Source organism: Paracoccus versutus (assembly GCF_000763885.1).
Taxonomy (GTDB): Bacteria; Pseudomonadota; Alphaproteobacteria; order Rhodobacterales; family Rhodobacteraceae; genus Paracoccus; species Paracoccus versutus.
Genome location: NZ_JRKO01000002.1, coordinates 1 through 53,991, shown reverse-complemented (window position 1 = coordinate 53,991; position 53,991 = coordinate 1). Strand labels below are relative to the sequence as shown.

Genomic DNA, 53,991 nt, shown 5'->3' with positions numbered 1-53,991 from the left:
GGATGCAGATCCTTGACCAGGGACTTGTATTGCTTGCGGATCTCGGCGCGGGTCCAGGTCTCCTTGGCCTCGAGGATCTCCAGCGCCCGGCGCTCGGTCGGCGGGAGCTTCCGCGCGGTGCGGGTGCGCATCTCGGGGTTGGTGCCGTTCGCGCCCAGGATCTCCAGCGGGTCGTCGATGCCGTGGCGCGCCCATTTCTGTTCCTGCGCGGCGCGGCCGAAGGGCTTGGTCGGGCGCTCCCAGACCGTGGCATTGTCCAGGAACTCCTGGAACTCGGCCTCGGACTGGCCCTGGAAATAGTTCCAGTTCAGGTTGTATTCGCGCACATGTTCCTTGCAGAACCAATAGTATTCGTCCAGCGCGCGGGGCGATTTCGGCGCGCGGTACTGGCCAGGCTGGTCGCAGCCCTCCTTGTCGCATCGCCGCGTCGAGGTTTCGAAGGCGCCGGACATGCCGCGCCGGCCCTTGGCCCGGCGTTTCTTGTCCGAGGCCGCGGAAATGTCGAATCCGAACGGGTCGCTGTTGCTCATCTGCCTGCCTTGTCCTGAACGGGACAGGCAGTTTAGGCTATTTCGCGGGACATGAAAGGGGGCAAGCGCATGATTGCCGACGAGATGCGGAAAAGACTGGCCGAGCTTCAGCCGTCGCGGCTGGAAATCATCGACGAAAGCGAGAGCCATCGCGGCCATGGCGGCTGGCGCGAGGGCGGCGAGACGCATTTCCGCATCCGTATGGCCAGCGCCCGCTTTGCCGGGCTGGGCCATGTGGCGCGCCACCGGCTGGTGCATGCCAGCTTGGGCGACATCGTGCCGCGCATCCATGCGCTGGCGCTGGAACTGGCGGAAAACTGACCCGTTAGCGCGCGCAGGCTTGCCGGGCCGGGGCACCGGGCGTAGAAGCCCGGAAAGCCAGAAAGCACAAGGAATTTCCGCATGACCTCGCCCAAGGATTTCAACGATCGCATGTTGTCGCTCGGCCTTGCCCGCGTGAGCGAGGCGGCCGCCCATGCCTCGGCGCGGCTGATCGGCCGCGGCGACGAGAAGGCGGCCGACCAGGCCGCCGTCAACGCGATGCGCGACCAGCTGAACATGCTCGACATCAAGGGCGTCGTCGTCATCGGCGAGGGCGAGCGGGACGAGGCGCCGATGCTGTTCATCGGCGAGGAGGTCGGCACCGGCCAGGGCCCCGCGGTCGACATCGCGCTGGACCCGCTGGAGGGCACGACGCTGACCGCCAAGGACATGCCGAACGCGCTGACCGTGATCGCCATGGCGCCGCGCGGCACGCTGCTGCACGCGCCCGATGTCTACATGGAAAAGCTGGCCATCGGCCCCGGCTATCCCAAGGACGTGGTCAGCCTGGACATGACCCCGTCCGAGCGGGTGCGCGCCCTGGCCAAGGCCGGCGGCGTCAAGGACAGCGACATCACCGTCTGCATCCTGGAGCGGCCGCGGCACGAGGATCTGGTGGCCGAGGTCCGCTCGACCGGCGCGGCGATCCGGCTGATCACCGATGGCGACGTGGCCGGCGTCATCCATTGCGCCGAGGCCGAACTGACCGGCATCGACATGTACATGGGTTCGGGCGGCGCGCCCGAGGGGGTGCTGGCCGCCTCGGCGCTGAAATGCATGGGCGGGCAGATGTGGGGCAAGCTGCTGTTTCGCAACGACGACGAGCGCGGCCGCGCCGCCAAGGCCGGCATCACCGACCTGGACCGCATCTATTCGCGCGACGAGATGGTGACGGCGGACGTGATCTTTGCCGCGACCGGGGTGACGAACGGCTCGATCGTGGCCGGCGTCAAGCGCGAGCCGCATTACCTGCAGACCGAAACCATCCTGATGCGCTCCAAGACCGGCTCGGTCCGGCGCATGATCTATCGCAACCCGATCCGGTAAACGCTGCCGGACGGGCTTGAACAGCAGGCGGTCATGGGGGATGAAGCCCGCATGACCGCCTTTCTTTCCGTTACCTCCTCGCTGACCGGCCGCCTCTGGCGCGGTCCCGACGCCATGCTGGAACGCGCCGCCGAGGCGCTGGCCCAGGACAGCCGCCTGCCCCTGCCCGTCAGCCGGGTTCTGGCCGCGCGCGGCGTGCCCCCGCATGAGGCGCCGCTTTACCTCGATCCCAAGCTGCGCGACCTGCTGCCCGACCCCCTGAGCCTGCGCGACATGGACAAGGCCGCCGAGCGGCTGGTCGCCGCCCTTCTGGCCGGCCAGCGCATCGCCATCTTCGCCGATTACGACGTGGATGGCGGCGCCTCGGCGGCGCTGCTGCTGGACTGGCTGCGCCGGCAGGGGCGCGATGCCACGCTCTACATCCCCGACCGAATCGACGAGGGCTATGGGCCCAACGCCCCCGCCATCGCGGGGCTGTCGCAGGATCACGACCTGATCGTCTGCGTCGATTGCGGCACGCTCAGCCACGAGGCACTTGCGGCCTCGACCTGCGACGTGATCGTGCTGGACCACCACCAGGGCGGCGAGACCCTGCCGCAGGTCGCGGCCGTGGTGAACCCGAATCGCGCCGACGAGGATGGCAGCCTTGGCCATCTCTGCGCCGCCGGCGTGGTGTTCCTGACCCTGGTGCGCTGCAACAGCCTGCTGCGCCGGGGCGGTCATCCGCAGCCCGACCTGATCCCGCTGCTGGACCTGGTGGCGCTGGCGACGGTGGCCGACGTGGCGCCGCTGGTGGGGGTGAACCGCGCCTTCGTGCGGCAGGGGCTGCTGGTCATGGCCCGGCGCGAGCGTCCCGGCCTGGTGGCGCTGTCCGACGTGGCGCGGCTCGATTCGGCACCGAACGCCTTTCACCTGGGCTTCCTGCTGGGACCGCGGATCAATGCCGGCGGCCGCGTCGGCCGTGCCGACCTGGGGGCGCTGTGCCTGTCCTGCACCGACGGCCGCCAGGCCGAGCGGCTGGCGGCCGAGCTGGACGCGCTGAATCGCGACCGCCGCGCCATCGAGGCCGCCGTGCGCGACGAGGCCCTGGCCCAGGTCGAGGCGCGCGCCCGGGCCGGCGACAGCCTGGTCGCCTGGGCGGCGGGCGACGGTTGGCATCCCGGCGTCGTCGGCATCGTCGCCGCGCGGGTGAAAGAGGCGACCGGCCTGCCCGCGGTGGTGATCGGGGTCGAGCGCGGCATCGGCAAGGGCTCGGCCCGCTCGGTGCCCGGCGTGGACCTGGGCCGCGCCATCCAGCGCCTTTCGGCCGAGGGGCTGCTCTTGAAGGGCGGCGGGCATGCGATGGCGGCCGGCCTGACCATCGAGGAGGCCAGGATCCCCGCGGCCATGGAGCGCCTGTCGCAGCTGCTTTCGCGCGAGATGGCCGAGCGTCCCGGCGCGGGCGAGCTGCGCATCTCGGGGCTTCTGGACCCCTCGGGCGCCACGGTCGAGCTGATGCAGATGCTGGAGCGCGCCGGCCCCTTCGGCCAGGCCGCGCCGGCGCCGCGCTTCGCCTTTGCCGAGCAGCTGATCGACAGCGCCGGGGCGATGGGCGACAGCCACCTGCGCCTGCGCTTCCGCAGCCCCGGCAGCCAAGCCCTGGAGGCGGTGGCCTGGGGCGCGATGAACGGCCCGCTGGGCCCCGCGCTGCTGGGCGCAAGGGGTCGCCGCTTCCACCTGGCGGGCAAGCTGGAGCTCACGCAATGGGGCGGGCGCGAGCGGGTGCGGCTGCGCCTGGACGACGCCGCGCCGGTGGGTTGAGCCCCCGCCACCGGCCGGGAAAAAACTTTGGCGCAAGGTGATTTTTCCGCTTGCAGCCCCGCGGCAGAGAACCTAAATACCGCCCCACGCCGCAGGGCAAGACCCGGCGGATACGAAAAAGTGGCCCGTTCGTCTATCGGTTAGGACGTCAGGTTTTCAACCTGAAAAGAGGGGTTCGACTCCCCTACGGGCTGCCACTTCATCCCCTATTTTCGATGGCTTGAAAGCTGCGATTGCCCTGCAATTCGCGGACCATGAAGGCAACCGCTCATGCCGCCGTCTCGGGCGCCATCGGCCAGCCGCGCGCGCCCTGCCGCCTTGGGGCAGATGGCGTCTTTTGCGCGGGGAACGCGATGATTTCGTATTCCGTCGCCCCAGCATGGACCAAGCGGGTCGCCCGCCTTGCGCAAATCGTAAAGCCGTCGCCGGGTTTAATCATCCTGCCGGACGAATGTCGCCACCCCGACAGATGAAGCCGCGCCGGGAAGCGGCCAGGCGATCACCTGTCGCCACCGCATGATTGCAGGCGGGGCGCCTGACGAGTTTCAGCGGATCGCCCTCGGCGGCGCCGATGAAAGCGCCGGCCGGTTCGCCCTTGCGGATCGTGGCGTTGCGGAACCGGATCGGTCCCCCCGTTCAGCCGTCGCATTTTCCCGGCGGGTCGCCAGCCTTCCATGCCTTGCCGGCCGGGACCGGGGCGCGGAATCACCCCGACCTCCTCCAACCGGCCAGATCGGTCCTAGGCCTGAAGCGACCTCACCCCGACTTCACCTTCGCCGCGCGACTTGATCGCCGCGACGGCGGCGATGCTGCCGGCCGCGGTGGTGTAATAGGGGATCTTGTCGTTCAGCGCGACCGCACGGATCTCGCGCGAATCAGCGATGGCCTGGGCGCCCTCGGTGGTGTTCAGCACCATGGCGATCTCGCCGTTCTTCAGCCGGTCCACGATGTTCGGGCGGCCCTCGTAGACCTTGTTCACCAATTCGGTCTCGACCCCCGCGCCGCGGAGGAACTCGGCCGTGCCGCGGGTCGCGACCAGCTTGAAGCCCATGGCGGTCAGCTCGCGCGCAGCCTCGGCCAGATCGGCGGTCTTGTCGGCGTCGCGGACCGAGACGAAGACCAGCCCGCCTTCGGGCAGCTGCGTCCCCGCCCCCATCTGCGCCTTGAGGAAGGCGCGCGGGAAGCTGCGGTCCCAGCCCATGACCTCGCCGGTCGAGCGCATTTCCGGGCCAAGCAGCGTATCGACGCCGGGGAAGCGGGCGAAGGGCAGCACCGCCTCCTTGACCGAGAACCAGGGCGTGTTGGGATCGGCCAGCGTCAGCGGATCGGCAAAGGGCAGCGGATCGTCGGGGCCGACGCCCTCGGGATAGGCCGCGCGGGCGGGGAAGTTCGACATCGGCTCGCCCGCCATCAACCGCGCGGCGATGGACGCAATCGCGCTGTCGGTGGCCTTGGCGACGAAGGGCACGGTGCGTGAGGCGCGCGGGTTCACTTCCAGCACATAGATCGCGCCGTCCTTCAGCGCGAATTGCACGTTCATCAGCCCGACGACGTTCAGCGCGCGGGCCATCGCCTCGGTCTGGACCTTCAGCTCGGCGATGGTGGCGGCGTCCAGCGTATGCGGCGGCAGCGAGCAGGCCGAGTCGCCGGAATGGACGCCCGCTTCCTCGATATGCTCCATGATGCCGGCGACATGCACGGTCTTGCCGTCGGACAGCGCATCGACATCGACCTCGATGGCGCCCGAGAGATAGCTGTCCAGAAGCACCGGGCTGTCGCCGGAAACCTGCACCGCCTCGCGGATATAGCGGTTGAGCTGGTCCATGTCGCGCACGATCTCCATCGCGCGGCCGCCCAGCACATAGGACGGACGGATGACCAGCGGGAAGCCGATGCGCTGCGCGATCTCGATGGCCTCGGCGTCGGAATGGGCGATGCCGTTGATCGGCTGCTTCAGCCCCAGGTCGTTGAGCAGCTTCTGGAAGCGCTCGCGGTCCTCGGCCAGGTCGATGGCGTCGGGCGTGGTGCCGAGGATCGGGATGCCCTCCTCCTCCAGCGCATTGGCCAGCTTCAGCGGCGTCTGGCCGCCGAACTGGACGATGACGCCGTGCAGCGTGCCGTTCTCCTGCTCGACCGCCAGGATCTCCAGCACATGCTCCAGGGTCAGCGGCTCGAAATACAGCCGGTCCGAGGTATCGTAATCGGTCGAGACCGTCTCGGGGTTGCAGTTGACCATGATCGTCTCGTAGCCGGCCTTGGTCAGCGCGAAACAGGCATGGCAGCAGCAATAGTCGAACTCGATGCCCTGGCCGATGCGGTTCGGGCCGCCGCCCAGGATCACCACCTTCTTGCGGTCGCTGGGCCGGGCCTCGTTCTCGACATCGCCCATCGCCGGGGCCTCGTAGGTCGAATACATATAGGGGGTCTGGGCCTCGAACTCGGCCGCGCAGGTGTCGATGCGCTTGAAGACCGGGTGCAGGTCATGGGCGCGGCGGGCCTGGCGAACCTCGGCCTCGGCCTTGCCGGCAAGCTTCGCCAGCCGCGCATCGGTAAAGCCCATCATCTTCAGCCGCCGCAGGCCCTCGGCATCCTCGGGCAGGCCCTGGGCGCACAGCTCGGCCTCGGCATCGACGATCTCGCGCAGCCGGGCCAGGAACCAGGGGTCGAAGCTGGTCGCGTGCTGGATCTCGTCGTCGGAAAGCCCGTGGCGCATGGCCTGGGCGATCAGGCGCAGCCGGTCGGGGGTCTGCTGGCTGATCGCCTTGACGACGGCCGCCTTGTCGGGCGCGCCGGGGATATCGATGTCGTCAAGCCCGGTCAGCCCGTTCTCCATCGAGGTCAGCGCCTTTTGCAGCGATTCGTGGAAGGTGCGGCCGACGGCCATGACCTCGCCCACGGATTTCATCGCCGTGGTCAGCTCGGGCTTGGAACCGGGGAACTTCTCGAAGGCGAAGCGCGGGATCTTGGTCACGACATAGTCGATCGAGGGCTCGAAGCTGGCCGGGGTGACGCGGGTGATGTCGTTGTCCAGTTCGTCCAGCGTATAGCCGACGGCCAGCTTGGCGGCGATCTTGGCGATGGGGAAGCCCGTGGCCTTGGACGCCAGCGCCGAGGAGCGCGAGACCCGCGGGTTCATCTCGATCACCACCATGCGGCCGTCGCGCGGATTGATCGCCCATTGCACGTTCGAGCCGCCGGTCTCGACCCCGATCTCGCGCAGCACGGCGATCGAGCCGTTGCGCATGCGCTGGTATTCGCGGTCGGTCAGGGTCAGCGCCGGGGCGACGGTGATCGAATCGCCGGTATGCACGCCCATCGGATCGACGTTCTCGATGGAACAGACGATGATGGCATTGTCGGCGCGGTCGCGCACGACCTCCATCTCGTATTCCTTCCAGCCCAGCAGGCTCTCGTCCACCAGCACCTGCGCCACCGGAGAGGCTTCCAGCCCCGAGCGCACGATGCGCTCGTAATCGTCGCGGTTATAGGCGACGCCGCCGCCGGTGCCGCCCAGGGTGAAGGCGGGGCGGATGATGGCGGGCAGGCCGATCTCCTCCAGCGCCTCCATGGCCATCGAGACCCCGGCCGCGATGTCGTATTTGCCGTTCGGATGCTTGGGCGCGGCGACGATGGTGGCGCGCGGGTTCTCCAGCCCGATGCGGTCCATGGCCTCGCGGAACAGCTTGCGGTCCTCGGCCATCTCGATGGCGGCGCGCTGCGCGCCGATCAGCTCGACGCCGTAGCGGTTCAGCACGCCCATGTCGGCCAGCGCCAGGGCGGTGTTCAGCCCGGTCTGCCCGCCCATGGTCGGCAGCAGCGCGTCCGGCCGCTCCTTGGCGATGATCTTTTCCACCACCTCGGGGGTGATCGGCTCGATATAGGTCGCATCCGCCATCTCGGGATCGGTCATGATCGTGGCGGGGTTCGAGTTGACCAGGATGACCCGGTAGCCTTCCTCCCGCAGCGCCTTGCAGGCCTGGGCGCCGGAATAGTCGAATTCGCAGGCCTGGCCGATGACGATGGGACCGGCACCGATGATCAGGATGGATTTGATATCGGTTCTCTTCGGCATGACGGTCCCTCGGGCTGGCGGCTGATAAATCGTCCGGGGTTATAGCCATGGCGGGCAAAGTCGCAAGGGTCCGCGCCGCCCGCCCGGCCAAAAATCCGCCAAAGCGAAAAGGGGCGCCGCCGATCATGCGCCGCCCCTGCCCTTCTTCGTTCCCCAAATACTCATGCGACCGCGCAGCCGGCACAAGGGCTCAGGCCTGGGACGCCTTGGCCTTCTTCAGCGTCTTGCCGTGGCTCGCGATCCAGTCCATCGCCGCCAGCAGCACGCCCGAGATCACGAAGACCAGGTGGATCACCACCATCCAGCGGATCTGCTCGGGGGCGTATTTGCCGACATCCATGAACACCTTCAGCAGGTGGATGCCCGAGATCGCCACGATCGAGGCCACCAGCTTCAGCTTCAGCGCCGAGAAATCCACCTCGCCCTGCCACTCCGGCCGGTCCTCGTGTTCGCTCAGGTCCATGCGGCTGACGAAATTCTCGTAGCCCGAGAATATCACGATCAGCAGGAGGTTCGCCGCCAGGCTCAGGTCGATCAGCGCCAGCACCCCCAGCACCGCATCGTTGACCGTCATCACCGGCAGGATGCCGATCAGATGCCAAAGCTCCAGCGCAAAGACCCAAAGCAGGATGAGCAGAGACAGCGCCAGACCGACATAGATCGGCGCCATCATCCAGCGGCTGGCGAAAAGGCTGCGTTCGAGAAGGCGTTCCATGAATGCTCCTGAATGGATGGTCGGCCCGCGCTATACAGCCAGGACCGCACCGGCCAAAAGGGGGCACGGGCGCGCACCCCGCAGCCCGCCCCTTCACGGTTTTGCAAATACTCCGGGATCGGCGGCGCCGGCACTCAGTCCGCCAGCTGGTCCTCGGCCTTCTGCGCCAGGGCCTCGGCCCGCGCGGCCAGTTCCGCCATGGCCTCGCCCAGGCTCTCGGGCACCACCGGCACCTCGACGCGCTGCGGGTTGGCCTTCAGCCGCGCCAGCTCGCGCTCCAGCGAGGCCAGGCGATCCTCCAGCGCCGAGGTGCGGTCGGCCAGCATCAGCCCCGACAGCAGCAAAAGCCGCGGCTCGGGCATCCGGCCGGCCTGTTCCAGAATCACCCGCGCCTCGGCATCCAGCAGGCCGGCGGCGCGCTTGAGCAGCCGCTCCTCGCCCTCCTGGCAGGCCAGGGTATAGGACTTGTGCCCGATCGAGAAATCCACTTCCGCCATGGTTCAACCCCTTCCCTCGTCCAGCGCCGCATCGGCATGCTCGGCCGTGTCCGGCGCCGGCGCCGTCTCCGAAACGCCCGCCGCGGGGGCGGGGGCCTCGATCATGCGGTCCAGCGCATCGACGATCTCGCCCATCTGCGCGACCTCGGCCGCGCGGGCGGCGCGCAGCGATTCGACCTCGGCCTCCAGCGCGCGGCGGGCCTCGTCCTGCGCGCCGTCCCCCTGCTGCGCCGCGATCAGGGCGCGGTTGGCCTCGGCCAGCGCCTCGTTGGCGGCCGAAAGCCGCGCGGCCTCCTCCCCGGCCTCGACCAAGCGCCGATGCGCCTCGGCCAGCCTCTGCTCGCAGTCCGAAAGCGTGACGGACTGGTGCTCGTGCAGGGCGGCAAGCTCTTGCGAAAGGCGGCGGTTTTCGGCCTGAAGCTCGTGCAGCTGCGAGGCGGCCTCCGCATTCGCCGGGACGGGCTGCGGGGCATGCCGCGACGCGGCGGTACGGTCCAGGAACTGGTCGATGCGGTCCAGGGCCGCGATCAGCCGTTTTTCACTGACGTTCAGATCATCTCTCATCGGCCAGGATCCTTTCGGGTCGCTTGTCCTTCGGGGCTCGCCCACCACTTTTCGCATTGCACCGGCCATATGACAAGGACGGGCGGGACGCGGCGGGGTTTTCTCGCCGGGCCTGCGGCGCCGCATCGGCTTTTCAGCCGCCGGATCGGACCCTATAAGGCGGCAAGCCTGCATGATGGAGAGAGACGCGATGCGCCGCGCAAAGATCACCCGCGAGACGGCCGAGACGCAGATCGAGGTCGAACTGGACCTCGACGGCAGCGGCCGCTACGACAACCGGACCGGCGTCGGGTTCTTCGACCACATGCTGGACCAGCTGGCCCGGCATTCGCTGATCGACCTAACCGTGCGGGCCAGGGGAGACCTGCATATCGACGACCACCACACGGTCGAGGATACCGGCATCGCCATCGGCCAGGCGCTGACGCAGGCGCTAGGCGACAAGCGGGGCATCCGCCGCTATGGCGCCTTCCACCTGGCGATGGACGATGCGCTGGTGCGCGCGGCGCTGGATCTGTCGGCGCGGCCCTATCTGGTCTGGAACGTGGATTTCCCGGCGCAGAAGATCGGCAGCTTCGACACCGAGTTGGTGCGGGAATTCTTCCAGGCGCTTGCGACCCATGGCGGGATCACGCTGCATGTCGACCGGCTGCACGGGCTCAACGCCCATCACATCGCCGAGGCGGCCTTCAAGGCCGTCGCCCGCGCCCTGCGCGAGGCGGTCGAGCCCGACCCGCGCATGGCGGGCGTGCTGCCCTCGACCAAGGGCGCGCTGTGATGCGGGTGGCGCTGGTCGATTACGACAGCGGCAACCTGCATTCGGCCGAAAAGGCCTTTGCGCTGATGGGGCGCGAGGCGGGGGCCGAGGTGGTGGTGACATCCGACCCGGCCGAGGTCGCGCGCGCCGATCGCATCGTGCTGCCGGGCGACGGCGCCTTTCCGGCCTGCCGGGCGGCGCTCGACGCCGTGCCGGGCATGGTCGAGGCGCTGCACGAGGCGGTGATCGCCCGCGCCGTGCCCTTCATGGGCATCTGCGTCGGCATGCAGATGCTGGCCGAGATCGGGCACGAATATCGCGACACCGCGGGGCTGGGCTGGATCGGCGGCGAGATCGAGGCGATCCGGGCGCCCGGCCTGAAAGTGCCGCATATGGGCTGGAACGACCTCAGGGTGCTGCGCCCGCACCCGCTGCTCGACGGGATCGCGACGGGCGACCATGCCTATTTCGTGCATGGCTGGCAGTTCCGGGTCGCCGATCCCGCGCATCTGCTGGCGACCGCCGATTACGGCGGACCGGTGACGGCGGTGGTCGGGCGGGACAACATCGTCGGCACCCAGTTCCACCCCGAGAAGTCGCAGGCCGTGGGGCTGCGCATCATCGGCAACTTCCTGCGCTGGCGCCCGTGACGGGCGGGGGCGGGGGCTCTGCCCCCCGCCTTTCAGGCCCCTCGACGGGGCCTGAAAGGCGTCCCCCGGAGTATTTGGAAAACGGAGAAAGCCGCAGCGGAAGCCGGGCGGCTATTTGACCCGCACCCATTGCTGCGTCTTGCAGAAGACCGCGACGCAGCCCGAGACGTTCAGCGTCTTGCCGTCGAGCTGCATCTTCGACTTGTAGGTCTTGTCGGCGCCGGGATCCCAGATCGTGCCGCCCGAGAACTTGCCGCCGCCCTCATCGGCCATGCCGGCGACGATGTTCTTGCCGTCATGGGGCGACTTGATCTGCTTGCCCGCCTTGTCGAAGCTTCTGACCAGCCGGCCGCAATACTTGCCGCCGCAGTCGTAGAACTCGACCATGCCGACATTGCCGTCGTCATTGGCCTGGGTCTGGAAGATGCCGCCGATGCCCTGGGCCTGCGCGGTGGCGCCCGCAAGCGCGAGCAGCGTGGCAAGAGCCAATGTCCTCATGGTGATTCCCCCCTCCCCAGGGTTATGGTCCGGGGCGCAGGATGGGCGCGCCCCGGGCCGCCGATCAAGCCTGACGTGAGGTCGCGGCCGGCGGATCCGGGGCCTTTCGGTCCGCCGCCGGCTGTGGCAAAGGGGCGCCACGCTATCAGGAGAGATGCGATGATCCTTTATCCCGCGATCGACCTCAAGGACGGCAATTGCGTGCGCCTGCTGCGCGGCGACATGGAGGCGGCGACCGTCTTCGGCTCGGACCCCGCCGCGCAGGCCCGCGCCTTCCAGGATGCCGGGGCGGAATGGCTGCATCTGGTCGACCTGAACGGCGCCTTCGCCGGCAAGCCGGTCAATGGCGCCGCGGTCGAGGCGATCCTGGCCGCCATCGACGTGCCCGCCCAGCTGGGCGGCGGCATCCGCGACATGGCCACCATCGAGGCCTGGCTGGAGCGCGGCCTGGCGCGGGTGATCCTGGGCACGGTGGCGGTCGAGCAGCCCGACCTGGTGCGCGAGGCGGCGATGGCTTTCCCCGGCAAGATCGCCGTCGGCATCGACGCCCGCAACGGCCGGGTCGCGACCCGCGGCTGGGCCGAGGAGACCGACGTGATGGCCGTCGACCTGGCGCATCGCTTCCAGGACGCGGGCGTTGCCGCGATCATCTATACCGACATCGACCGCGACGGCGCCATGGCCGGCCCCAACATCGCCGCGACCGAGGCCCTGGCGCGGGCGGTCAACATTCCGGTCATCGCCTCGGGCGGGGTTTCCTCGATGCAGGATCTGCTGGCGCTGCGCGCGACCGGGGTCATCGCCGGGGCGATCTCGGGCCGGGCGCTCTACGACGGCGCCATCGACCTTCATGCGGCGCTGAAGGCGCTGGCCTGAGCGCGCGGGGCGAGGTAACAAGGCATCATGCTGAAGACCCGTGTGATCCCCTGCCTGGATGTCGCCGATGGCCGCGTGGTCAAGGGCGTGAACTTCGTCGATCTCGTCGATGCCGGCGACCCGGTCGAGGCGGCGCGCGCCTATGACGCCGCCGGCGCGGACGAGATCTGTTTTCTCGACATCCATGCCACGCATGAGAATCGCGGCACCATGTACGACCTGGTGACGCGCACCGCCGAGGCCTGCTTCGTGCCGCTGACCGTGGGCGGCGGCGTGCGCAGCCACAAGGACGTGCGCGACCTGCTGCTGGCGGGCGCGGACAAGGTCAGCTTCAACTCGGCCGCCGTCGCCGACCCGAACGTGATCGCCGAGGCCGCCGACCGCTTCGGCAGCCAGTGCATCGTCTGCGCCATCGACGCCAAGACCGTGGCGCCGGGCAAGTGGGAGATCTTCACCCATGGCGGCCGCAAGCCCACCGGCATCGACGCCGTGGAGTTCGCCCGCACCGTCGCCGCCAGGGGCGCGGGCGAGATCCTGCTGACCAGCATGGACCGCGACGGCACCAAGTCGGGCTTCAACATCCCGCTGACCCGCGCCGTGGCCGATGCGGTCGGCATCCCGGTGATCGCCTCGGGCGGGGTCGGCATGCTGGAGCATCTGGCCGAGGGCGTGCTGGAGGGCCATGCCTCGGCGGTCCTGGCCGCCTCGATCTTCCATTTCGGCACCTTCACCATCCGCGAGGCCAAGGAGCATCTGGCCGCCGCCGGCATCCCGGTGCGGCTGACATGAGCGATCCCCTGCCCACCGGCCTGCACCGCCTGGCCGGGACAATCGCCGCGCGCAAGGGCGCCGATCCCGAAAGCAGCTGGACCGCCAAGCTGCTGGCCAAGGGCCCCGAGAAATGCGCCGAGAAATTCGGCGAAGAGGCCGTCGAGGCGATCATCGAGGCGGTCAAGGGCGACCGCGAGCGGCTGATTTCCGAGGCGGCCGATACGCTTTACCACCTGCTGGTCATGCTGGCGGCGCGCGACGTGACGCTTTCCGACGTGGAAAATGAACTCGACCGCCGCGAGGGGCGTTCGGGGATCGAGGAAAAAGCGTCTCGAAAGTGACAATATGCTGGACATGCTGGCGGGCGAGTTCTCGCGCCCCATGAGCCTGCCCGCCGGCGTGGTCGCCTTGCGGCTGACCATGGCGGTTCTGCTGGGCGGGGTGATCGGCTGGGAGCGCGAGGTGAAATCCCGCGCCGCCGGGCTGCGCACCCATATGCTGATCGCGCTGGCCGCGGCCTGCTTTACGCTGGTGGCGATGGAACTGGTCGATTTCAGCCCGGTGAACGAGCAGCAGCAGCGCACCGACCCCTTGCGGCTGATCGAGGCGGTGACGGCGGGCGTGGCCTTCCTGGCCGCGGGGTCCATCGTCATCAACAAGGGCAATGTGCGCGGCATCACCACCGGCGCCTCGATGTGGCTTTGCGGCGCCATCGGCCTGTGCTGCGGCACCGGCGACCTGCGCCTGGCGCTGATGGCCACCGCCATGGCCATGGTGGTGCTGTATCTGATCCGCGTCCTGGTCAGCCCCGCCGCCCGCGACGTGGCGGAGGGGGAAGAGGACTAGGGCGCGACCGGCACAACCTTGACCGCGCCGCCCTGCGCCGAAAGCGCGATCTCGCCGGCCGCCAGCCGCAGCGCGTCGCGGCCGAAAACCTCGGCACGCCAGCCCGACAGCGCCGGTAGGTCGCGCATGCCCGAGGCGATGGCGTCCAGATCCGAGGCCGAGGCGATCAGCCGCGGCGCCACCCCGGCCGCATCGGCCTTGGCCTTCAGCAGCACCCGCAGCAGCTCCGCCAGCGCGGCATTGCCCGGCCGGCCCGGCTCGTCGGGGGCGGGCTTGGGCAGATCCTTGGCCTCGACCCCGGCCTTGACGGCCGAAAGGATGCCATTGGCGATCTCGCCGCGGCGTGCGTCGCGCAGAAGCAGCCGCGACTTGGCCAGGTCGGCCTCGGACAGCGGCTTGGTCGAGGCCAGCTCGATCAGCGCGTCGTCCTTGAACACGCGGGCGCGCGGAATGTCGCGTTCCTGCGCATAGGTCTCGCGGAAACGCGCCAACTCGCGCACCACGGCCAGGAAGCGGGGCGAGCCGGAGCGGGTGCGCACCCGCTCCCACGCCTCTTCCGGGCGGGTGATGTAGGTTTCGGGGTTCAGAAGCACCGCGACCTCTTCGGCCAGCCAGGGCGCGCGCCCGGTCTTGTCGAGCTGGGTCGAGAGGAACTCGTAGATCGCCCGCAGATGCGTCACGTCGGCCAGCGCATAGGCCGCCTGCGCATCCGACAGCGGCCGGTGCGACCAGTCGGTAAAGCGCGACGACTTGTCCAGCGGCTGGCGCGCGATCTTCTTGACCAGCGTTTCGTAGCCGACCTGCTCGCCAAAGCCGCAGACCATGGCGGCGATCTGGGTGTCGAACAGCGGATCGGGCATCACGCCCGCGTCGTGGAAGAAGATCTCCAGATCCTGCCGCGCGGCATGGAATACCTTGACCGTCGCCTTGTGGCGGAAAAGGTCGTAGAGCGGCTCGAGCGACAGCCCCTCGACCAGCGGGTCGATCAGCACCGCCGAGCCCCCCGCCGCCTTCGCGGCCGAGGCCGGGGGCAGCGCGGCCTGGATCAGGCAAAGCCGGGAATAATAGGTCCGCTCGCGCAGGAATTCGGTGTCGAGCGTGACATAGGGCTGGGTCTTGGCCAGGGCGCAGAACTCGGCCAGTTCGGCCGTGGTGGTCAGGGTGCGGATCTCGGGCTTTTGATCGTTCGTTGCTTTTGCGGGCATAGGGTTCCTTCAGGGGGCGGTCCTTCCGCCGGCGATTCCCTTCGGGATTATCGAAGGTTCGCCGAAATTCAAGGCACGACCCGGCGTTTCAACGCGGTTCGATGTCGCCCTGTGCCCGCATTGCCTCGAATCGGGCAACGAACTTGGCCAGGGTTCCGCCCGCGATGGCGTCGCGCAGCCCGGCCATCAGCTCCTGGAAGTAATGCAGGTTGTGCCAGGTCAGCAGCATCCCCGAGATCATCTCACCGGCGCGGAAGACGTGATGCAGATAGGCGCGGCTGTAGCCGGTGCAGGCCGGGCAGCTGCAATCGGCGTCCAGCGGGCGCGGGTCGTCGGCATGGCGGGCGTTCTTGATGTTGACCTGCCCGCGCCGGGTCCAGGCCTGCCCCGTGCGCCCCGAGCGCGAGGGCAGCACGCAATCCATCATGTCCACCCCGCGAACCACCGCGCCGACGATGTCGTCGGGCTTGCCCACGCCCATCAGGTAGCGCGGCTTGTCCTGCGGCAAGAAGCCCGGCGCATAGTCCAACACGCCGAACATCGCCTCCTGCCCCTCGCCCACGGCGAGACCGCCGATGGCATAGCCGTCGAAGCCGATCGCCTTCAGCGCCTCGGCCGATTCCTCGCGCAATTCGCGGGTGACGCCGCCCTGCATGATGCCGAACAGCGCATGTCCCGGCCGGTCGCCGAAGGCGTCGCGGCTACGCTCGGCCCAACGCATCGACATGCGCATGGATTTCGCCACCTCCTCCTCGGTCGCGGGCAGCGCCGGGCATTCGTCGAAGGCCATGACGATGTCCGAGCCCAGCAGGCGCTGGATCTCCATGCTGGTCTCGGGCGAAAGGTGGTGCTTGGAGCCGTCGACATGGCTGGAGAAGGTCACGCCCTCTTCCGTCAGCTTGCGCAGGCCCGCCAGCGACATGACCTGGAAGCCGCCCGAATCGGTCAGGATCGGGCGCGGCCAGTTCATGAACTTGTGCAGCCCGCCCAGCCGGGCGATGCGTTCGGCGCCGGGGCGCAGCATCAGGTGATAGGTGTTGCCCAGCAGGATGTCGGCGCCGGTGGCGCGGACCGATTCGGGCAGCATCGCCTTGACCGTGGCGGCGGTGCCCACGGGCATGAAGGCGGGGGTGCGGATCTCGCCCCGCGGGGTCTGGATCACGCCGCTGCGGGCGCGGCCGTCGGTGGCGTGGACGGTGAATTGGAATCTGTCGCTCATGCCTGCGCAGATAGGGGGTTTCGCCGGCGGATGCAAAGCCGCCCTTACGCCCCGGCCGCGCGCAACAGTTTCGCCCGTTCCGGGGGAATGGCCCGGATCTCCAGCCCGGTGAAGACATGCAGCGTATCCATCTGCCGATCCACCACCGCATGGTCGCTGACCCAGCCCCCCATGGCGAGGTATGAGCGCAGAAGCGGCGGCATCGCCGCCATCGCCCGGCGCGGGTCCGCCTTGCGCAGCCGCAACGCGCGGGCAAAGCGAAACACCTGCGGCGCCTTGACCCGCGGCAGCCAGCGCTTCGGCGCCAGATGCCGCTCGCGCAGCATGGCGAACACGTCCTCGTAGCCGTGGATGTCGGTGCCGGCAAAGCTGGAGCAGCCGAACAGCATCTCGATGCGCGCGTCGTCGACATGCCGCGCCAGCGCGCCCCAGGCCAGGCGCAGGATGTCCGGGTCGTGCCATTCCGGGTGGATGCAGAAGCGGCCGATCTCGACCATGGGGCCGCGGAAATCGCGCAGCCGCGACAGGTTGTAATGGCGCGCGGAATAGCTGTCGCCGATCTGGGCGCCGCAGGTCAGCGTCAGCATGCGAAAGCACGCGACCAGCCTGCCGCCGGCCTTGTCGCGAATCAGCACATGGCTGCATCGGTCGTCGTAATCGTCGGCATCCAGCGGCGGCTCGCCATCCCCCGCGCCCGCACCGCGCCGGCCCAGAAAGCAAAGCCAGCGCAGCCGCTGCGCCTCGCGGATCTCTGCGGGGCCTTCGGCAAAGCCGACCTGGTAACGGCCCTTGCTGAGTGAAATCATGGCGTTCCCGCCCGGCCCGTAAACCGGCCCGCTCCGACTTGTTAACATCCATACTGCGCCTATCTTGTAACAGCAGCATGGCAGGATTGAAGGGCCAAGATGTCGGAACGGATCATCAAGAGCGACGCGGAATGGCGGGCAGCGCTGGACGCCGAAACCTATCGCGTGACGCGGCAGGCGGGGACCGAGCGGCCGTTCTCGCATCCGGGCTTTCCCAAGGGGCCGGGGCATTACGAATGCGCCTGCTGCGGCGCCCGGCTGTTCGAGGGCGACGCCAAGTTCGAAAGCCATTGCGGCTGGCCCAGCTTTTCCCGCCCCAGCCCGGCGGGCGACATCGACGAGCATCGCGACACCAGCCACGGCATGATCCGCACCGAGGTGCGCTGCCACCGCTGCGACGCGCATCTGGGCCATGTCTTCCCCGACGGCCCGCCACCGACGGGCCTGCGCTATTGCATCAACGGCGTGGCGCTGCGCTTCGTGCCGGAGCCGGGCTGAAGGGCGCCAAGCCGCGAAAGGGGACGCCCGACAAGGCGCCCCGCCCCACCCCGATCAATCGCCCAGGAAATCCCCGGCCTGGACGCGGCCGACATTGCCCAGAAGCTGGCGGATCAGGCCAAGGCTGGTCACGCCGGTATCGGTGACGCGGCGCGACAGCACCACGACCTGCCCGCGCTCCAGCCCGAAGCGCTCGACATTGCTGACCACGCCGCTTTCGGCGAAGCTGATGGCAACCACCTGGCGGTCGATCTCGCGCGGTTCGCGCGGGCCGTAGAACTGCCAGCGCGAGCCCACGTAATACCAGGCCGAGCCGGTCAGCAGCCCCTGCGCCGAAGGCCGGCCGATCAGCCCTTCCAGCTCGGCCTGCGGGGTCTGGCCGACGACGACCTGGGCCAGCTGCTCCTCGGGCGGGATATAGCCGTGGTTGCGATAGGTGGCCTGGCAGGCGGAAAGGCCCAGAGGTGCGGCCAGTGCAAAAGCCATGAGCTGCCGCCGGGAAATCTTCATCTTTTCTCTGCCCTCTTACGCGCCTGTTGACGCCGCGCGACCGGCTTAGCAAACTCATGCCCCACGCTCAAGAATATCCAGACCAAGGGCGGTTTTGCCCGCGAAAGGCCACCGATGACCGATTCCAAAGCCCCGCAGACCCGGTTCCGGGTGGCCCATCTGAACCCGCGCCAGCCGACCGATTTCGCGCTGGCCCCCACAGCGGCCGCCCGCCGGGCGCTGGCGGCAGAGCTGGGGCTGATCGCCCTGCCCCGGCTGGATTTTTCCGGCCGCATCCGCGCCGTGGCCAGCGACGCCTGGGAGGTGACGGGGACGCTTTCGGCCCGCGTCGTGCAGCCCTGCGTGGTGACGCTGGCCCCGGTCGAGACCGAATTGCGCGAATCCCTGCACCGCGTCTTTTCGCCCCATGCCGGCACGCCCGAAGGCGACGAGGTCGAGATGCCGGACGAGGATCTGGAGCCCCTGGGCCAGTTCATCGACATCGAGGCGATCATGACCGAGGCGCTGGCGCTGGCGCTGCCGCTTTACCCGCGGGCCAAGGGCGCGGCGCTCGACGCCCCCGAACCCCCGCCCGAGGAAGAGGCGCGCAAGCCCTTCGCCGGGCTTGCCGACCTGCTGAAAAACCCCAAGGATTCCTGAACTAGGCGGAACGCTGGGCGATCTGCCAATCCGGCGCCATCTCCGGCCCCAGGTTCAGCGGCGCCAGCATCCCCGCGCCCAGGATGTGATCGGCGGCCTTCTCGCCGGTCATGATCGAGGGCGCATTCAGGTTGCCGTTGGTGATGCGCGGAAAGACCGAGCTGTCCGCGACGCGTAGCCCCTCGACCCCGATCACCCGCAGTTCCGGGTCGACCACCGCCAAGGGGTCGTCGGCCGCGCCCATCCGCGCCGTGCCGCAGGGGTGGAATGCCGACTCGGCATGGTCGCGGATGAAGGCGTCGATCTGGTCGTCGCTCACCACGCCCTCGCCGGGCTGGATCTCGTGGCCCTTGTAGGCGGCGAAGGCGGGCTGGGCAAAGATCTCGCGCGTCAGCCGCACGCAGGCGCGGAACTCGGCCCAGTCGTCGGGATGCGACATGTAGTTGAAGCGGATCTCGGGCGCCTGCTTGGGATCGGCGGATTTCAGCCGCACCGTGCCGCGCGACTTCGACCGCATCGGCCCGACATGGACCTGGAAGCCGTGCCCCTCGGCCGCCGCCCGGCCGTCGTAGCGCACGGCCAAGGGCAGGAAGTGATACTGGATATCCGGGTATTCCACCCCGGCGGCCGAACGGATGAAGCCGCAGCTCTCGAACTGGTTCGAGGCCCCGAGGCCCGTCCCCGTCGCCAGCCATTGCGCCCCGATCGAGCCCTTCCCCCACAGGTTCCAGTGCTTGTAGAGCGTGACCGGCTGGGTCGCGGTATATTGCATGTAGACCTCCAGGTGGTCCTGGAGATTCGCGCCCACGCCCGGCCGGTCCGCCAGGATCTCGATGCCATACGCGCGCAGATGCCCGGCCGGGCCGATGCCCGACAGCATCAGAAGCTTCGGCGTATTGATCGAGCTGGCCGAAAGAATCACCTCCTGCCGCGCGCGGAACACGGTGATGCCGCGGGTGTTGCCGACCTCGACGCCCACGGCGCGGCCGTCCTCGAAGACCACCCGCCGCGCCAGCCCGCGCCGCAGCCGCAGCAGCCCGGTCTCCTGCGCCGGGCGCAGATAGGCATTGGCGGCCGACCAGCGCCGCCCCTCCCAGATCGTCGCCTCCATGGCGCCGAAGCCTTCCTGGCGGGCGCCGTTGTAATCCTCGGTCGTCGGATAGCCGGCCTCGCGCCCGGCGCGGATGAAGGCGTCGAACAGCGGGTTCTTGCGCGAACCGCGCGTCACATGCAGCGGCCCCTCGCTGCCGCGATAGTCGCTGACCGCGCCATGCGAGGTCTCCATGCGCTTGAAATAGGGCAGCACGTCGGCATAGGCCCAGCCCGCCGCCCCGCTCTCGGCCCAGAAGTCGAAATCCCTGGCATGGCCGCGCACGAAGACCATGCCGTTGATCGAACTCGACCCCCCGACCACCTTGCCGCGCGGCGTGACCAGCCGCCGCCCGCCCAGATGCGGCTCGGGCTCGGACGAAAACCCCCAGTCATAGCGGCGCATGTTCATCGGATAAGACAGCGCCGCCGGCATCTGGATGAAGGGCCCGACATCGCTGCCGCCATATTCGACGATGTCCACGCGCTTGCCGGCCATCACCAGCCGGTAAGCCAGCGCGCAGCCGGCCGAGCCGGCGCCGACGATCACGTAATCCGGGATCACGCCTGCCTCCCCTGCATCGCCCTGGCGGGCTTCTTCGTTGTCCAAATACCCATGCCGACCGTGCTGCCGGCGCGGCGCCGATCAATAGGGCGCATCGACGCCTCCCATGCCGACATAGACCGATTTCAGCTGCGAATAATGCTCGATGGCCGCGGCCGAGTTCTCGCGCCCGATCCCCGACAGCTTGACGCCGCCAAAGGGCGCCTCGACCGGGGTCAGGTTATAGGCATTGATCCAGGTGGTCCCGGCCTGCAAGGCCGCCGCGACCCGGTGGCCACGCGCCAGGTCGCGGGTGAACACCCCGGCCGCCAGTCCATAGGGCGAGGCATTGGCACGGGCGACGGCCTCCTCCTCGGTCGCGAAACCCAGCACCGACATGACCGGGCCGAATATCTCCTCGCGCACGATCCACATGTCATCCAAAGCATCGGCAAAGACCGTGGGCGGCACGAAGGCGCCCTCGCCCGGCCCGCCGCAGACCAGCCGCGCGCCCTCGTCGCATCCGCGTTGGATGGCAGCGCGGATCTTCGCCGCCTGGCCTGGGCTGACGATGGGGCCGTGCTGGGTCGCCTCGTCCAGCGGATCGCCGATCCTGATCCTGGCCACCCGCTCGGCCAGCCGGTCCAGGAAGGCGGGCAGGATGCCCTGCTGCACGAAGACCCGCGTCCCGTTCGAGCAGATCTGGCCCGAGGAATAGAAATTCGCCAGCATCGCCGCGCCGACCGCATCCTCCAGCGAGGCGTCGTCGAAGACGACCAGCGGCGACTTGCCGCCCAGTTCCATCGTCACATGCCGCATGCCCTCGGCCACCGCGGCATAGACCCTTTGCCCGGTCGCGACCGAGCCGGTCAGCGACACCTTGGCCACGCGCGGATCCGTCACCAGCGCCGCACCGACCGCGCCGCTGCCCTGCACCACGTTGAAGATGCCGGCCGGCAACCCGGCCTCGGCCAGGATCTCGGCCAGCTTCAGGGCGCCCAGCGGGGTTTCCTCACTGGGCTTGAAGACCATGGCATTGCCCATGGCCAAGGCAGGCGCCGCCTTCCAGCAGGCGATCTGGCTGGGATAGTTCCAGGCGCCGATGCCGGCGCAGACCCCCAGCGGTTCGCGAATCGTATAGACGAAATCGCCGCCCAGCGGGATCATCTGCCCGGTGACGGTCGGCGCCAGCCCGCCGAAATATTCCAGCGCATCGGCGCCCGAGGGCCAGTCGGCCACCCGCGTCTCCTGGATCGGCTTGCCGGTGTCCAGCGTCTCCAGCCGCGCCAGTTCCTCGCCCCGTTCGCGGATGATCTGCGCCGCCCGGACCAGCACCCGGCCGCGCTCGACCGGGCGCAGCGCCGCCCAGGCCGGCTGCGCGGCGGCAGCGGCGGCGGTCGCCTGCGCCACCTGCGCCGGGGACGCCTCGCGCAGCCGCGCGATCACCGCGCCGTCATAGGGGTAATGCACCGGCAGCGCCGCGCCCTCGCCCTCGACATGGGCGCCGTCGATGTAAAGGCTTGCCGGCGGTTGCGCGTCATGGCTCATGGCAGCACCTTTTCCAGATAGTCCAGCGTGGTTCGTTCGGCGGCGGCGGCATCGGCCTCGTTGGACAGCGCCGCGCGCAGGTAAAGCCCGTCGATCAGCGCCCCCAGCGTGCGGGCGATGGGCTCGGCCCCCGCCCCGGCCAGCGGGCGCAAGGCCGTCAGCAGGTTCGAGGCGAGCCGGCGGTGATAGACCCGCAACAGCCGCGCCGCCTCGGGCTCGACCAGCGCCAGCGCATAGAAGTTCAGCCAGGCGGCGATGGTGTCGTGCTCGAAATTGGCGGCGTCGAAACTGGCGGCGATGATGGCGCGCAGCCGCTCCTGCGGCGTTTCGGCACCGCGCAGCGCAGCGCGGGTCGAGTCGCCGTATTGCGCCAGGATATGCCGCATCGCCGCCAGGAAGATCCGCTCCTTCGAGCCGAAATAGTGATGCGCGAGCGCCGAGGACATGCCCGCCGCGCGCGCGATCTGCGCCACGGTGACGTCCAGCGAGCCCGCCCGGCCCACCGTGGCAATCGCGGCGTTGATCAGCGCCGCTTTTCGGATAGGTTCAGCGCCAAGCTTGGGCATGACAGGACACCATGGTGCAATTCCGTTGGAAAATTCGTGCAAGAGACCCGTATCTGGCAGATCATTGATTGACTCGTCAATCAATGAAAGCCTTAATCACATCACCCGTCAACGAACCTAGGAGATAAAGATGACATTTCGCCGCACTTCCGCAGCTCTTGCCGCCGGGCTGGTCGCCTCGCTCGCCACGGCCGGCATCGCTGCGGCGCAAGAGCCGATGGAGTGCCGCAAGGTCGTCTTCTCGGACGTGGGCTGGTCCGACATCAGCGCCACCACCGCGCTGGCCTCGACCGTGCTGGGGGCGCTGGGGTATCAGACCGAAACCAAGATCCTGTCGGTGCCCGTGACCTATACGGCGCTGTCCACCGACGACGTGGACGTGTTCCTGGGCAACTGGATGCCGACGATGGAGGCCGACATCGCCCCCTATCGCGAGGCGGGCACCGTGGACATCCTGCGCACCAACCTGACCGGGGCGAAATACACGCTGGCGACGAACAAGGCCGGGGCCGAGCTGGGCATCGCCGATTTCGCCGGGATCGCCGCGCACAAGGACGCGCTGGAGGGCAAGATCTACGGCATCGAGCCGGGCAACGACGGCAACCGCCTGCTGCTGGAGATGGTGGCCGAGAACAAGTTCGACCTGGGCACCTTCGAGGTCGTCGAAAGCAGCGAACAGGGGATGCTGGCGCAGGTCGCGCGCGCCGAGGCCGCCGGCAAGCCGGTCGTCTTCCTGGGCTGGGAGCCGCATCCGATGAACAGCCAGTTCCAGATGACCTACCTGGCCGGCGGGGACGAGGTCTTCGGCCCCGATTTCGGCGGCGCGCGCGTCGATACCAATACCCGCGCCGGCTATGCCGAGACCTGCCCGAACGTCGGCAAGTTCCTGCAGAACCTGGAATTCACCCTGCCCATGGAGAACGAGGTCATGGGCCTGATCCTGAACGACGGTATGCAGCCGGCCGAGGCGGCGCTGAAATGGCTCCGCACCAACCCGGAAGCGGCGCAGCCCTGGATCGCGGGCGTCACCGCCGCCGATGGCAGCGATGCGCAGGCGGCGCTGGACAAGCTGCTTTCCGAATAAGGGCCGGGCAGGCGGGGGCGCCGCCGCCTGCTCCGCCTTGCTCATGGGACGGTTTTCTCTACCCTGGCCGGGATGGCGCGTCCGGGCCGTGCCGCCGCGACCCTGCGGCGCAACCCCCTGGAGCCCCGACGATCCCGCACGGCAGAAAGAAAGGGACGCATGGACCAACTGACCGCATTCCTGACCGAGACCAAGATCCCGGTGGGCCGGACCGCCAAGGCGATCTTCGACTGGCTCAACGCCCATGCCGCGGTCGTTTTCAACTTCATCTCGCGACTGATGGAGGGGCTGATCGGCGGCATCCTGAGGATGCTGGAATTCCCGCATCCGCTGGTCTTCACCCTGCTGGCCGTGGCCCTGACCTGGGCCTTGCAGCGCAGCTGGAAGACCTGCCTGCTGGTCGCCCTGGGCTTCCTGTTCATCCTCAACCAGGGCTATTGGAAAGAGACGATGCAGTCGCTCACCCTGGTGCTTGCCGCCTGCGTCGTCTGCATGGCGATCGGCGTGCCCATGGGCATCGCCGCCGCGCACCGGCCGCGGCTTTACGCCTGGATGCGGCCGGTGCTGGACCTGATGCAGACGCTGCCGACCTTCGTCTACCTGATCCCGGCCATCGTCTTCTTCGGCATCGGCATGGTGCCCGGCCTGATCGCCACGGTGATCTTCGTGCTGCCGGCGCCGATCCGGCTGACGCATCTGGGCATCTCCTCGACGCCCAGGGCGCTGGTCGAGGCCGCCACCGCCTTCGGCGCCACCCCGCGCCAGCTGCTATGGAAGGTCGAGCTGCCAAGCGCCACGCCGCAGATCATGGCGGGCCTGAACCAGACCATCATGCTGTCGCTGTCCATGGTCGTCATCGCGGCGCTGGTCGGCGCCTCGGGGCTGGGCGTGCCGGTGGTCCGGGCGCTGAACAGCGTGAACACGGCGCTGGGTTTCGAAAGCGGCTTCATCATCGTGGTGGTCGCGATCATGCTGGACCGGATGCTGCGGGTAAGGGGGCGCCATGACTGAGGCCAGGCAAGCCGCGCATAACGCGGTCGAGTTCGACAATGTGAACATCGTCTTCGGCGACGCGCCCCAGGCCGCGCTGCCGCTGATGGACCAGGGCCTGGACCGCGGCCCGATCAAGGCCGAGACCGGGCAGGTGCTGGGCGTCCACAACTGCTCGCTGACCGTGCGCGAGGGCGAGATCCTGGTGCTGATGGGCCTTTCCGGCTCGGGCAAGTCCACGCTCCTGCGGGCGGTGAACGGGCTCAACCCGGTCTGCCGCGGCGAGGTGCGGGTCTGGGACGGCGACCGCATGGCCTCGGTGACCAAGGCCTCGGGCGCCGAGCTGCGCCGGCTGCGCCGCGAATGCATCGCCATGGTCTTCCAGCAATTCGGCCTGCTGCCCTGGCGCTCGGTGCGCGAGAACGTCGGGCTGGGGCTGGAGCTGGCCGGCATCCCCGCCGCCGAACGCCGCCGCCGCGTCGATGCGCAGCTGGCCACCGTCGGCCTGGCCGACTGGGCCGAGCGCAAGGTGGGCGACCTGTCGGGCGGCATGCAGCAGCGCGTGGGCCTGGCGCGCGCCTTCGCCACCGAGGCGCCGATCCTGTTGATGGACGAGCCCTTCTCGGCGCTGGACCCGCTGATCCGCAACCGGCTGCAGGACGAATTGCTGGAATTGCAGAAGCGGTTCCGCCGCACCATCGTCTTCGTCAGCCACGACCTCGACGAGGCGTTCCGCATCGGCAACCGCATCGCGCTGATGGAGGGCGGCCGCATCGTCCAGGTCGGCACCGCGCGCGAGATCATCGCCCATCCGGCGAACGCCTATGTCGAGGATTTCGTCGCCCACATGAACCCCTTGGCGGTGCTGAGGGCCGAGGACATGGCCGAGCCGGGCGAGGCCACCGGCACCCCCATCGACCGCCAGACCCCGGTGCGCCAGGTCATCCAGGCCATGACCGAGACCGGCGCCGAGATGCTGCCCTTGCAGGGCGGCGGCCGGGTGACGCGGCAGGGCATCATGTCGCGCCTGGTGGTGCAGCGCGGCCAGGCCGGCGGCGCGCTGGAACACCCGGCCTAGCTTTCCCGCGTCGCCTCGGCCGGCGGGGTGATCGTGGGGCGCCGCAGCCGCGCCTCGCGCCAGGTGATATAGCTGATGGCGCCGATCATGATCGCGCCGCCGACCAGCACCCACAGGTCGACCGGCTCGGCAAAGGCCAGCGCGCCCAGAAGGCTGGCCCAGATCAGCTGCAGCAGGGTGACGGGCTGCGTCACCGTCAGGGGCGCGGCGGCAAAGGCCCGCGTCATCGCGTAATGCCCGGCGGTGGCGAAAAAGGCGGTGCAGGCCAGCACCGCGCATTGCGCCAGCGTCGGCGGCACCCAGACCAGCGCCGCGACCGGCGCCAGGCCGATGCAGACCGTCAGCGACATCATCGCCACCACGACCGAGGCCGGCACCAGTTCCGACAGCCGCTTGGCCACCAGGTAGGAGCCGCCAAAGATCACCGCGGCGCCCAGCTGCGCCAGGTGGCCAGGCTCCAGCGCGCGGATGCCGGGCCGCAGCACGATCATCGCCCCCGCCAGCGCCACGGCGATGGCCAGCCCGCGCCGCCACGAGATCCGCTCGCCCATCAGCAGCGCCGCGCCCAGCGTGACCACGACCGGGTTGAGAAAGCCGATGGCGGTGACCTCGGCCACGGTGATGCGGGCCATGGCATAGAACCACAGGATCACCGCCAGCACATGCAGCCCGCCGCGCAGCGCGAAAAGCGCCCAGATGCGCGGGGCAAAGCCCTGCCGCAGCGCCGGCGCCAGCGCCGGGACCAGGAACAGCAGCCCGAAGGCGAAGCGGATGAAGGCGCCCTCGGCCGCCGGCAGCGCCTGCCCCAGCCAGCGCACCGTGCCGTTGACCGCGACGAAGCACAGACCCGCCGCCAGCATCCACAGGATGCCCGGCAGGTCGTTGCGCGCAAGGGAATGGGTTGTCCTGCTCATCCCCACAGCCATGCCCTGCCGGCACGGCCGGCGCAAGGCTCAGCCGCCCAGCAGCAGGCCCAGGGCGATCGACCACATCACCAGCCCGACCAGCCCGTCCAGCACCCGCCAGGCCGCCGGCCGCGCGAACAGCGGCGACAGCCAGCGCGCGCCGTAACCCAGCGCAAAGAAGAACAGCACCGAGCCCGAGACCGCGCCGGCGACGAAGCCCGGCTTGTTCTCCCACCCCGCCGAGACCGAGCCGATCAGCACCACCGTATCCAGCCAGACATGCGGGTTGAGCCAGGTCAGCCCCGCCAGCACCAGAAGCGTGGCGCCCAGCCCCGCGGCAGGGCCCTGCCCGGCCCGCAGCGCCTCGCCGCCGCGCCAGGCGGCGCGAAAGGCGCGCGCGCCATAGGCCAGCAGGAAGGCCGCCCCGCCCCAGCGCATCGCCCCCAGGAACCAGGGCGCCTGCGCGGCGATGGCGCCTGCGCCCAGCACCCCCGCGGTGATCAGCACCGCATCCGAGACCGCGCAAAAGGCGCAGGTGGCCAGCACGTGCCGGCGCATCAGCCCCTGCTTCAGCACGAAGGCGTTCTGCGCCCCGATGGCGACGATCAGCGACAGGGCGGTGCCAAGACCGGCGAAATAGGCATGCATGCGGCTCTCCTTCGCCCGCCGTCTTGCCCTGGCCCGTCACTTCAGGCAAATTCAAAATCGTTACGCTGGTTAAGGTTGCCTTAATGCTCGACTATGCCGCCCTGGCCGTGCTGGCCGAGATCATCCGCCGCGGCAGCTTCGAGGCGGCGGCGGCAGCGCTCGGCGTCACCCCCTCGGCAGTGTCGCAGCGCATCAAGGGGCTGGAAGAGCGGGTGGGCCAGGTGCTGGTCCATCGCGGCCCGCCGGCCCGCGGCACCGAAACCGGGCTGCGGCTGATGCAGCATCTGGACCAGGTGCGGCTGCTGGAAACCACGCTCGCCGCCAGCCTGCGCCCGCCCGGACCGGCGGTGCTGCGGCTCGCGGTCAATGCCGACAGCCTGGCGACCTGGTTCCTGCCGGTGATGGCGGCACTGCCGGCGCTCTACGACCTGGTGCTGGACGACCAGGACCATGCCGGCGACTGGCTGCGCCAGGGCCAGGTCTCGGCGGCGATCAGCTCCGACCCCGACCCGGTGCCGGGCTGCGACGCGCTGCCCTTGGGCGCCATGCGCTACCTGGCGCTGGCCACCCCCGATTTCCGCGCCCGGCACTTCCCCGACGGCGTGACCGAGGCCACGCTGCGCGCCGCCCCCGCCGTCATCTTCAACGCCAAGGACGCGCTGCAATCACGCTGGGCGCACAGGGCCATAGGCGGGCCGCTGCACCTGGCGGGCCACCTGATCCCGGCCTCGGAACCCTTTGCCCGCGCCATCGAGCTCGGCCTCGGCTGGGGCATGGTCCCCGAGGCCATGGCCGCCCCGGCGCTGCGCGACGGCCGGCTGCAACCGCTGCTCCCCGACCTGGCCCTGGACGTGGCGCTCTACTGGCATGTGCAGCGCGCCATGGCGCCCGCCCTCGCCCCGCTGACCGCCGCCATAAGGAAAAGGGCCGCAGCAGAACTGCGACCCTGATTTCTCTGTTCCCCAAATACCCCCGCCGGAGGCGGAAATTCAAAGCTGCGCCGCCACATCCTCGGGAATGTCGAAATTCCCGGTGACGTTCTGCACGTCGTCGTCCTCTTCCAGCGCGTCGATCAGCTTCATCAGCTTCTGCGCGGTTTCCAGGTCGATCTCGGTCGGCGCCTGCGGCTTCCAGATCAGCTTGGCATGCTCGGATTCGCCCAGGGAAGCCTCCAGCGCATTCGAGACCTCGGCCAGGTCGGTGTCCGAGGTATAGATCCAGTGCCCGTCCTCGTCGCTTTCGACATCCTCGGCCCCGGCCTCGATCGCGGCCAGCATCACCGTGTCGGCATCGCCCGCGCCGGCCGGATACAGGATCTCGCCCTTGCGGTCGAACATGAAGCTGACCGAGCCGGTCTGGCCCAGGTCGCCGCCATATTTGGTGAAATAGCTGCGCACGTTCGACGCGGTGCGGTTGCGGTTGTCGGTCATCGCCTCGACGATGATGGCGATGCCGTTGGGGCCATAGCCCTCGTAGCGGATCTCGTCATAGCTCTCGGCATCGCCGCCCTGCGACTTCTTGATGGCGCGGTCGATCACGTCCTTCGGCATCGAGTTCGACTTGGCTTCCTTCACCGCAAGGCGCAGCCGCGGGTTCTTGTCGGGGTCAGGGTCGCCCATCTTGGCGGCGACGGTGATTTCTTTGGCCAGTTTCGAAAACAGCTTCGAGCGCAGCTTGTCCTGCTTGCCCTTGCGATGCTGGATATTGGCCCATTTGGAATGGCCTGCCATGGTATTTCCCGGAAATTTGGATATGTGCAGCGGCTTTTAGTCAGCCAAGGCGCAGGCCGCAAGCATTACGCCCGATTCTTGACGATCTCGGCCAGCACGTAAAGCCGCAGGGCGGTGGCCAGCCCCACCTCGGGCGGGCGGGCGGCGTCGATCTGGGCGATCAGCGCGGCGGTGGTGCGGCCGCCGGCGCGGGCCATGCCGCGCAGCTCGCGCCAGAAGGCATCCTCCAGGCTGACCGAGGTGCGATGCCCGCCGATGGTGATCGAGCGCTTCACCGGCGCGGACATCGGCGGCAGCGGCGGCAGGTCACTCATCGCCTTGCTCCGGCCCCTTGCGATGCTGGTCCAGGTGCCGGGCGGCGCGCGCGGCGGCGTCCTGCTCGGCCAGCTTCTGGACCTTGCTGCGGCCGAATTTCGCCGCATTCTCGTCGCCCTGCCTGCGGGCGGAATCGCGGGCGGCGGATTTGCGCGCCGCCCGCAGGTTCACGACCCTGCCTGAACCGGACCCGGCCAAGATCAGTCTTCCGGGCCGATCATCTGCTCGGGCCGCACGATGCGGTCGAAGGTCTCGCCGTCGACGAAGCCGAGCGCGATCGCCTCCTCGCGCAGCGTGGTGCCGTTCTTGTGCGCGGTCTTGGCCACCTTGGTCGCATTGTCATAGCCGATGGTCGGCGCCAGCGCCGTCACCAGCATCAGCGATTCCTTCATCAGCTTCTCGATGCGGGGGATGTTCGCCTCGGTGCCCACGACCATGTTGTCGGTGAACGAACCCGCCGCATCGCCCAGAAGCTGCATGGATTGCAGCACGTTGTAGCTCATCATCGGGTTGTAGACGTTCAGCTCGAAATGGCCCTGCGAACCGGCGAAGCCGATGGCGGCGTCATTGCCCATGACATGGGCGCAGACCATGGTCAGCGCCTCGGCCTGGGTCGGGTTGACCTTGCCGGGCATGATCGACGAGCCCGGCTCGTTCTCGGGCAGGATCAGCTCGCCCAGGCCCGAGCGCGGACCCGAGCCCAGCAGCCGCATGTCGTTGGCGATCTTGAACAGAGAGGCGGCCACGGTCTTCAGCGCGCCCGAGAAGAACACCATCGCGTCATGCGCGGCCAGCGCCTCGAACTTGTTCGGCGCGGTGACAAAGGGCAGGCCGGTGATCTCGGCGATCTTGGCGGCGATGGCCGTGTCCCAGCCCTTTTTCGTGTTCAGCCCGGTGCCGACGGCGGTGCCGCCCTGCGCCAGCTCGTGGATGTCGCCCAGGGCCAGCTTCACCCGCTCGATGCCCTTCTGGACCTGATGCGCATAGCCGCCGAATTCCTGGCCCAGGGTCAGGGGCGTCGCATCCTGGGTATGGGTGCGGCCGATCTTGATGATGTCCTTGAATTCCCCGGACTTCGCGACCAGCGCCTTGTGCAGCTTTTCCAACCCCGGCAGCAGCACGTCGCGCGCCTGCATGGCGATGGCGACATGCATGGCGGTCGGGAAGGTGTCGTTCGACGACTGGCCCATGTTCACGTGGTCGTTCGGATGGACCGGCTTCTTCGAGCCCATCTCGCCGCCCAGGATCTCGATGGCGCGGTTCGAGATCACCTCGTTGGCGTTCATGTTCGACTGCGTGCCCGAGCCGGTCTGCCAGACCACCAGCGGGAAGTTGTCGTCGAACTTGCCCGCCACCACTTCCGCGGCCGCCTGCACCATGGCCTTGCCGATGGCCGGGTCCAGCTTGCCGCTGGCCATGTTCACCTCGGCCGCGGCCTGCTTGATCGCCCCCAGCGCGCGGATGATCGGCACCGGCTGGCGTTCCCAGCCGATCGGGAAGTTCTGGATCGAGCGCTGGGTCTGGGCGCCCCAATACTTGTCGGCGGGCACCTCCAGCGGGCCGAAGCTGTCGGTCTCGGTGCGGGTGGTCTTGGTCATGGCATGCTCCCTCACGGTGTTGCGAGGGTTCTAGGCCCGATGGCGCGGATTGGCAATCGGCATGCCGTGGTATGCCATGCGCTAACAGCGCCTCACTTGCGCCATTTGTCCAGGCTGACCACCTCGGCGCCGCCCTTCGCGCCCTCCTCGCCCGGCGCCTCGGCCACGGGCGGTTCTTCCTCTTCGGGCTCGTCCTCTTCCTCTTCGTGGTTCTCGAAACGCAGGCCGAACTCGACCGAAGGGTCCACGAAGGTGCGCAGCGCGTCGAAGGGGATATAGAGCGGCTCGGGCGAATTGCCGAAATTCAGCGTGATGTGAAAGCCCTCGGGCGTGACCGAGAGATCCTCGAACCAATGCTGGATGACGATGGTCATCTCGTCGGGATAGCGCTCGCGCAGCCAGTCGGCCATCTGCACCTGCGAATCGCGGGTGTCGAAGGTGATGAAGAAATGATGCTCGCCCGGCAGCCCCTCGGTGGCCACCGTTTGCAGCACATCCGCGATCAGCCGCTGCATGGCCCGGTGCATCATTCCGCCGTAATCTATTCCGCGTGCCATGGCGTCCTCCGTCGTGATTGGGGGCCAGCATAGGGAATTGAGGCGGCTTGAAAAGCCCCTTGCGCCGCTGCCGGGCGCGACCGCCGGCCGGCTTCTTCGTTCCCCAAATACCCGAAAAACCGCGCCGGAAGCGCGGCCGCGAAGCCATGGAGGATGAAGGGGAAAGATGGCGCGGTTGACGGGGCTCGAACCCGCGACCCCCGGCGTGACAGGCCGGTACTCTAACCAACTGAGCTACAACCGCGCATCTTTTCGGCGATATATGGTGGTGGTGGCGCGGTTGACGGGGCTCGAACCCGCGACCCCCGGCGTGACAGGCCGGTACTCTAACCAACTGAGCTACAACCGCGCAGACCACTTCCCCCGGATCGCCGTCCGGGGTGCGAGGGGGTTTACGCATGGCGGCGGATGCCGTCAAGGCCGATCTTGTGCAAAAAATGCAAGGGCGCCCCGAAAGGCGCCCCGCTTTGGTCCGAAAACGGCCGCAAGCCTTATTTCCGCACGGTCTTCTCGTCGAAATCCGGCAGGGCCTCCAGCTCGGCCTTGGTGTAGTTGGTGGCGAAGAAGGTGTCGTTGCTGATGGTCACCAGGTGGATCGCATCCACGCCCAGCAGCACCTTCTTGGCGCCGATGCCCAGGAAGCCGCCGATATCGGCGACATAGCCGACGACCTGGGCCGAATCATCCAGCACGATGTCGTTCACCTTGGCGATGTCCTGCCATTCAGCCGGTCGCTCCTCGAGCGCGGGCTCGGTCCATTCGGTGGTCGAGGGCTGGTTGGTGGTCCAGATGCGGCGGCTGGTCAGCCAGCTCGACAGCACGCCCGGCTCGGCCTCCGAGATCGCCGGCGGGTTGACGTCGGGCGGCGTCACCGGCGCCTCGGCCGAGGCATCCGCGGCGGCATCGGCCGCGTCGCCCGCGGCATCGGCGGCTTCCTCGGCGGCGCCGGCGGCATCGGTCGCGGCATCCTCGGCCGCTTCGGGCACGGCGTCGCCCGCAGGCGCGCCGGGGGCGGCGCCCATGCCGGCGGCGGCGCCGGTCGCATCATTGGCGGCATCGCTGGCCGCATCGGCGGCCTCGGCGGCGTCCTGGGCGGCGTCGGCCGCGGCGTCGCCGGTTTCCTCGGCCGCCTGGTCGGCAGCCTGTTCCGCCTGATCGGCGGCCTGCTCGGCCTGGTCGGCCGCCTGCTCGGTCGCGGTCGCGGCGTCTTCGACCTGCTCGGCGGGCATCTCGGCCGGCGGCGTGGTCTCGGTCTGCGCAAAGGCAGAACCGGCAAGGGCCAGGGTGGTGGCGGCGATGACAAGAGGTTTCATGGACGATGTCCTTTCCGGTTGTCGTTGTCACGGACGGCGGGTGCCGTCATATGCCCGTCCAACGTCACCGTCCGCCGCATCGTTCCCGCGAAATGGCGCCGAAACAATCACAAGGCGGAAATCCGCCTGTGATCGCGCCCCGGCCGCAGGCCGCCTCAGCGCCGCGGCGGATGGCTGATGCGCCCGCCGCAGACCGGCCCCGGCGCCCCGGTGGTTCCCGGCCCCGAGGTCGGCAGCCCGCGCAGCACCCGCACCGCCAGCCAGCCGAAGGCCTGCGCCTCGAGCATGTCGCCATCGAGCCCGACCTCCTCGACCGGCGCGACGCGGACCGGCAGCCGCGCCGCCAGCGCCGCCATCATCGCGGCATTGTGTCGCCCGCCGCCGCAGACCAGGACCAGCCCCGGCGCCCGCTCCAGGGCCGCCACCCCCGCCGCCACCGCCGCGGCCGCGGCATGGGTCAGCGTCGCCGCCGCATCGGCGTCCGAAAGCCCCGCCACCTCGGCCGCAAGCGTGGGGAAAGCGTCGCGGTCCAGCGACTTCGGCAGCGGCCGGGCGAAATGCGGATGTTCCAGGAAGCGGGCGACGACACCCTCGTCCGGCCTGCCCTGCAAGGCGAGCCGCCCGCCCTCGTCCCGCGCCAGCCCGCGCCGGGCGCACATCAGGTCGTTCACGGGCGCATTGGCCGGGCCGGTGTCGAAGGCGATGCAGGCCCCCGGCGCCTCGGGCGCCCCGGCGGCGGGATCGACCCATGTCAGGTTGCCCACGCCGCCCAGGTTCAGGAAGGCCACCGGCGCGCGCGGCAAAAGCCCCCGCCCCATCGCCCACTCCGCGCAGGCCCAGTGGAAGAAGGGCGCAAGCGGCGCCCCCTCACCGCCTTGCCGCACGTCCTCGCTGCGGAAATCCCAGACCACCGGCCGGCCCAGCTGCGCGGCCAGCGCCGCGCCATCGCCGGCCTGATGCGTGCCGCGCGCCCCCGGATCATGCGCCAGCGTCTGGCCGTGATAGCCGACCAGTTCCGCATCGGGGAACCCTTCGGCCAGCGCGGCATGGGCGGCGACCGACAGCGCGGCGGCATCCGCCACGTCCGGCCCGCCCGGCCATTGCCCCAGCGCCGCGTGCAGCAGGCCGGATTCGTTGCCGGAATAGGCGCGATAGGCGCTGCGGCCGAAACCGGCGATCCGCGTCCCGTCGGTCTCGATCATCGCCGCGTCCACCCCGTCCAGCGAGGTGCCCGACATCATCCCCAGCGCTTGGATCATCCTGCTTTCCCTTCGGCCCTTCCCCCGGTATATCCGCGCCAGTCGAAAGGAAAAGCCCATGACCTACCGTGCCAAATCCGATTTCCTGAACGTGATGATCGAGCGTGGCTACCTGGCGGACTGCACCGACATGCAGGCGCTGGACGAGGCCCTGATCGAAGGCCCGGTGACGGCATATATCGGCTATGACGCGACGGCGGCCAGCCTGCATGTCGGGCACCTTCTGAACATCATGATGCTGCGCTGGTTCCAGAAGACCGGCAACCGCCCGATCACGCTGATGGGCGGCGGCACCACCAAGGTCGGCGATCCCAGCTTCCGCAGCGAGGAACGCCCGCTGCTGACCCCGGACGCGATCCAGTCCAACATCGACGGCATGCAGCAGGTCTTCGCCCGCTACCTCGACTATGGCGACGGCCATGCGATGATGCTCAACAATGCCGAATGGCTGGACAGCCTGAACTACCTCGACTTCCTGCGCGACATCGGCCGGCATTTCAGCGTCAACCGCATGCTGAGCTTCGAATCGGTCAAGTCGCGGCTCGACCGCGAGCAATCGCTGAGCTTCCTCGAATTCAACTACATGATCCTGCAGGCCTATGACTTCCTCGAGCTTTACCGGCGCTACGGCTGCCGGCTGCAGATGGGCGGCTCGGACCAATGGGGCAACATCGTCAACGGCATCGACCTGACCCGCCGGGTGCTGGATGCCGAGATCTGGGGCCTGACCTCGCCCTTGCTGACCACCTCGGACGGGCGCAAGATGGGCAAGTCGGCCGGCGGCGCGGTCTGGCTGAACGGCGCCATGCTGTCGCCCTACGAATTCTGGCAGTTCTGGCGCAACACCACCGACGCCGATGTGGGCCGGTTCCTGAAACTCTACACCGAGCTGCCGGTCAAGGAATGCGACCGCCTCGGCGCGCTTTCGGGCTCCGAGATCAACGCGGCCAAGATCATCCTGGCCAATGAGGTGACGACGCTGCTGCACGGCGCCGAGACGGCGGCCTCGGCCGAGGCGACCGCGCGCGAAGTCTTCGAGCAGGGCGGCGCCGGCGGCGATCTCGAGGTGGTGACGGTCAGCGCCGACGCGCTGGCCTCGGGCCTGACCGTGGTGCAGCTGCTGGCGCAGACCGGCATCACCGCCTCGGGCAAGGAGGCCAAGCGCCTGATCGCCGAAGGGGGGCTGCGGCTCAACAACGAAGCCGTCAGCGACCCGCAGCTGGCGGTCGACGCGGCGCTGATCGGCGACGGGCTGAAGGTCTCGGTCGGCAAGAAGAAGCACCGCATGGTGCAGCTGGGATAGGCGCAGGCTGGCCGGGCCCCTCCCCGGCCCGCCCCTCACGGCCGCGTGCAACGCGCGGCCCGGCGCTTCCCTTGCCGGCGCATCTCGCCTAACCTGCGGCGCAAAGGAAAGGCCCATGCATGAGCAGCTATGAATACACCGTCATCCCCGCCCCCGCGCGCGGCGAAAAGACCAGGGGCGCGCGCAGCGGCATCGAGCGTTTCGCCGCCACCCTCGCCGATGTCCTGAACGAGATGGCCCGCGACGGCTGGGACTATGTCCGCGCCGAAACCCTGCCGGCCGAGGAACGCTCGGGCCTGACCAGCCGCACCACGGTCTATCACAACCTGCTGGTCTTCCGCCGCCCGCTCGCCCAGGCCGAAGAGCGGCCCACCGCCGCAACGCAGCAGCAACCGCAGCCGCAGCCGGCCCCAGCCGAGTCCCAGCCGGAACCCGAGCCCCCCGCCCGCGGCCCGTTCAGCCAGCCGATGCGGGCGGCGCCGAAACCCGCGGCCCCGGCCGCGCCGAACCTGCGCCCGCGCATGGCGGAACCGCCGCTGAGCGCACCGCAAGCCCCGGCCCCCGCGGGCCCGCGCCTGGGCCCGGCCAGCCGCTGATTTCTCTGTTCTCCAAATACTCCGGGGTGAGCCCCCGGAACGGGGGCGAGGGGCAGCGCCCCTTACCCCCTCACCAATGCGGCGGCCGCTGGTCGGCCAGGGGCACGGTCCCCGCCTCGGCCTCGCGTTCCGCCTCGCGCTCCATCAACAGGCCGACATGGCGCGCCATCCGCGCGATCTGGGCTTCCTGCCGGGCGACGATGCCCGACAGATCCTCGACACTGCGCGCCAGATAGGCCGCAGCCTCCTCCAGCCGTTCGATCCGTTCCTGCGTCTGCTTGTCCATCCATCCTCCATCCGCTAGACCGCCGCATGGAAAAGCCCGAGGCAAACCATGGCGAAAGATCAGAAGAAACAGCCCCGTCCCAAGGCCGAGACGCCCAAGGGGTTCCGCGACTATTTCGGCGCGGACGTGACCGAACGCAAGCAGATGCTGGACCGCATCGCCGAGATCTATCATCGCCACGGCTTCGAGCCCCTGGAAACCAGTGCCGTGGAAACCGTCGAGGCGCTGGGAAAGTTCCTGCCCGACGTGGACCGGCCCAATGCCGGCGTCTTCGCCTGGCAGGAATCGGACGTCCCCGGCGGCGGCTCCGGCGACTGGCTGGCGCTGCGCTATGACCTGACGGCGCCCTTGGCCCGCGTCGCCGCGCAGTTCCGCAACGACCTGCCCTCGCCCTATCGCCGCTATGCCATGGGCCCGGTCTGGCGCAACGAAAAGCCCGGTCCCGGCCGCTTCCGCCAGTTCTACCAATGCGACGCCGATACCGTGGGCTCGGCCTCGGTCGCGGCGGATGCCGAGATCTGCGCCATGCTGGCGGCGGCGCTGGAACATGCCGGCATCGCTCGCGGCGACTACCTGATCCGCATCAACAACCGCAAGGTGCTGAACGGCATCCTGGAGGCCATGGGCGTCGCGCAGGGCAAGCCCGCCGACGACGTGCTGCGCACCATCGACAAGTTCGACAAGGTCGGCGAGGACGGGGTGCGCCAGCTTCTGACCACCGGCCGCAAGGACGATTCCGGCGCCTTCATCGAGGGCGTGGGGCTGGCCCCCGAACAGGCCGGGCCGGTCCTCGCCTTCCTGACCTCCAAGGGCGCGGACAACGCCGAGACGCTTTCGAACCTGCGCGCCGCCGTCGGCGCCTCGGCCACCGGCGCCGAGGGGGTCGAGGAACTGGCCCAGATCGCCGAGATGCTTTCCGCCATGGGCGTGGGCGAGGATCGCGCCGTCATCGACCCCTCGATCGTGCGCGGCCTGGGCTATTACACCGGCCCGGTCTTCGAAGCCGAGCTGACCTTCGAGATCCTGGACGACAAGGGCCGCAAGCGCCAGTTCGGCTCGGTCGCCGGCGGCGGGCGCTACGACGGGCTGGTGGAACGCTTCACCGGCCAGAAGGTGCCGGCAACCGGGGTTTCCATCGGCGTGGACCGCCTGCTCGCCGCCCTGCGCGCCAAGGGGCTGATGGGCGGGACCGCGCAGGGCCCGGTCGTCGTCACCGTCATGGACCGAGAGCGCATGGCCGATTACCAGGCCATGGCCGCCGAGCTGCGCCAGGCCGGCATCCGGGCCGAGGTCTATCTGGGCAACCCCAAGAACTTCGGCAACCAGTTGAAATATGCCGACAAGCGCAATGCCCCCGTCGCCGTCATCCAGGGCGGGGACGAGGCGGCGCGCGGCGTGGTGCAGGTCAAGGACCTGGTCCTCGGCGCCAGGATCGCCGCCGAGGCCAGCCACGAGGAATGGAAGGCCCAGCCCGCCCAGACCGAGGTCGCCCGCGCCGACCTGGTCGCGGAAGTCCGGCGTATCCTGGGATGAGCAAGCGCGAGAAACAGGCCATCGGCCAGCAGATCCTGGCCGCCTTTCGCGCCGCGGGCGCCGAGGAAGTGGCGCCCGACCTGCTGCTGCCGGCCGAGACGCTGCTGGACCTTTACGGCGAAGACATCCGCGCCCGCGCCTATGTGACGCAAGACCCGATCCGGGGCGAGATGATGCTGCGCCCCGACTTCACCGTGCCGGTGGTGCAGATGCATATGGCGAACGGCGCCGAGCCCGCCCGCTATTGCTACCTGGGCGAGGTGTTTCGCAAGCAGGACCATGGCGAGACCCGGCCCGAGCATCCGCGCGACAACGAATACCTGCAGGCCGGCTTCGAGCTTTTCGCCCGCGACCCCGAGGCCGATGCCGAGGTCTTTGCCCTCTTCCACCACATCCTCGCGCCCCTGCGACTGCAGGCCAGCATGGGCGACATGGACCTGCTGATGGATGCGGTGCGCGCCCTGCCGCTGTCCGGCGCCCGCCGCGCCGCGCTTCTGCATCACATCTGGCGGCCGCACCGCTTTGCCAAGGCGCTCGCGCGCTTTGCCGCCCCGGCCGAGCCGCGGGAGTTTCCCGAAAGCGCCGCGCCCTGGACCGGGCTGCGTTCGCCGGCCGAGATGCAGGCCCGCATCGACCGGCTGCGCAGCGACGCCGCCGAGGCCCCGCTGCCGCCACAATGGGTCGAGCGGCTGGAGCGGCTTTTCGCCATCGAGGCCCCGGCGCCCGAGGCGCTGCGGCAGCTCCGCGCCCTCGCCGCCGAGATCCCCGACATCGCCGAGGCCGTGGACCGGCTGGAGCGCAACCTGGCGGCGCTGTCGGCACGCGGCATCGACGTGGGCGCCATCCATTTCGACGCCAGCCACGGCCGGCACACGATGGAATATTACGACGGCATGACCTTCAGCTTTGCCGCGGCGGGGCGCGCGGACTGGCCGCCGGTCGCCTCGGGCGGGCGCTACGACGCGCTGGCGGCGGTGCTGGGACAGGCGCAGGGCCGCTCGATCCCCGCGGTCGGCGGCATCATCCGGCCGGGTCTGGTCCATGAACTGGGAGGCATCGGATGATCCGGCTGGGCGTGCCGTCCAAGGGGCGGCTGATGGAGCAATGTTTCGACTGGTTCGCCGCCCGTGGCGTGACCCTGTCGCGCGCCGGCTCGGACCGCGAATATGCCGGCCGGGTCGATGGGGCGGACAATGTCGCGCTGGTGCTGCTGTCGGCGGGCGAGATCCCGCGCGAACTCATGGCCGGCCGCATCCACCTGGGCGTGACCGGCACCGACCTGATCCGCGAGAAGCTGGCGGGCTGGCGCAGCCATGTCGAGGAACTGGCGCCGATGGGCTTCGGCCATGCCGACCTGATCCTCGCCGTGCCGGCCTGCTGGTCTGATTGCGAAACGCTGGACGATTTCGCCACCATCGCCCGCGATTTCCGCGCCGAACACGGCTTTCGCCTGCGCATCGCCACCAAGTATCACCGGCTGGTGCGCGCCTGGCTCTCGGCCGAGGAAGTCGCGGATTACCAGCTGGTGGACAGCCAGGGCGCGACCGAGGGCACGGTGGCCAACCTGACCGCCGAGGCCATCGCCGACATCACCTCGTCCGGGGAGACGCTGCGGGCCAATCACCTGAAGATCATCGGCGAGGAACCGATCCTGCGCTCGCAGGCGACGCTTCTGCGCTCGCGCGCAGCGGGGGACGAGGCCGAGGTGCGCGATTTCGCGGCGCGGCTCGGGCTTTAGAAACCCGCGGCCGGGCGGAAGCGTTGATGTCCCGCACCGCCAAGGGAGAAAGATGATGCGCCTGGCCGCCCTGATGCTGATCCTGTCCGCAAGCCCCGCGCTGGCCTCGTCCGAAGAGGCCTGGGAGCAGTTCCGCAAGGATGTCGAGAGCGCCTGCACGGCGCTGGCGCCCGAGGCGGGCGAGACGGCGATCGAGGTCAACCCCTTCGGCTCGGAAAGCTATGGCGCAGCGCTCTTGATCACCACGCTGGCCGATGGCGGGGTGGACCGCTATGTCTGCATCTATGACAAGCAGGCGGGAACCGCCGAGCTGACCGCGCCCTTTACGCCGCCGCAGGACGTGGTCGAGCCCATGGCCGACCCGGCGGGCAATGTGGCGCCGGTCGAGGACACCAGGACGGACGCGCATCTCGTCAAGCCGTGACGCCCGCGCCGGTTGTGCGGTCGCATGGGTATTTGAAGAACGAAGAAGCCGGGGTCAGTCCCCGAGCCCGACCAGCGCGCGGGCGAATTCGCGGGCGTCGAAAGCGTCGAGATCGTCGATCTGCTCGCCCACGCCGATGGCATGGATCGGCAGGCCGAAACGGTCGGCCAGGGCTACCAGCACGCCGCCGCGCGCGGTGCCGTCCAGCTTGGTCATGACCAGGCCCGAGACATCGGCCAGCTTCCGGAAGGTCTCGACCTGGCTCAGCGCGTTCTGGCCGGTGGTGGCGTCCAGCACCAGCAGGGTGTTGTGCGGTGCGCTGGGGTCCTTCTTGCGGATGACGCGCACGATCTTGGCCAGTTCCTCCATCAGGTCCTGGCGGTTCTGCAAGCGGCCGGCGGTGTCGATCATCAGGAGGTCGGCGCCCTCGGCCTCGGCCCTGGTCATGGCGTCGAAGGCAAGGCTTGCTGGGTCGGTGCCCTCGGGCGCGGTCATCACCGGCACGCCGGCACGCTGGCCCCAGACCTGCAATTGCTCGACGGCGGCGGCGCGGAAGGTGTCGCCCGCGGCGATCACCACCTTCTTGCCCGCCGCCTTGAACTGGCTGGCGAGCTTGCCGATGGTCGTGGTCTTGCCCGAGCCGTTCACGCCCACCACCAGCACCACCTGCGGCCGCTTGGGATAAAGCGGCAGCGGCTTGGCCACCGGCGTCATGATGCGGGCGATCTCGCCGGCCAGAAGCTCCTTCAGCTCGGTGGCGGAAATGCGGCGCCCCATGCGGCCCTCGGCGATATTGGCGGTGACGCGCAGCGCCGTCTCGACCCCCATGTCGGCCTGGATCAGCATCTCCTCGAGCTGCTCCAGCATCTCGTCGTCCAGTTCGCGGCGCGGCTCGGCAATGGCGGGCGCGCGGCCGAAGATGCGGCCCAGCATCCCCGGACGCGCGTCGGGCGATGCGGCAGGATCGGCGGTGGGTTGGGGCTCCGCGACCGGGGCCGGCATGGGCTGCGCCGCCGGGGCGGGCGCCGGCGCCAGCCCGGCGGGCCGTTCGGATGCCGATGCCGGCTTTTCCTCGCCGGCGCCGTCCGAGACGATCTCGTCCAGCCCCGCGCCGATCTTCGACGAGGACCGCGTCAGCCGGTCGCGCAGCTTCGAGAAAAACGACATGCACCCATCCTTCTGCTTGTGGCGCAGAACCTAGGGCTTCCGAGGCCAAAGGAAAAGGGCGCCCCGAACCGGACGCCCCTTCTTCGTTCTGAAAATACTCCGGGGTGTGGGGCAGAGCCCCACGGCAATCAGGCCTTGCCCAGGTAGATGTCCACCAGCTTGCCCAGCATCTCCAGCGCATCCTCGCGCGAGCGCTGGAAGCTGTTGCGGCCGATGATCGAGCCGTTGCCGCCACCGTCCCGGATGGCGCGGGCATCGTCGAAGACCGCATCCGCGCCCTTGGCCGCCCCGCCCGAGAACACCACGATGCGGCGGCCGTTGAAGGCCGACTGCATGCAATGCGCCACGCGCTTGGCCTGGGTCGAAATGTCGATGCCCTTGGCCTCGTAGACCTTTTTCGCCTCGCCCAGTTCCAGGTGGTCGGTCGAAAGCTTGATCTTGATGACATGGGCGCCGATCAGCGCCGCGATCTGGGCGGCATAGGCGGCGATGTCGATCGCCGTCTCGCCGTCCTTGCTGATCGCCTCGCCGCGCGGATAGGACCAGATCACGGTCGCCACGCCCTTGGCGGCGGCTTCCTTGCGCATCTCGACGATCTCCTCGATCATGTCGAGCGCCATGTCCGAGCCCGGATAGATGGTGAAGCCGATGGCCGAGCAGCCCAGCCGCAGCGCATCGTCGACCGAGGCGGTGATCGCCTGGTTCTTGCCGGCCGTGTCCGACATCAGCGAATTGGCCGAGTTCACTTTCAGGATCGTGGGGATCTGGCCGGCGAAGGTGTCGGCGCCCGCCTCGATCATGCCCAGGGGCGCGGCATAGGCGTTGAGCCCGGCGTCGATCGCCAGCTGGTAATGGTAATGCGGGTCATAGCCGGCCGGGTTCGGCGCAAAGCTGCGCGCGGGGCCATGCTCGAACCCCTGGTCCACGGGCAGGATGATCATCTTGCCGGTGCCGGCCAGCTTGCCGGTCATCAGCATGCGGGCCAGCTGTGCCTTCACACCCGGCGCTTCGCCCTCGTAATTGGCGAGGATCTTGCGGACGGTATCGGTCATCTGCATCGGGAACTCCATGTCTGAATGCGGGCTGATTAACAGACCAGCCGGCAAGGGCAATCGCGATTGCGCTAACGGAACCCCCTGCCGGCGCCGGGCGTTGCTCTTGCGCTGGAACGGAGGGGCAATTGGGGGGAATTTCCAATGGCGAACGAAGGCCCCGACGGCATTCCCGAACAGATCCGCCAGAACCGGCCCTTCTTCCTGGTGCTGGGACTGGCCTTCGTGGTCTCGATCGGGGCCTTTCTCTACATCCTGTTCCTCGACACCGACTCGCGCGACGTCTCGCGCAATGCGCCGCCCGCCGCGACCGCGCCGGTCGTGCCGGCCGGCGAAGCCGCGCCGGCCGAGGGGAACTGACCGCAGCCGGCAGGGGACGCATCCGTGCCCCCTGCCGCCGACGCGGATGCGCCAATCCGGCAAGGCCCAGGATTTAAGGCCCAGGATTTAAGGCCCAAGATTTCCGGGCGGAAAAGGCCCCGCAAAGGGCCCTTTCGCAGCCCGTCAGGCAGGGCTCAGCGCTTTTGCAGGGCCGCCACGCCGGGCAATTCCTTGCCCTCCATCCATTCCAGGAAGGCGCCGCCCGCGGTCGAGATGAAGGTGAAATCGCCCGAGACCCCGGCCTTGTTCAGCGCCGCCACCGTATCGCCGCCGCCGGCGACCGAGATCAGCTTGCCCTCGCGGGTCAGCCGCGCCGCCTCTTGCGCCGCGGCATTGGTCGCGGCATCGAAGGGCGGGATCTCGAAGGCGCCGAGCGGGCCGTTCCAGATCAGCGTGCGGCTGGCCTCGAAGACCTCGCGGATCTTCGCCACCGTGGCGGCGCCGGCGTCCAGGATCATCGCGTCCGCCGGGCAGGCGTCCGCCGCCACCGTCTCGCTGTCGGCGCCGGCCTTGAATTCGCGCGCCACCACCACGTCCACCGGCAGGTGGATGGTGCAGCCGGTCTTTTCCGCCTTGGCCATGATCTCGCGCGCGGTATCGGCCATGTCGCGCTCGGCCAGCGACTTGCCGACCTCGATGCCCTGGGCGACCAGGAAGGTGTTGGCCATGCCGCCGCCGATGACCAGGTGGTCCACCTTCTCGATCAGGTTGCCGAGCAGGTCGAGCTTGGTCGAGACCTTGGCGCCGCCGACCACGGCCGCGACCGGGCGCTGCGGATTGCCGAGCGCGGCGTCCAGCGCCTTCAGCTCCGCCTCCATCAGCCGGCCGGCCGCGGCGGGCAGGAGCCGCGCGATCCCTTCGGTCGAGGCATGCGCCCGATGCGCGGCCGAGAAGGCGTCGTTGACATAGACCTGGCCCAGGGCGGCCAGCGAGGCGGCGCAGGTCGCGTCGTTGGTTTCCTCGCCCGGATAGAAGCGGGTGTTTTCCAAGAGCAGGACATCGCCCGGCTTCAGGTCGGCCACGGCGCGCTTGGCCGGCCCGCCGATGGCCTCGTCCGCGAACTTGACCTCCTGGCCCAGGGCGCGCTCGAGCGAGGGCACCACCACCTTCAGGCTCATGCTGTCCACGCGCTTGCCCTTGGGGCGGTCGAAATGCGCCAGCAGCACCGGGATGCCGCCCTTGGCCTGGATGTCCTTGACGGTGGGCACGATCTTTTCGATCCGCGTGGCATCGCTGACCTGGCCGTTTTCGACCGGGACGTTCACGTCCACGCGGACAAGCACCACCTTGCCGTCAAGCTCCAGGTCGTCGATCGTGTTGAAATCCGCCATGCTCATGTCCCTTTCATGTTGGGCTGACCGTCCCCCGCCGGGGTTTTCCCGCATCATGACATTTTCGTCAACCGGCGGCAGAAGCCGGGCATGCGGCGAAACGCGCGGCGCCGGCGGGCGTTGTCTGGGCGGGGCGAAACGCTTATGCCTTTGCCCAAGCCATCAGAAGGAGACCCCCCATGGCCGAGATCAAGGATCCCGAGAACACGGTCATCATCGAGCTGAAGGACGGCCCGGTGGTGATCGAGCTGCTGCCCGACGTGGCGCCGAAACATGCCGAGCGCATGAAGGAACTGGCCCGCGCCGGGAAATACGACAACGTGGCCTTCCACCGCGTGATCGAGGGCTTCATGGCCCAGACCGGCGACGTGGAACATGCCAACATGGAGAACAACTACAATCCGGGCCGCGCCGGCACCGGCGGCTCGGACCTGCCGGACCTGCCGGCCGAGTTCTCGCGCCTGCCGCATGACCGCGGCACGCTGGGCGCGGCGCGCTCGATGAACCCGAACTCGGCCAACAGCCAGTTCTTCATCAATTTCAAGGACAACCATTTCCTGAACGGCCAGTATACCGTCTATGGCCGGGTCATCGAGGGCATGGAGCATGTCGACAAGATCGCCCGCGGCGAGCCGCCGGCGAATCCCGACCGGATGATCTCGGTGAAGGTTGCGGCCGATGTGGAATAAGCTGCTGGTTCCCGCCCTGGTGCTGGCCGCCGGCGCCGCCGCCCATCCCGTCCTGGCCGAGGGCCTGCCGGGCGTCACCGACGGGCCGGGCCCGAACCTGGTGATCGAGGTGGCCGATTCCAAGGGCGCCGCCAAGGGCCGGATCGTGCTGGACCTTTACAACGACAAGGCGCCGAACCATGTCGAGCGCCTGGTGACGCTGGCGAAATCGGGCGCCTATGACGGGGTGGTGTTCCATCGCGTGATCGACGGCTTCATGGCCCAGACCGGCGATGTCGAATTCGGCAAGCACGGCAGCGATACCGCGCGGGCGGGCATGGGCGGCTCGAACATGCCGGACCTGGCGGCCGAGTTCAACGATGTCAGCTTCCAGGCCGGCACCGTGGGCATGGCGCGGGCGCAGGATCCCAACAGCGCCAACAGCCAGTTCTTCATCGACCTGGCGCCGGCGACCTTCCTGGACGGGCAATATACCGTGGTCGGCCAGCTGGTCGACGGCTGGGACGTGCTGAACGCGATCAAGAAGGGCGACCCGGCCGCCAATGGCGCGGTGGTCGAGCCCGACTACATGGTCAAGGTGACGGTCGAGGAGTGATCCCCGGCCCCGCCTGACCACGGCCCCGCGTTCCGGCGCGGGGCCTTTTCCATGGGGAGTGTCCGCCAAGGTCATCCGAGGATGACCCGCCTGCGATGCGGGACGAGGCGGCCAGTCGCGAAACGGCTCCGGTATCAGCAGCTGCCGGCCCGGATGCCAGCCAGACGGCTTGTCTATCTCGGGCCAGACCTCGTGCCAGCCATCCTGAACGATGGCTGAGGGCGCCCTCAGGGGTCTGATCTTGATAACCAAACTCGACGCCGCAGCACGAGCATATCGCCCAGGATGGGCAATCTCCCGCTGGCCCCTATTGAAGGCTGCTGCAGACCGCAGACGCGGCGGAAAGATGCGGGCTTTTTCATGCCGGGCGGGAATGGCGGAGGCTTGCCGATAGGCCGGACCACGTGGCGGAAAACGGCCGAAGGGCTTGCCCTTGCGCGGCTGGGCGGGGCCGGAAAGGCCCCTTGCCCTGCCACGCCCAAGCCGCGCCGCGGCGTGGGCCGGCTGTCCGCGGCGGATCAGGCCAGGGCGAGCTTCTTGGCCACCAGTTCGTTCACCGCGGCCGGGTTGGCCTTGCCGCCGGTGGCCTTCAGCACCTGGCCCACGAACCAGCCGGCCAGCTTGGGATTGGCCCGCGCCTTTTCGACCTGCGCCGGATTGGCGGCGATGATCTCGTCCACCGCCGCCTCGATGGCGCCCAGATCGGTGACCTGCTTCATGCCGCGCGCCTCGACGATCTGGGCCGGATCGCCGCCTTCGGTCCACAGGATCTCGAACAGCTCCTTGGCGATCTTGCCCGAGATCGCGCCCGAGCCGATCAGGTCGATCACGCCGCCCAGCTGGGCGGCCGAGACGGGCGAGGTCTCGACGCTCAGCCCTTCCTTGTTCAGCCGGCCGAACAGCTCGTTGATGACCCAGTTCGCCGCTTGCTTGCCGTCGCGCCCGGCGGCGACCTGCTCGAAATAGTCGGCGCTTTCGACCTCGGCGGTCAGCACGCCGGCATCGTATTCGGACAGGCCCAGTTCGGTGACGAAACGCGCCTTCTTCTCGTCCGGCAGTTCCGGCATCGCGCCGGCGATCTCGTCCACCCAGCCCTGCTCGATCTCAAGCGGCAGCAGGTCGGGATCGGGGAAATAGCGGTAGTCATGCGCCTCTTCCTTGGAGCGCATCGAGCGGGTCTCGCCCCGGTCGGGGTCGTAGAGCCGGGTTTCCTGCACCACCTTGCCGCCGTCCTCGATGATGGCGATCTGGCGGCGGGCCTCGTAGTCGATGGCGGCCTGGATGAAGCGCAGCGAGTTCATGTTCTTGATCTCGCAGCGGGTGCCGAGATGGCTGAAATCGCCGGTCTCCTGGTAGCGCTCATAGGCGCCGGGCGCGCAGACCGAGACGTTCACGTCGGCGCGCAGGTTGCCGTTCTGCATGTTGCCGTCGCAGGTGCCCAGGTAGCGCATGATCTGGCGAAGTTTCGCGACATAGGCGGCCGCTTCCTCGGGGCCGCGGATGTCGGGGCGGCTGACGATCTCCATCAGCGCGACGCCGGTGCGGTTCAGGTCCACGAAGGACATGTTCGGGTCCATGTCGTGGATCGACTTGCCGGCATCCTGTTCCAGGTGGATGCGCTCGATCCTGACGCGGCGGGCGACGCCGGGGGCCATGTCCACGATCACCTCGCCCTCGCCCACGATGGGGTGATAGAGCTGGCTGATCTGGTAGCCCTGCGGCAGGTCGGGATAGAAATAGTTCTTGCGGTCGAAGGCCGAGACCAGGTTGATCGCCGCCTTCAGGCCCAGCCCGGTCTTGACCGCCTGCGCCACGCAGAATTCGTTGATGACCGGCAGCATCCCCGGCATGGCGGCGTCGACGAAGGCGACATGGCTGTTCGGCTCGGCCCCGAAGCCGGTCGAGGCGCCGGAAAACAGCTTGGCGTTCGAGGCGACCTGGGCATGGACCTCCAGCCCGATGACCAGTTCCCAGTCCTGTTTCGCACCCTGGATGGTTTTCGGTTCGGGGGCGGTATAGGTCAGATGGTCAAGCATGGCATTTCCCCTGGCAAGGCTGCCCCGCCTTCTAGGCGCTTGGCGCGCGGCTCGCAAGGGTCGCGCGGGCGGTGGAACAAAGCCGCGGCCGGAAGGTTGGCCCCGACATGGACGGGATGAAAGCCATGGGATTTTTCCACGCCGCCCGGCTGCGTGCGTCCAGGCCGCCGGGCCGCGGGACGCAGAAGGAGGCGGCGCATGTCCACCGCGGAAATTGAGGCCGGTTCGCTGGCCGAACTGGCCCAGGCCGAGGCGGCCTGCACGCGCTGCCCGCTTTATCTCCACGCCACGCAGGTCGTTCCGGGCGAAGGGCACCGGCAGGCGCGGATGATGGTGGTGGGCGAACAGCCCGGCGACAAGGAAGACCTTGCCGGCCGCCCCTTCGTCGGTCCGGCCGGGCAGCTTTTCGACCAGATCCTGGCCGAGGCGGGCATCCCGCGCGGGCAGGTCTTCGTCACCAATGCCGTCAAGCATTTCAAGTTCGCGCCCCGCGGCAAGCGCCGCCTGCACCGCCGCCCCAATGCCGGCGAGATCGACCGCTGCAAATGGTGGCTGGGGCAGGAACTCAAGCTGGTGGCCCCCGCCGTCCTGGTGGCGATGGGCGCGACGGCGGTGCGCAGCCTGCTGGGGCGACCGGCGACGATCTCGTCCCTGCGTGGCGAGATCCGCCGGCTGGAGGGCGGCATGCCGATGATCGTGACCATCCATCCCTCCTGGCTGCTGCGCATCCGCGATGCGGCCGAGCGGGAGACCGGGCGCAGGCGGTTCCGGGCCGATCTGAAGCGGGGCTGGGGGCTGGTGGGCGGCTGACCGCGCATTTGCGGGAACATTCGCGCGCTTGGCCGGTTCACATTCACCCTGGAAGCACAGGCCGGCTCAAGCGATGTCCCTCTCGTGCCCCGACAAGTCGGGACGCAATCGCAAAAGCGGTGGCGGTCCCGGTCGCGGCCGGCGGTTTCCGGGGTCGAGGCGGCCCTGCCCCTGGCGGTCGCGGCCCCGCTGCCGGACACGGCGGGGGCTGGACGGCTGCCGAACGGGCCGCCTCGGTTTCGCTTGGTCCTGCGCCTTGCACGGGAACCAAGGCCGGCGCAGGGGGTTTGGAAAATCCCCCTGCCGGAACGCCCCCTCAACCGGAATGAGGCCCCAGCATGAGACCACCGCTTGCCGCAAAGGCCCGAACCAACCCGCCAATCGGGCGGCAGGACCGGCCGGCAGCGGGCCTGCGCGTCCCGTGGTCCGGCCGCTTTCAGCAACGCGACGGCTGAGCCATGGCGCTGGAGACCTATCGCAAGAAACGCGATTTCGCCGCGACGCCGGAACCCAAGGGCGGGCGCATCCGCAAGGGCGGCGACGCCTTCGTGGTCCAGAAACATGCGGCGACGCGGCTGCATTACGATTTCCGGCTGGAGCTGGACGGGGTGCTGAAAAGCTGGGCCGTCGCCAAGGGGCCCAGCCTGGTGCCCGACGAAAAGCGCCTGGCGGTGCATGTCGAGAACCACCCGTTGGAATATGGCGATTTCGAGGGCACCATCCCAAAGGGCGAATATGGCGGCGGCACCGTCATCCTGTGGGACCGCGGCACCTGGACGCCGGTCGGCGATCCGCATCAGGGCTATGCCAAGGGCCATCTGGAATTCACCCTTCATGGCGAAAAGCTGCATGGCCGCTGGCATCTGGTCCGCATGCGCGGCAAGCCGCGCGAAAAGCGCGAGAACTGGCTGCTGATCAAGGGCGAGGACGAATTCGCCCGGACAAAGGACGCGCCCGACATCCTCGACGAGCGGCCGGAATCGGTCAAGACCGGCCGGCAGATCGCCGATGTCGCGGGCGAGGCGCCGGGCTGGTCCTCGAAGACCGGGCGCATCCGCAAGCCGGCCGGGCGGGCGAAAAAGCCCAGGGCCGCGCCGGAGCCGGACCCCGAGCCGCCCGAACCGGCGGCGGTCAAGGGCGCGCGCAAGGCGGCGATGCCGGGTTTCGTCGAGCCGATGCTGGCCACGCTGGCCTCGGCCGCCCCGCAGGGCGAACGCTGGCTGCACGAGATCAAGTTCGACGGCTACCGCCTGCAAGCGCGGATCGAGGCGGGGCGGGTCAAGCTTCTGACCCGCAGCGGGCTGGACTGGACGACGCGCTTCGGCAAGGCCGTGCCCGCCGCCCTGCGCGACCTGCCCGTGGGCACGGCCATCCTGGATGGCGAATTGGTGGTCGAGACCGATGCCGGCGCCTCGGATTTCTCGGCCCTGCAGGCCGATCTCAGCGCCGGGCGATCCGACCGCTTCGCCTTCTACGCCTTCGACCTGCTTTATCTGGACGGATACGACCTGTGCAGGGTGCCGCTGGTCGAGCGCAAGGCGCTGCTCGCCCGGCTTCTGGGCCAGGAAGGCGGCATCCTGCGGTTCAGCACCCATTTCGACGAAGGCGGCGCACTGGTCCTGCGCCATGCCTGCCGGCTGAGCCTCGAGGGGATCGTGTCGAAGCTGCGCGACGGCCCCTATCGCGCCGGGCGCGGCCGGGCCTGGATCAAGTCGAAATGCTCGGCCCGGCAGGAATTCGTGGTCGCGGGCTATGTCCCCTCCTCGGTGTCGCGCCGCGCCATCGGCTCGCTGATCCTGGGCGTTTACGAACAGGGCGGCTTGCAGCATGTCGGCCGCGTCGGCACCGGCTTTTCCGCCGCCGTGGCCGAGGATCTGTTCCGCCGGCTGGAGCGGATGCGCATCCCCGACAGCCCCTTTGCCGCCCGCCTGACCGCCGACGAGGCGCGGCAGGCCCGCTATGTCCGCCCCGAACTGGTGGCCGAGGTCGAGTTCCGCGCCTGGACCGCCGACGGCCACCTGCGCCACGCCGCCTTCCGCGGCCTGCGCGAGGACAAGCCCGCGGCCGAGATCGTGCGCGAAACCGCGAAGCCTGCCGCGAAACACCCGGCGCCGCAGCGGCGGCGGGTGCGGCTGACCCATCCCGACCGGCTCTATTGGCCCGAGGAAGGCGTGACCAAGGAAGGGCTTGCCGATTACCATGCCGAGGTCTGGCGCTGGATCGCGCCCTGGATCACCGGCCGGCCGCTGGCGCTGCTGCGCTGCCCGAACGGCATCGACGGCGAGCGGTTCTTCCAGAAGCACGCCTGGAAGGGGCTGAACCCGCATATCTCGCTGCTGCGCGATCCCAAGGAGCCGCAGGGCGAGCCGCTGATCGGCATCGAGGATCTGGACGGGCTGATGGGGCTGGTGCAATCGGCCGCGCTGGAGATCCACCCCTGGGGCGCGACCGCCGCCGATTGGGAACGGCCGGACATGATCACCATGGACCTCGACCCCGGCGAAGGCGTCGCCTGGCCGCTGGTGGTCGAGGCGGCGCGGGAGTTGCGCCGGCGGCTCGAGGATCACGGCCTTGCCGGTTTCGTCAAGACCTCGGGCGGCAAGGGGCTGCATGTGGTCGCGCCCCTGCGCCCGCAGGCGGAATGGCCGGCGGTCAAGGCCTTCACCAAGGCACTGGCCGATGCCATGGCCGCCGACGATCCCGGCCGCTATGTCTCGACCATCAGCAAGGCGCGGCGGCGGGGCAGGATCCTGATCGACTATCTGCGCAACCAGCGCGGCGCGACAGCCGTCGCCGCCTATTCCACCCGCGCCCGGCCCGGCGCCGCCGTCTCGGCCCCGCTGCGCTGGGACGAGCTGGACGCCGGCATCGGCCCGGCCTGGTTCACCCTGCAGAACATGCCGACGCGGCTGGCCACGCTGGGCTCGGACCCCTGGGACGGGTTCCGCGCCGCCGCCGCACCGCTCGAGGCGCCGCGCAGCCGCCGCCGGAAGGCCGGCTAGCGCCGCCTGGGCTTGCTTTCCGAGGCGATGCTTTTCTTCAGCGCCTCCATGATGTTGATGACATTGCCCGCCGTGGCCGGCGCCTCGGGCTTCGCCCTGGCCGCGCGCTTGCGTCCCTTGGTCTTGGCCGCGATGATGTCCAGAAGCTTCTCCTGCACCGGATCGGCCACCAGCGAGGGCTCCCAGGGCACGCTGCGCTCCTCGATCAGCCGCGTGACCAGCTTCAGCAGCCCGGCATCGACCTTTTCGTCGCCGATCCGGTCGAAGTAATCCGCCTCGGGCCGCACCTCGTCGCCATAGCGCAGGGTCCACAGCACGATGCCCTTGTCGCGCGGCTCCAGCATCACCGCGCGCTCGCGGCGGTAAAGCACCAGCCGCGAGATGCCCACCGTCCCGGTCGCGCCCATGGCGTCGCGGATCACGCCATAGGCTTCCTCGCCGATGGGATCGTCCGGCACCAGGTAATGCGGCTTGTCATACCAGATCCAGCCGATCGAATCGGCCGGCACGAACATGTCGATGTCGATGGTGCGGGCGCTTTCCAGCGCCACCGAGGCGATCTCGTCATCCTCCAGCAGCACGTGGTCGTCCTCGCCGCGGGGATAGCCCTTGACCTCGTCCTCCTCGGCCACGGGCTTGCCGGTCTCGGCATCGACATAGCGGCTGACGACGCGGTTGCCGGTGCGGGCGTTGAGCGTGTGGAAGCGCAGCTTCTCGCCCTCGCCGGTGGCCGGCATCATCGACACCGGGCAAGTGACCAGCGACAGCTTCAGATAGCCCTTCCAGAAGGAACGCGGCGCCATCAGGGTTCGTCGCGGATGGGCCCGTCATCCGGGCGGCGGTCGGGCAGGTCGTCCCCCTCCGCGTGCTCGCGGTTGCCGGCGTGGTCGTGGTGCTGCTGGTTCTGCACATGCCGGCTGTCTAGCCCGCGCTGCTGCGAATGCCGCGCGGTGTCGCGGTTGGACAGAACCTCGTTCTCGGGCAGGTTCTCGGCCGTGCCGGGGGTCATGCCGCCCGAGGCGTCGCCCTTGCCCTGATCCTGCTGCCCTGCCCCGAATTTCTTGCGGCTTGCATGGGCCATGGTGCTTTCCTCCTGCATCTCTGGCGTCAGGGGTCTCAACCGCGCTGGCGGTGCAATGTTCCCTGGCGCGGCCGGATTGACGAATCCCTGGACAAGGGATAGGAACAAATCAGGAACACATTGACTGAAACCATGTCCGCTCGCCCTTTCCCATCCGGGGTGGCGCCTTTCGGACGGGCGCCAGTCCCCGCGGCGCCGCAGCCGACCGCGCCGACCCTGTCCGAAGCCTTCGGCACCCGTCCGCTGGCGGGGGCGGCGCCTGGATTCGTCCTGGCCGCCCTGCCGCCGGGGCTGGTGCTTTGGGCGCAGGACCGGCTGAGCCGGGCCGAGTTCGGCGCCCCCTTCCTGCCCGGCATGGGCCGCGATCTGCTGCGGCTGGACCTGACGCGCCCCGCCGATGTGCTGGCCGCGCTGGAGGACGGGCTGCAAGGCCGCGCCCTTGCCGCCGTGGTGGGCGAGATCCATGGCCCCGCCCCGGCGCTGAGCTTTACCGCCAGCCGCCGCCTTGCGCTGCGGGCCGAGGCGGCGGGCCTGCCCTGCTGGCTGATCCGCCATGCCGCCCGGCCCGAACCCAGCGCGGCGCGGATGCGCTGGCGGCTGGCGCCGCTGCCCTCGGTCCCCGACCCGGACGACCCGCAGGCGCCGGGCGAGCCGCGCTGGCTGGCGGAACTGTTCCGGGCGCGCGGCCGGCCCCCCTCGACCTGGGTGGCGCGCCATGACCGGGCGGCGGATCGTCTCGATTTCTCTGCCCCGCCTCGCGATCGAGAGCTGGCAGAGCCGGGCCGCGCGCCGGGGCGACGCCTGGCCTGACGAGATCCCGCTGGCCCTGGCCGCGCCCGGCCCGCATGGGCCCGTGATCCATGCCGCGAACCGGGCCGCCGAGCAGGCGGGCGCCCGGATCGGCGCCCGCGCCGTGGATTGCCGCGCCATCTGCCCCGCATTGCGCATCGAGCCGGCCGAGCCCGACCGCGACGCGGCCAGGCTGGCGCGGCTGGCCTTCTGGGCGCGACGCTGGGGGCCATACAGCACGCCCGACGGCGATGACGGCATCGTCCTCGACACCACCGGCGCCGCGCATCTGTTCGGCGGCGAGGCGGCGATGCTGGCCCAGATCCAGGCCGGCTTCGCCCGCGCCGGGCTGACGGCCGGGCTGGCGCTGGCGCCGACGCGCGGCGCGGCCTGGGCGCTGGCCCGCCTTGGCCCCGAGCGCGCGATCTGCACCGATCCGCTGCCGGCGCTAGCGCCGCTGCCGGTCGCGGGGCTGCGGCTGTCGGACGAGACCCTGCTGCTCTTGCGCCGGCTGGGGCTAAGGACCATCGGCGACCTGGCCGCCATTCCGCGCCTGTCGCTGATGCGCCGCTTTGCCCGCGCCCTGCCGCAGGACAACCCGCTGGTCCGGCTCGACCAGGCGCTGGGGCGGGCGGCCGAACCGCTGGACGCGCCCGAGCCCGAGCCCGAATACAGCGCCGAGGCCCGGCTGGCCGAGCCGGTGATGGACCCATCCGACTGGCTGCCCGGCTTGCTGGAGGCGCTTTGCGCGCAGATGGCGGCGGCGGATCGCGGCTGCCGGCGGCTGTGCCTGTCGGTCTTTCGCGTCGATGGCGAGCGGCGCGACATCCGCGTCGCCATGGCTGCGCCCACGCGCGATCCCGGCCACCTGCTGCGCCTGTTCGACGGCCGGCTGGAGCGGCTGGACCCCGGCTATGGCTTCGACCTGATCCGGCTGGCCGCCGAGGCGGTCGAGCCGCTGGCCCAGGCCCAGCCCGGCCTGGACGGCGCCGCGCCCCAGGGGCTGGCGCTGGCGCGGCTGGTGGACCGGCTGGCGGCGCGCTTCGGCACGGCTGCGATCAGCCGCCCGCTGCCGCGCGAAAGCCATGTCCCCGAACGCGCCGAAACCCCCGGCCCGCCGCTGGCCGCCGACC

General features: G+C 69.3%; 57 protein-coding genes and 3 tRNA genes (1 of these 60 only partly in view). 29 read left to right on the top strand and 31 right to left on the bottom strand.

Annotated elements, in window-relative coordinates:
- Positions 1-530 carry the 5' portion of a J domain-containing protein gene (locus tag IT40_RS01355; protein WP_036749523.1) on the bottom strand. The gene continues 97 nt to the left of window position 1, outside the view, so 530 of the gene's 627 nt are visible here — the first part of the coding sequence; its start codon is at positions 528-530; its stop codon lies beyond the left edge, outside the window.
- Between the two features lie 69 nt (positions 531-599).
- Here IT40_RS01355 and IT40_RS01350 point away from each other — a divergent pair, with 69 nt between their 5' ends.
- The 4 genes from IT40_RS01350 to IT40_RS01335 all read left to right on the top strand — a co-directional run bounded on the left by IT40_RS01350 (position 600) and on the right by IT40_RS01335 (position 3,895).
- Positions 600-851, top strand: a complete 252-nt coding sequence (locus tag IT40_RS01350; protein ID WP_036749743.1) for a BolA family protein — start codon at positions 600-602, stop codon at positions 849-851.
- Positions 852-932: 81 nt separating this feature from the next.
- A complete protein-coding gene (gene glpX, locus IT40_RS01345; RefSeq protein WP_036749520.1) occupies positions 933-1,898 on the top strand; it encodes a class II fructose-bisphosphatase in 966 nt (321 codons plus the stop codon).
- Between the two features lie 51 nt (positions 1,899-1,949).
- On the top strand, positions 1,950-3,698 hold the full coding sequence (recJ, locus tag IT40_RS01340) for a single-stranded-DNA-specific exonuclease RecJ (RefSeq protein WP_036749517.1): 1,749 nt from the start codon (positions 1,950-1,952) through the stop codon (positions 3,696-3,698).
- A 122-nt stretch (positions 3,699-3,820) separates the two neighbouring features.
- A tRNA-Glu gene (locus IT40_RS01335) sits at positions 3,821-3,895 on the top strand.
- A gap of 542 nt (positions 3,896-4,437) precedes the next feature.
- Here the strand turns inward: IT40_RS01335 and carB are convergent.
- From carB to IT40_RS01315, 4 genes are all read right to left on the bottom strand, one after another.
- The gene (carB, locus tag IT40_RS01330; RefSeq protein ID WP_036749514.1) at positions 4,438-7,770 is read right to left on the bottom strand and encodes a carbamoyl-phosphate synthase large subunit; all 3,333 of its coding nucleotides are present in this window, start codon (positions 7,768-7,770) and stop codon (positions 4,438-4,440) included.
- Between the two features lie 190 nt (positions 7,771-7,960).
- Positions 7,961-8,485: a TIGR00645 family protein gene (locus IT40_RS01325; RefSeq protein WP_036749511.1), complete on the bottom strand. Its 525-nt coding sequence runs from the start codon at positions 8,483-8,485 to the stop codon at positions 7,961-7,963.
- Positions 8,486-8,619: 134 nt separating this feature from the next.
- Positions 8,620-8,982: a cell division protein ZapA gene (locus tag IT40_RS01320; protein ID WP_024843277.1), complete on the bottom strand. Its 363-nt coding sequence runs from the start codon at positions 8,980-8,982 to the stop codon at positions 8,620-8,622.
- Between the two features lie 3 nt (positions 8,983-8,985).
- A complete protein-coding gene (locus tag IT40_RS01315; protein WP_052095668.1) occupies positions 8,986-9,546 on the bottom strand; it encodes a hypothetical protein in 561 nt (186 codons plus the stop codon).
- Positions 9,547-9,736: 190 nt separating this feature from the next.
- Between IT40_RS01315 and hisB the strand changes: the two genes are divergently transcribed.
- Positions 9,737-10,324 carry an imidazoleglycerol-phosphate dehydratase HisB gene (gene hisB, locus IT40_RS01310; RefSeq protein ID WP_036749509.1) on the top strand — a complete coding sequence of 196 codons (588 nt, stop codon included), beginning with the start codon at positions 9,737-9,739 and terminating at the stop codon, positions 10,322-10,324.
- Positions 10,324-10,953, top strand: coding sequence for an imidazole glycerol phosphate synthase subunit HisH (gene hisH, locus IT40_RS01305; protein WP_036749507.1), 630 nt, complete (start codon positions 10,324-10,326; stop codon positions 10,951-10,953). The genes hisB and hisH overlap by 1 nt, the downstream gene beginning before the upstream one ends.
- 111 nt (positions 10,954-11,064) lie before the next feature.
- On the opposite strand, the gene IT40_RS01300 is transcribed toward hisH, so the two are convergent.
- The gene (locus IT40_RS01300) at positions 11,065-11,451 is read right to left on the bottom strand and encodes a DUF2147 domain-containing protein (RefSeq protein ID WP_036749504.1); all 387 of its coding nucleotides are present in this window, start codon (positions 11,449-11,451) and stop codon (positions 11,065-11,067) included.
- Positions 11,452-11,610: 159 nt separating this feature from the next.
- Here IT40_RS01300 and hisA point away from each other — a divergent pair, with 159 nt between their 5' ends.
- Genes hisA through IT40_RS01280 form a run of 4 tightly spaced genes read left to right on the top strand, consistent with a single transcriptional unit; the run spans position 11,611 to position 13,944 of the window.
- The gene (gene hisA / locus IT40_RS01295) at positions 11,611-12,327 is read left to right on the top strand and encodes a 1-(5-phosphoribosyl)-5-[(5-phosphoribosylamino)methylideneamino]imidazole-4-carboxamide isomerase (RefSeq protein ID WP_036749502.1); all 717 of its coding nucleotides are present in this window, start codon (positions 11,611-11,613) and stop codon (positions 12,325-12,327) included.
- A gap of 27 nt (positions 12,328-12,354) precedes the next feature.
- Positions 12,355-13,116: an imidazole glycerol phosphate synthase subunit HisF gene (gene hisF / locus IT40_RS01290; protein WP_036749499.1), complete on the top strand. Its 762-nt coding sequence runs from the start codon at positions 12,355-12,357 to the stop codon at positions 13,114-13,116.
- Positions 13,113-13,439, top strand: a complete 327-nt coding sequence (locus tag IT40_RS01285) for a phosphoribosyl-ATP diphosphatase (RefSeq protein ID WP_036749496.1) — start codon at positions 13,113-13,115, stop codon at positions 13,437-13,439. Before hisF ends, IT40_RS01285 begins: the two co-directional genes overlap by 4 nt.
- Before the next feature lie 4 nt (positions 13,440-13,443).
- The gene (locus tag IT40_RS01280) at positions 13,444-13,944 is read left to right on the top strand and encodes an MgtC/SapB family protein (protein WP_036749493.1); all 501 of its coding nucleotides are present in this window, start codon (positions 13,444-13,446) and stop codon (positions 13,942-13,944) included.
- On the opposite strand, the gene rnd is transcribed toward IT40_RS01280, so the two are convergent.
- From rnd to IT40_RS01265, 3 genes are all read right to left on the bottom strand, one after another.
- Complete coding sequence (rnd, locus tag IT40_RS01275; RefSeq protein ID WP_036749739.1) at positions 13,941-15,113, bottom strand: ribonuclease D; 1,173 nt, start codon at positions 15,111-15,113, stop codon at positions 13,941-13,943. The two genes, IT40_RS01280 and rnd, sit on opposite strands and share 4 nt — an antisense overlap.
- A gap of 124 nt (positions 15,114-15,237) precedes the next feature.
- Positions 15,238-16,368 carry a tRNA guanosine(34) transglycosylase Tgt gene (gene tgt, locus IT40_RS01270; protein ID WP_036749491.1) on the bottom strand — a complete coding sequence of 377 codons (1,131 nt, stop codon included), beginning with the start codon at positions 16,366-16,368 and terminating at the stop codon, positions 15,238-15,240.
- Positions 16,369-16,412: 44 nt separating this feature from the next.
- Positions 16,413-17,174, bottom strand: a complete 762-nt coding sequence (locus tag IT40_RS01265; protein ID WP_036749488.1) for a GNAT family N-acetyltransferase — start codon at positions 17,172-17,174, stop codon at positions 16,413-16,415.
- A 99-nt stretch (positions 17,175-17,273) separates the two neighbouring features.
- On the opposite strand from IT40_RS01265, the gene msrB reads away from it, so the two are divergent.
- On the top strand, positions 17,274-17,672 hold the full coding sequence (gene msrB / locus IT40_RS01260; protein WP_036749485.1) for a peptide-methionine (R)-S-oxide reductase MsrB: 399 nt from the start codon (positions 17,274-17,276) through the stop codon (positions 17,670-17,672).
- 54 nt (positions 17,673-17,726) lie between these two features.
- Here msrB and IT40_RS01255 read toward each other — a convergent pair whose 3' ends face one another.
- The gene (locus IT40_RS01255; protein ID WP_240540457.1) at positions 17,727-18,158 is read right to left on the bottom strand and encodes an outer membrane protein assembly factor BamE; all 432 of its coding nucleotides are present in this window, start codon (positions 18,156-18,158) and stop codon (positions 17,727-17,729) included.
- A gap of 138 nt (positions 18,159-18,296) precedes the next feature.
- Here IT40_RS01255 and IT40_RS01250 point away from each other — a divergent pair, with 138 nt between their 5' ends.
- On the top strand, positions 18,297-18,821 hold the full coding sequence (locus IT40_RS01250; RefSeq protein WP_036749480.1) for a YceD family protein: 525 nt from the start codon (positions 18,297-18,299) through the stop codon (positions 18,819-18,821).
- A 1-nt stretch (position 18,822) separates the two neighbouring features.
- On the opposite strand, the gene betA is transcribed toward IT40_RS01250, so the two are convergent.
- The 3 genes from betA to betI all read right to left on the bottom strand — a co-directional run bounded on the left by betA (position 18,823) and on the right by betI (position 22,568).
- Complete coding sequence (gene betA, locus IT40_RS01245) at positions 18,823-20,475, bottom strand: choline dehydrogenase (RefSeq protein ID WP_036749736.1); 1,653 nt, start codon at positions 20,473-20,475, stop codon at positions 18,823-18,825.
- 81 nt (positions 20,476-20,556) lie between these two features.
- Complete coding sequence (betB, locus tag IT40_RS01240; protein ID WP_036749476.1) at positions 20,557-22,002, bottom strand: betaine-aldehyde dehydrogenase; 1,446 nt, start codon at positions 22,000-22,002, stop codon at positions 20,557-20,559.
- Positions 21,999-22,568, bottom strand: coding sequence for a transcriptional regulator BetI (gene betI / locus IT40_RS01235; protein ID WP_036749472.1), 570 nt, complete (start codon positions 22,566-22,568; stop codon positions 21,999-22,001). The genes betB and betI overlap by 4 nt, the downstream gene beginning before the upstream one ends.
- Before the next feature lie 130 nt (positions 22,569-22,698).
- Here betI and choX point away from each other — a divergent pair, with 130 nt between their 5' ends.
- From choX to choV, 3 genes are all read left to right on the top strand, one after another.
- On the top strand, positions 22,699-23,652 hold the full coding sequence (gene choX / locus IT40_RS01230) for a choline ABC transporter substrate-binding protein (RefSeq protein WP_036749465.1): 954 nt from the start codon (positions 22,699-22,701) through the stop codon (positions 23,650-23,652).
- Positions 23,653-23,811: 159 nt separating this feature from the next.
- Positions 23,812-24,663 carry a choline ABC transporter permease subunit gene (gene choW, locus IT40_RS01225; protein ID WP_036749462.1) on the top strand — a complete coding sequence of 284 codons (852 nt, stop codon included), beginning with the start codon at positions 23,812-23,814 and terminating at the stop codon, positions 24,661-24,663.
- Positions 24,656-25,720, top strand: coding sequence for a choline ABC transporter ATP-binding protein (gene choV, locus IT40_RS01220; RefSeq protein WP_036749460.1), 1,065 nt, complete (start codon positions 24,656-24,658; stop codon positions 25,718-25,720). The genes choW and choV overlap by 8 nt, the downstream gene beginning before the upstream one ends.
- Here the strand turns inward: choV and IT40_RS01215 are convergent.
- Both IT40_RS01215 and IT40_RS01210 read right to left on the bottom strand, forming a co-directional pair.
- Positions 25,717-26,634 carry a DMT family transporter gene (locus IT40_RS01215; protein ID WP_243700107.1) on the bottom strand — a complete coding sequence of 306 codons (918 nt, stop codon included), beginning with the start codon at positions 26,632-26,634 and terminating at the stop codon, positions 25,717-25,719. The two genes, choV and IT40_RS01215, sit on opposite strands and share 4 nt — an antisense overlap.
- A gap of 39 nt (positions 26,635-26,673) precedes the next feature.
- Positions 26,674-27,273, bottom strand: coding sequence for a LysE/ArgO family amino acid transporter (locus tag IT40_RS01210; protein WP_036749456.1), 600 nt, complete (start codon positions 27,271-27,273; stop codon positions 26,674-26,676).
- Between the two features lie 83 nt (positions 27,274-27,356).
- Here IT40_RS01210 and IT40_RS01205 point away from each other — a divergent pair, with 83 nt between their 5' ends.
- Positions 27,357-28,223: a LysR family transcriptional regulator ArgP gene (locus tag IT40_RS01205; protein ID WP_036749454.1), complete on the top strand. Its 867-nt coding sequence runs from the start codon at positions 27,357-27,359 to the stop codon at positions 28,221-28,223.
- A 39-nt stretch (positions 28,224-28,262) separates the two neighbouring features.
- On the opposite strand, the gene IT40_RS01200 is transcribed toward IT40_RS01205, so the two are convergent.
- The 9 genes from IT40_RS01200 to IT40_RS01160 form a co-directional block, all read right to left on the bottom strand.
- On the bottom strand, positions 28,263-29,003 hold the full coding sequence (locus tag IT40_RS01200) for a YebC/PmpR family DNA-binding transcriptional regulator (RefSeq protein ID WP_036749451.1): 741 nt from the start codon (positions 29,001-29,003) through the stop codon (positions 28,263-28,265).
- 65 nt (positions 29,004-29,068) lie between these two features.
- Positions 29,069-29,317 carry a ribbon-helix-helix domain-containing protein gene (locus IT40_RS01195; protein ID WP_052095667.1) on the bottom strand — a complete coding sequence of 83 codons (249 nt, stop codon included), beginning with the start codon at positions 29,315-29,317 and terminating at the stop codon, positions 29,069-29,071.
- Positions 29,310-29,489 (bottom strand): DUF4169 family protein, encoded by a 180-nt coding sequence (locus IT40_RS01190; RefSeq protein WP_243700108.1) that lies wholly within the window; start codon positions 29,487-29,489, stop codon positions 29,310-29,312. Before IT40_RS01190 ends, IT40_RS01195 begins: the two co-directional genes overlap by 8 nt.
- 29 nt (positions 29,490-29,518) lie before the next feature.
- Positions 29,519-30,916, bottom strand: a complete 1,398-nt coding sequence (gene fumC / locus IT40_RS01185) for a class II fumarate hydratase (protein ID WP_036749440.1) — start codon at positions 30,914-30,916, stop codon at positions 29,519-29,521.
- A 92-nt stretch (positions 30,917-31,008) separates the two neighbouring features.
- A complete protein-coding gene (locus tag IT40_RS01180; RefSeq protein ID WP_084196773.1) occupies positions 31,009-31,473 on the bottom strand; it encodes an SspB family protein in 465 nt (154 codons plus the stop codon).
- Positions 31,474-31,640: 167 nt separating this feature from the next.
- A tRNA-Asp gene (locus IT40_RS01175) sits at positions 31,641-31,717 on the bottom strand.
- Positions 31,718-31,745: 28 nt separating this feature from the next.
- A tRNA-Asp gene (locus IT40_RS01170) sits at positions 31,746-31,822 on the bottom strand.
- Between the two features lie 142 nt (positions 31,823-31,964).
- A complete protein-coding gene (locus IT40_RS01165; protein WP_036749437.1) occupies positions 31,965-32,786 on the bottom strand; it encodes a PRC-barrel domain-containing protein in 822 nt (273 codons plus the stop codon).
- 155 nt (positions 32,787-32,941) lie between these two features.
- Positions 32,942-34,045: an anhydro-N-acetylmuramic acid kinase gene (locus tag IT40_RS01160; protein ID WP_036749725.1), complete on the bottom strand. Its 1,104-nt coding sequence runs from the start codon at positions 34,043-34,045 to the stop codon at positions 32,942-32,944.
- A 58-nt stretch (positions 34,046-34,103) separates the two neighbouring features.
- Between IT40_RS01160 and tyrS the strand changes: the two genes are divergently transcribed.
- Both tyrS and IT40_RS01150 read left to right on the top strand, forming a co-directional pair.
- The gene (gene tyrS / locus IT40_RS01155; RefSeq protein WP_036749434.1) at positions 34,104-35,348 is read left to right on the top strand and encodes a tyrosine--tRNA ligase; all 1,245 of its coding nucleotides are present in this window, start codon (positions 34,104-34,106) and stop codon (positions 35,346-35,348) included.
- Positions 35,349-35,467: 119 nt separating this feature from the next.
- Positions 35,468-35,944 carry a DUF4177 domain-containing protein gene (locus IT40_RS01150; RefSeq protein WP_036749431.1) on the top strand — a complete coding sequence of 159 codons (477 nt, stop codon included), beginning with the start codon at positions 35,468-35,470 and terminating at the stop codon, positions 35,942-35,944.
- 70 nt (positions 35,945-36,014) lie between these two features.
- Here IT40_RS01150 and IT40_RS01145 read toward each other — a convergent pair whose 3' ends face one another.
- Positions 36,015-36,230 (bottom strand): SlyX family protein, encoded by a 216-nt coding sequence (locus IT40_RS01145; RefSeq protein ID WP_036749428.1) that lies wholly within the window; start codon positions 36,228-36,230, stop codon positions 36,015-36,017.
- Positions 36,231-36,278: 48 nt separating this feature from the next.
- Here IT40_RS01145 and hisS point away from each other — a divergent pair, with 48 nt between their 5' ends.
- The 4 genes from hisS to IT40_RS01125 are packed head-to-tail and all read left to right on the top strand — an operon-like array spanning position 36,279 to position 39,925.
- On the top strand, positions 36,279-37,763 hold the full coding sequence (hisS, locus tag IT40_RS01140) for a histidine--tRNA ligase (protein ID WP_036749426.1): 1,485 nt from the start codon (positions 36,279-36,281) through the stop codon (positions 37,761-37,763).
- Entirely contained in the window at positions 37,760-38,827 is a 1,068-nt protein-coding gene (locus tag IT40_RS01135) for an ATP phosphoribosyltransferase regulatory subunit (protein ID WP_036749423.1), read from the top strand. The genes hisS and IT40_RS01135 overlap by 4 nt, the downstream gene beginning before the upstream one ends.
- Positions 38,824-39,501, top strand: a complete 678-nt coding sequence (hisG, locus tag IT40_RS01130) for an ATP phosphoribosyltransferase (RefSeq protein ID WP_036749418.1) — start codon at positions 38,824-38,826, stop codon at positions 39,499-39,501. The genes IT40_RS01135 and hisG overlap by 4 nt, the downstream gene beginning before the upstream one ends.
- A gap of 52 nt (positions 39,502-39,553) precedes the next feature.
- Positions 39,554-39,925, top strand: a complete 372-nt coding sequence (locus tag IT40_RS01125; RefSeq protein ID WP_240540459.1) for a hypothetical protein — start codon at positions 39,554-39,556, stop codon at positions 39,923-39,925.
- Positions 39,926-39,979: 54 nt separating this feature from the next.
- Here IT40_RS01125 and ftsY read toward each other — a convergent pair whose 3' ends face one another.
- Both ftsY and IT40_RS01115 read right to left on the bottom strand, forming a co-directional pair.
- Positions 39,980-41,092, bottom strand: a complete 1,113-nt coding sequence (gene ftsY / locus IT40_RS01120) for a signal recognition particle-docking protein FtsY (RefSeq protein WP_036749415.1) — start codon at positions 41,090-41,092, stop codon at positions 39,980-39,982.
- Positions 41,093-41,220: 128 nt separating this feature from the next.
- Positions 41,221-42,150 carry a class I fructose-bisphosphate aldolase gene (locus tag IT40_RS01115; RefSeq protein ID WP_036749719.1) on the bottom strand — a complete coding sequence of 310 codons (930 nt, stop codon included), beginning with the start codon at positions 42,148-42,150 and terminating at the stop codon, positions 41,221-41,223.
- A 138-nt stretch (positions 42,151-42,288) separates the two neighbouring features.
- Here IT40_RS01115 and IT40_RS01110 point away from each other — a divergent pair, with 138 nt between their 5' ends.
- Positions 42,289-42,504: a hypothetical protein gene (locus IT40_RS01110; RefSeq protein ID WP_036749412.1), complete on the top strand. Its 216-nt coding sequence runs from the start codon at positions 42,289-42,291 to the stop codon at positions 42,502-42,504.
- A 155-nt stretch (positions 42,505-42,659) separates the two neighbouring features.
- Here IT40_RS01110 and IT40_RS01105 read toward each other — a convergent pair whose 3' ends face one another.
- A complete protein-coding gene (locus IT40_RS01105; RefSeq protein WP_036749716.1) occupies positions 42,660-43,856 on the bottom strand; it encodes a phosphoglycerate kinase in 1,197 nt (398 codons plus the stop codon).
- A 179-nt stretch (positions 43,857-44,035) separates the two neighbouring features.
- On the opposite strand from IT40_RS01105, the gene IT40_RS01100 reads away from it, so the two are divergent.
- A complete protein-coding gene (locus IT40_RS01100) occupies positions 44,036-44,545 on the top strand; it encodes a peptidylprolyl isomerase (RefSeq protein ID WP_011748208.1) in 510 nt (169 codons plus the stop codon).
- Positions 44,535-45,140, top strand: coding sequence for a peptidylprolyl isomerase (locus IT40_RS01095; protein WP_036749408.1), 606 nt, complete (start codon positions 44,535-44,537; stop codon positions 45,138-45,140). The genes IT40_RS01100 and IT40_RS01095 overlap by 11 nt, the downstream gene beginning before the upstream one ends.
- Positions 45,141-45,658: 518 nt before the next feature.
- On the opposite strand, the gene gatB is transcribed toward IT40_RS01095, so the two are convergent.
- The gene (gene gatB / locus IT40_RS01090) at positions 45,659-47,176 is read right to left on the bottom strand and encodes an Asp-tRNA(Asn)/Glu-tRNA(Gln) amidotransferase subunit GatB (RefSeq protein WP_036749405.1); all 1,518 of its coding nucleotides are present in this window, start codon (positions 47,174-47,176) and stop codon (positions 45,659-45,661) included.
- 198 nt (positions 47,177-47,374) lie between these two features.
- On the opposite strand from gatB, the gene IT40_RS01085 reads away from it, so the two are divergent.
- Positions 47,375-47,986 carry a UdgX family uracil-DNA binding protein gene (locus IT40_RS01085; protein WP_036749402.1) on the top strand — a complete coding sequence of 204 codons (612 nt, stop codon included), beginning with the start codon at positions 47,375-47,377 and terminating at the stop codon, positions 47,984-47,986.
- 458 nt (positions 47,987-48,444) lie between these two features.
- Positions 48,445-50,988: a DNA ligase D gene (gene ligD, locus IT40_RS01080; RefSeq protein WP_036749399.1), complete on the top strand. Its 2,544-nt coding sequence runs from the start codon at positions 48,445-48,447 to the stop codon at positions 50,986-50,988.
- Here the strand turns inward: ligD and ku are convergent.
- Positions 50,985-51,791: a non-homologous end joining protein Ku gene (gene ku, locus IT40_RS01075; protein WP_036749396.1), complete on the bottom strand. Its 807-nt coding sequence runs from the start codon at positions 51,789-51,791 to the stop codon at positions 50,985-50,987. The two genes, ligD and ku, sit on opposite strands and share 4 nt — an antisense overlap.
- Entirely contained in the window at positions 51,791-52,069 is a 279-nt protein-coding gene (locus tag IT40_RS01070) for a hypothetical protein (RefSeq protein ID WP_243700109.1), read from the bottom strand. Before IT40_RS01070 ends, ku begins: the two co-directional genes overlap by 1 nt.
- A 132-nt stretch (positions 52,070-52,201) precedes the next feature.
- Between IT40_RS01070 and IT40_RS01065 the strand changes: the two genes are divergently transcribed.
- Complete coding sequence (locus IT40_RS01065; RefSeq protein ID WP_036749394.1) at positions 52,202-52,879, top strand: hypothetical protein; 678 nt, start codon at positions 52,202-52,204, stop codon at positions 52,877-52,879.
- Positions 52,785-53,991 (top strand): Y-family DNA polymerase (locus tag IT40_RS01060; protein WP_036749391.1); only part of this gene is annotated, 1,207 nt, incomplete at its 3' end. The genes IT40_RS01065 and IT40_RS01060, both read left to right, overlap by 95 nt.

Excerpts from the sequence above, each read along its gene's own strand:
- IT40_RS01350 (WP_036749743.1), top strand. The coding sequence starts at position 600 with ATGATTGCCGACGAGATGCGGAAAAGACTGGCCGAGCTTCAGCCGTCG.
- glpX (WP_036749520.1), top strand. The coding sequence starts at position 933 with ATGACCTCGCCCAAGGATTTCAACGATCGCATGTTGTCGCTCGGCCTT.
- recJ (WP_036749517.1), top strand. The coding sequence starts at position 1,950 with ATGACCGCCTTTCTTTCCGTTACCTCCTCGCTGACCGGCCGCCTCTGG.
- carB (WP_036749514.1), bottom strand. The coding sequence starts at position 7,770 with ATGCCGAAGAGAACCGATATCAAATCCATCCTGATCATCGGTGCCGGT.
- IT40_RS01325 (WP_036749511.1), bottom strand. The coding sequence starts at position 8,485 with ATGGAACGCCTTCTCGAACGCAGCCTTTTCGCCAGCCGCTGGATGATG.
- IT40_RS01320 (WP_024843277.1), bottom strand. The coding sequence starts at position 8,982 with ATGGCGGAAGTGGATTTCTCGATCGGGCACAAGTCCTATACCCTGGCC.
- IT40_RS01315 (WP_052095668.1), bottom strand. The coding sequence starts at position 9,546 with ATGAGAGATGATCTGAACGTCAGTGAAAAACGGCTGATCGCGGCCCTG.
- hisB (WP_036749509.1), top strand. The coding sequence starts at position 9,737 with ATGCGCCGCGCAAAGATCACCCGCGAGACGGCCGAGACGCAGATCGAG.
- hisH (WP_036749507.1), top strand. The coding sequence starts at position 10,324 with ATGCGGGTGGCGCTGGTCGATTACGACAGCGGCAACCTGCATTCGGCC.
- IT40_RS01300 (WP_036749504.1), bottom strand. The coding sequence starts at position 11,451 with ATGAGGACATTGGCTCTTGCCACGCTGCTCGCGCTTGCGGGCGCCACC.
- hisA (WP_036749502.1), top strand. The coding sequence starts at position 11,611 with ATGATCCTTTATCCCGCGATCGACCTCAAGGACGGCAATTGCGTGCGC.
- hisF (WP_036749499.1), top strand. The coding sequence starts at position 12,355 with ATGCTGAAGACCCGTGTGATCCCCTGCCTGGATGTCGCCGATGGCCGC.
- IT40_RS01285 (WP_036749496.1), top strand. The coding sequence starts at position 13,113 with ATGAGCGATCCCCTGCCCACCGGCCTGCACCGCCTGGCCGGGACAATC.
- IT40_RS01280 (WP_036749493.1), top strand. The coding sequence starts at position 13,444 with ATGCTGGACATGCTGGCGGGCGAGTTCTCGCGCCCCATGAGCCTGCCC.
- tgt (WP_036749491.1), bottom strand. The coding sequence starts at position 16,368 with ATGAGCGACAGATTCCAATTCACCGTCCACGCCACCGACGGCCGCGCC.
- IT40_RS01265 (WP_036749488.1), bottom strand. The coding sequence starts at position 17,174 with ATGATTTCACTCAGCAAGGGCCGTTACCAGGTCGGCTTTGCCGAAGGC.
- msrB (WP_036749485.1), top strand. The coding sequence starts at position 17,274 with ATGTCGGAACGGATCATCAAGAGCGACGCGGAATGGCGGGCAGCGCTG.
- IT40_RS01255 (WP_240540457.1), bottom strand. The coding sequence starts at position 18,158 with ATGGCTTTTGCACTGGCCGCACCTCTGGGCCTTTCCGCCTGCCAGGCC.
- IT40_RS01250 (WP_036749480.1), top strand. The coding sequence starts at position 18,297 with ATGACCGATTCCAAAGCCCCGCAGACCCGGTTCCGGGTGGCCCATCTG.
- betB (WP_036749476.1), bottom strand. The coding sequence starts at position 22,002 with ATGAGCCATGACGCGCAACCGCCGGCAAGCCTTTACATCGACGGCGCC.
- betI (WP_036749472.1), bottom strand. The coding sequence starts at position 22,568 with ATGCCCAAGCTTGGCGCTGAACCTATCCGAAAAGCGGCGCTGATCAAC.
- choX (WP_036749465.1), top strand. The coding sequence starts at position 22,699 with ATGACATTTCGCCGCACTTCCGCAGCTCTTGCCGCCGGGCTGGTCGCC.
- choW (WP_036749462.1), top strand. The coding sequence starts at position 23,812 with ATGGACCAACTGACCGCATTCCTGACCGAGACCAAGATCCCGGTGGGC.
- choV (WP_036749460.1), top strand. The coding sequence starts at position 24,656 with ATGACTGAGGCCAGGCAAGCCGCGCATAACGCGGTCGAGTTCGACAAT.
- IT40_RS01215 (WP_243700107.1), bottom strand. The coding sequence starts at position 26,634 with ATGAGCAGGACAACCCATTCCCTTGCGCGCAACGACCTGCCGGGCATC.
- IT40_RS01210 (WP_036749456.1), bottom strand. The coding sequence starts at position 27,273 with ATGCATGCCTATTTCGCCGGTCTTGGCACCGCCCTGTCGCTGATCGTC.
- IT40_RS01205 (WP_036749454.1), top strand. The coding sequence starts at position 27,357 with ATGCTCGACTATGCCGCCCTGGCCGTGCTGGCCGAGATCATCCGCCGC.
- IT40_RS01200 (WP_036749451.1), bottom strand. The coding sequence starts at position 29,003 with ATGGCAGGCCATTCCAAATGGGCCAATATCCAGCATCGCAAGGGCAAG.
- IT40_RS01195 (WP_052095667.1), bottom strand. The coding sequence starts at position 29,317 with ATGAGTGACCTGCCGCCGCTGCCGCCGATGTCCGCGCCGGTGAAGCGC.
- fumC (WP_036749440.1), bottom strand. The coding sequence starts at position 30,916 with ATGACCAAGACCACCCGCACCGAGACCGACAGCTTCGGCCCGCTGGAG.
- IT40_RS01180 (WP_084196773.1), bottom strand. The coding sequence starts at position 31,473 with ATGGCACGCGGAATAGATTACGGCGGAATGATGCACCGGGCCATGCAG.
- IT40_RS01165 (WP_036749437.1), bottom strand. The coding sequence starts at position 32,786 with ATGAAACCTCTTGTCATCGCCGCCACCACCCTGGCCCTTGCCGGTTCT.
- IT40_RS01160 (WP_036749725.1), bottom strand. The coding sequence starts at position 34,045 with ATGATCCAAGCGCTGGGGATGATGTCGGGCACCTCGCTGGACGGGGTG.
- tyrS (WP_036749434.1), top strand. The coding sequence starts at position 34,104 with ATGACCTACCGTGCCAAATCCGATTTCCTGAACGTGATGATCGAGCGT.
- IT40_RS01150 (WP_036749431.1), top strand. The coding sequence starts at position 35,468 with ATGAGCAGCTATGAATACACCGTCATCCCCGCCCCCGCGCGCGGCGAA.
- IT40_RS01145 (WP_036749428.1), bottom strand. The coding sequence starts at position 36,230 with ATGGACAAGCAGACGCAGGAACGGATCGAACGGCTGGAGGAGGCTGCG.
- hisS (WP_036749426.1), top strand. The coding sequence starts at position 36,279 with ATGGCGAAAGATCAGAAGAAACAGCCCCGTCCCAAGGCCGAGACGCCC.
- IT40_RS01135 (WP_036749423.1), top strand. The coding sequence starts at position 37,760 with ATGAGCAAGCGCGAGAAACAGGCCATCGGCCAGCAGATCCTGGCCGCC.
- hisG (WP_036749418.1), top strand. The coding sequence starts at position 38,824 with ATGATCCGGCTGGGCGTGCCGTCCAAGGGGCGGCTGATGGAGCAATGT.
- IT40_RS01125 (WP_240540459.1), top strand. The coding sequence starts at position 39,554 with ATGATGCGCCTGGCCGCCCTGATGCTGATCCTGTCCGCAAGCCCCGCG.
- ftsY (WP_036749415.1), bottom strand. The coding sequence starts at position 41,092 with ATGTCGTTTTTCTCGAAGCTGCGCGACCGGCTGACGCGGTCCTCGTCG.
- IT40_RS01115 (WP_036749719.1), bottom strand. The coding sequence starts at position 42,150 with ATGCAGATGACCGATACCGTCCGCAAGATCCTCGCCAATTACGAGGGC.
- IT40_RS01110 (WP_036749412.1), top strand. The coding sequence starts at position 42,289 with ATGGCGAACGAAGGCCCCGACGGCATTCCCGAACAGATCCGCCAGAAC.
- IT40_RS01105 (WP_036749716.1), bottom strand. The coding sequence starts at position 43,856 with ATGGCGGATTTCAACACGATCGACGACCTGGAGCTTGACGGCAAGGTG.
- IT40_RS01100 (WP_011748208.1), top strand. The coding sequence starts at position 44,036 with ATGGCCGAGATCAAGGATCCCGAGAACACGGTCATCATCGAGCTGAAG.
- IT40_RS01095 (WP_036749408.1), top strand. The coding sequence starts at position 44,535 with ATGTGGAATAAGCTGCTGGTTCCCGCCCTGGTGCTGGCCGCCGGCGCC.
- gatB (WP_036749405.1), bottom strand. The coding sequence starts at position 47,176 with ATGCTTGACCATCTGACCTATACCGCCCCCGAACCGAAAACCATCCAG.
- IT40_RS01085 (WP_036749402.1), top strand. The coding sequence starts at position 47,375 with ATGTCCACCGCGGAAATTGAGGCCGGTTCGCTGGCCGAACTGGCCCAG.
- ligD (WP_036749399.1), top strand. The coding sequence starts at position 48,445 with ATGGCGCTGGAGACCTATCGCAAGAAACGCGATTTCGCCGCGACGCCG.
- ku (WP_036749396.1), bottom strand. The coding sequence starts at position 51,791 with ATGGCGCCGCGTTCCTTCTGGAAGGGCTATCTGAAGCTGTCGCTGGTC.
- IT40_RS01070 (WP_243700109.1), bottom strand. The coding sequence starts at position 52,069 with ATGGCCCATGCAAGCCGCAAGAAATTCGGGGCAGGGCAGCAGGATCAG.
- IT40_RS01065 (WP_036749394.1), top strand. The coding sequence starts at position 52,202 with ATGTCCGCTCGCCCTTTCCCATCCGGGGTGGCGCCTTTCGGACGGGCG.